The sequence below is a fragment of the Hyphomicrobium sp. GJ21 genome (assembly GCF_001006785.1).
In the GTDB taxonomy this organism is placed as follows: Bacteria; Pseudomonadota; Alphaproteobacteria; order Rhizobiales; family Hyphomicrobiaceae; genus Hyphomicrobium_B.
On sequence record NZ_CDHO01000001.1, the window covers coordinates 560,753 to 618,423 of the forward strand.

A 57,671-nucleotide genomic window follows, 5' to 3' on the forward strand; every position below is an offset into this window, starting at 1 on the left:
CGCCGAGATAAGCGCCGAAATCGGATTCGCGTCCAGGATTGTGCGCGGTAGATGCGGGCGCGGCTGATGCGGCGGCCGGTGCAGCATCGCGATCGTCGGGAAGCGCGGCGGCGGCAACGAGCAATCCCATCGTCGCGGTGGTGACGGCGATCTGGATTGTTCTCGGCAGGCTCGGAAGCGTGCCGGTTCGGCGCGGCCATAGCGGCGCCAGCAAAGCCTCGCGCATCAGCATAGCGTGTCTCCCCGTATGCGGTCGCCGGCGTGCGGCTTTGAATGTCGTGCCATTCCCTCTGGCCGGATGGCTTTACGCGCCCCCGCCGCCCGCTTGCAAGCCATCGAGCATCCGGTTCACTGCGGCAATCTGCGGCGCATCACGGGTCAAATACTGTGGTCCGGTATATCCCCACCAGTCCCAGCAGCCCTGCGGATTGATCGGCGACGCGGCGACCTGCGGGAACAATACGATCAGCCGATTTGTGTCGGCCCACCGCGCGAAGCCGGATTCGGTGATGAAGGCGTTGCCGACGGTTTCGCGATTTTGCGCGCATCCGTGAAAGGCGATATGCACGCGGCAGCCGGATTTTTCGCGGCACGCCTTCGGAACGTAGACGACGCCAGTTTCGGCGAGGCCGCTGCCGCTCATATCGTTGGCGGCGAAGGGGCGCTGATCGAAGTCGATGAAGTCGCCCGTTGCAGCTTCGGTGCGCGGCTGCAGATCGCCGTACATCTGCTTCAGCAATGCGCCCGCCTGATCGTAAGCGCAATTGACGACATACGGCTTGGCGGAGACATCGCAGGCGTTGCCTTCATTGTCGGTGACGAAGGCGTGGCCAGCGGGATAACTTGAGACGAGTTCGATGTTCGCCGCGGGAACGCCGAGCTTGGCGTAGAACTCGGCGGCGTGCTTGACGATTGACGGAACGACGGTGCGGTCGGACGTACCGGTGAAAAGATAGAGACGGTCGCGCGTGACGTCGGCGATCGGATCGATCTCGCCCTTGGCGGCACGCGCTTCAGCTTTCGCTGCGAGTTCGGCGGGATCGGCAACGCCCCAGATCTCGAGCAGATCGAGCATGCAGCCGTTGACGGCTTTGCTGAGATTGAGGAACGCCGTTCCGGTCCCCGGGAGCGTGTTCGCGAAAATGCTTTCGGAACAGCCGTAGGGGCCGCCCGCGATAATGGCCGCGCCGACAACACGCTTGGCGTGCGCCATCTGGAATTGTCCGGCCATGTAGGCGCCGGATGAGATGCCCGACACCGTCGTTTCGTTGACGTTGGCGCCGAGTGCTGGAAGCGAGGATGTTTGCTCATGCGGAGCTTCGCGGCAGCCCGCCAGCGTCAGCATCATCGCAAGGAATAAAAGATTCCGTGTCGCAATTCGCATCGTGTCGATCATCGATGACAGGTGTCCGAACAATAAGAGACGAAGCGGAAGCTAGCGCGCCGGACGCGTTCCCGCTACGTCTTCGAACGGCTATCTTAATCTGATCGACGCGCGGTCGGTGCGGCCTTTGGCGTCGATCACCGTCAGCTTTGCGAAGCCGGCAGTTCCCGGCTGCCACGTCGCCTCACGCGAATGGGGATTAGACTCTATCGGAGTTCCGTCGATGAGCCAGGTCAATGGCAGCGCGCCCCCGTCGGCTTTCAGGATCAACGGATCACCGCCGAGTTCCGCGCCTTCGATTTCAGACTGATCGGGCGGGAAAGAAATAAGCACGGGCGGTTCGAGAAAGCGGCCGCTCGCGGGATCGTCTCCCGGATCGCGCCAGCGTTTCAACGGCGCGGGAAGATCGGCGTTCGTGCCCGTGATGGCGTTGGCGGGCATCGACTGCAATGGGGCGCGCTTTTCGGAAATGCGTGCGAAGGCGTCGAACAGGATCGGCGCAGCGGCGGTGCGTCCGAGGATTCCGGGTACGCTCGAGTTGTCCGGCTTTCCGACCCAGGCAGCGACAACGTATTTGCCGTCATAGCCGATGGCCCAAGCGTCGCGGTATCCATAGGAGGTGCCGGTCTTGTAAGCGAAGCGTCCGCCCTTGGCGTTCGGCGGCGGTGGCGCATCTTTCAAAATGTCGGTGACGTACCACGCAGCGAGCGGCGACATCAGGCGATGGGCGTTGACCAGCGGCTTGACGCGCGTCGCGGCAAGTGTTCGGCCGCGCTCGTCGAGGCGGTGAACCAGCGCGATGCTGTCGCCGCCGCGCGCGAGGCTGGCATAAAGCTGCGTCATTTCTTCGAGCGTCAGGCCGGTTCCGCCGAGCGCCATCGCGAGTGTTGGTTCTGATTTGTCGGGGAAGCGCGCATCGACGCCCGCGCGGCGAAATCGGCCGACGAGCTTTCCGGGTCCGACGCGGGCGAGCACGCGAACGGCCGGAATATTCAGCGATTGTTCGAGGGCTTCGCGGATCGACACGGTGCCGTGGAAATTCTCGTCGAAGTTTTTCGGCGCATAGGTTCCAAAGCGCGTCGCGCGGTCGTCGATCAATGTTTCGGGATGGGCGAGACCGGCTTCGAACGCGAGGCCGTAGATGAAGGGTTTCAGCGTCGAGCCCGGCGAGCGGACGGCGGTCGCCATATCGACGGCGCCCTGGCGTCCGGTGTCCATGTATCCGGCCGAGCCGACTTGGGCGAGGATTTCGCCGGTCTGGTGATCGGCGACGACGATGGCGGCTGAAACCTTATCGCCGATGAGACGTGCCTGTTCGGTCGCAAGCTTTTCGAGGCTCGCCTGCAGCGGTCGATCGAGCGTCAGCTTGATGATGTCGTCTTTCGGATGCGTCGCGACCTGGGTTTCGGTCAGATGCGGCGCGAGCATCGGGAAGGCGTAGCGCGCTTTCACGACGCGTTCGGTCTTGGCTCGCGCGGCATCGGCGGCGGTGATGACGTGCGCGGCGACGGCGCGGTCGAGAACGCGATTGCGGGCGCGGCGCGCGGCTTCGGGGTTGCGATCGAGACGGCGCTGCTCGGGCGATTGCGGCAGCGCGACGAGCAACGCGGCTTCGCCGAGCGAGAGCCTGCGTGGTTCTTTGCCGAAGTAAGCGAGCGAGGCCGCGCGTACGCCTTCGAGGTTGCCGCCGAAGGGCGCGAGGCGGAGATAAAGCTTGAGGATTTCGGTTTTCGAGAGCTTGCGTTCGAGATTGATCGCGCGCGCCATCTGGCGCAGCTTGCCGCTCGCGGTGCGCTCGTGCTTGCCGTCGAGCAAGCGTGAGACCTGCATCGTCAGCGTCGAGCCGCCGGAGACGAGGCGGCCGTGACGCAGCAATTGTCCGACGGCGCGCAGCACGGCTTTCGGGTCGACGCCGTGGTGGCTGTAGAAGCGCTTGTCCTCGAACGCGAACAGCATCTTGAGATAATGTTGATCGACGTCCTTCGGATCGATCGGCAGACGCCAGTTGCCGGCCGTTGTCGTGAAGGCGCGCAGCAGACGCTCGTCGCGATCGACGACGGTGACCGATGTTGCCTTGGCTTCGTCAAGTAGCAGCGGCCCGGCGTCGGCGAAGGCTTTGACGTAGAGGCCGTAGGTGGTGGCGGCGCCGGTTAACGCCACTAGCAGTGTTGCAAGCCCCAGCCGTCGCCATGGCGTGAAACTTCTCCCCTCCCCTTGACGGGGAGGGGCCGGGGGTGGGGTGTCGGTCGAGCGTGCATTGGCGGAAGGATGAGATGTGTGGCTTCCCCCCACCCCTAACCCCTCCCCGCGTTGGGGGAGGGGAATCTCTGAGTATTCCTCGGAGAGTGGTTCAGGAGGGTCTGTGTCCCTTCTCCCTTTTCCTGTTTGCGATGAGAGGGTCGAGATGAGGCGCAGAGGCGATTGACGTCGCCAGAAGTTGCCCCTCACCCTAACCCTCTCCCCGTGAAGAACGGGGAGAGGGAAAAGCGCAGAGAGACGTTTCGCGAGGGTTTGCAGCATGGGCACGCTGCTTACTCCTTCGCGGAGACGGTCAGCGTGCCGGCGGCGGTGCGGGCGTAGCGCTCGGGGCGGTACATGTCCTCAACGGTCGCGGCGGGATGCACGAACGTGCCGGGGCTGACGGCGCGAACGATGTAGGCGAGCGTTGCCGACACCGGCGGCGCTTTTTTCTGCGCCGGGTCTTCCGGCGTTGCAACGGTGCCGTCGCTCGGCGTTTCCGGCGCATCGCCTTCGACGGAGCTGTTCTCCTCCGTCGTCGTGCGGACGTTGGCGAAGTTGAACGCTGCGACAAAGCGATCGTCACGGAATTCCGTGTGCTCGGGTGACGCCGTCGACTTCAGCCAGCTCAAGCCCGCGATCGAACCGCTTTCGACGAGATGCGGATTTTCGATCTCGAAGCCGGCGGGCAAGCGATCGACGACCATGACGCGGCCGCCTTCGTCTTCCGACGTGACCTTGACGGTGATGACGAAGCGGTCGTTCTGCTTCACGCCCGCCTTGCCGCCCTTGAGGCTCGCGAGATCGACCGGTTTGCCGTCGAGCGTGTAGGCCTGGCGCTCGATCTGGAAGCCTTTCGAAACGGCCGGTTCCGGCGTCAGGGCGGCGCCGATGACGGAGATCACGGCATCGACCGCGGCGTCGCCGTCGTTGGTGATCGTCAACGCGCCATCCTTCAATTCGGCGGGCGTGAGCGCGCGGAGCACCGGTCCGGACGACGGCTTGCCGTCGATCGACAGGCTCGCGGCCTTCACTTCGTCGTTCAAGGCTTTCGCTGCGAGCAGCAGCCATGCCTGTTCCTGCGTCGAGGTGTAGGAGCGGGTTTCGTAGGCCTTTGCGATGACGCTCGCGAGTTTCGGCTGCTCGGCTTTCGCGACGCCCGTTTCGGCAGCGAGCGCCACCAAAGCCGCACCATCACGCAAGGTCGAGCCGTAGTCGCTGCGATAGCCGAAGTCGGGCGTCACGTCCGGCATCATCGCAAGCGCCGCGGAGAACGCGCGTTCGGCGCGTTCCTTGTCGCCCATCATCGCGAGCGCGGCGCCGATCTGGGCTTTCGCGAGCGGCGTCGAGAAGCGGTCGATGCGCGTGTCGGCGTAGTAACGGAGATCGCCGATCGGCGCTCGGCCGTTGCGGGCGAGAACGTAGAGCGCATAGGCCCGGTCCTCGCCACCCTTCTCGAAGTCGGACGCATACGCGATGAAGTTCTGCAGCCGGTCGAGCGCACGATTGAAGCCTTCGCGCGGCATGTCGTAGTTGGCTTCCTTCGCACGCGTCAGGAAGTCGGTGACGTAGGCCGTCAGCCAGAGATCGGTGTTGGAGGGACCCCAGACACCGAAAGCACCGGTTGAATCCTGCATCTCGAAGACGCGCGCGACGGCCGTCTGCACGCGTTCCTTCAGCGCCTTGTCCTCGGCAATGCCGACTTGCGCCGCGAGAGCGTTGGCGACGACGAGCGGCATGGCGCGCGACACGGTCTGCTCGGCGCAGCCGTACGGATAACGGTCAAGCTGGGTCAGGAGCGTCGGCACGTCGAAGCGTGCGGCGGGGCCGACCGACAGGTTGATGCGCGTGCGCGACGGGATCAGATCGTAGACCACATCCGAGCTGATGTTCAGCTTGCCGCCCGGTTTGAGCGACGAGATCGTCGTGCGCTTGATGTCGCCAGCAGGCGGCAGAACCTCGAACGTCATTTCGCGTTTGACGGCGATGTCGTTCGGACCGGTGACGACGGCCTTGAGCGTCAGGCGGCCGAGATCCTCGGGCTTGAAGGCGATGCGCTGCATCTTCCGCTCGCCTGTCTTGAGGTCGACCGACTTGTCGGTGATCGACGTCAGCGTTTCGTTGCTGTCGTCGCCGTGCTTCTTGGAAAGTGTCAGTTTGTAAGGCGCGTTCGGGCCATCGACGTTGTGCAGGTCGAAGCCGAGCTTCACCTCGTCGCCGAGCGTCATGAAGCGCGGCACGGCAACGGTCAGCGCCACCGGATCGCGGACGATCAGGTCGCCGGAACCGTGGCCGACTTTATCGTCGCTCCATGCCACCGCCATCACGCGCACGGTGCCGTTGAAGTCGGGCAACTCGAAGCTGACGTTCGCGGTGCCATCTTCCTGCACGCGGACGATGCCGGAATAGAGCGAGACGACGGTTTCGACGGTCGGATTGCCCTGCATCGCGGGGCCGCCAGCGTCGCCGCCCGAGCGGAGCTTGCCGCGGTCGGCGCGCATGCCGTCGATCAGACGACCGTAGAAGTCGCGGATTTCAAACGACAGCTTCTGCTGCTGATTGAACCATTTCTCCGGCGCTGGCGTCTCGTAGCGTGTGAGATTCAAGATACCGAGATCGACAGCGGCGACGGCGACGCGCGCGTCTTCGCCGGGAGTCAGGCCTTCGATTTTCAGCGGCACGTCGATCTTGCTTCCGGATTTCACTTTATCCGGCAGCGTCACGGCGACCTTGAGTTGGCGCGCGCTCTGATCGACGGGCAGCCACTTGATGCCGATGGCGCGGCTCGGCATGCGCTTTTCCGTTTCGTCCATCGGACGGTAAAGGAGGGCGGTGACGTAGGCACCTGGACCCCAGGTATCGGAGACGGGCACGTCCACTTCGCCACCGCCTTTCTCGACATCGACTTCCTTCAGAAGGTGAAGGCCGGTGCCGAGAACCGTGATGAGAGCTTTGCCGCCGAGTTTGGTCGCGATGCGGAGCTTGGCGGTGTCGCCGGATTTGTAGCTGTCCTTGTCGAGCGCGACGTCGAGCTGCTCGGGGCTGTCGACGGTATCGCCGGACGTATACCAGCCGGCATTGAAGACAACGCTCGATGCAGGTCCGTTCGGATCGTTCGATGCAACATCGAGACGGTAACGGCCCCAGCCGATGGCTTGCGAGATGCGCGCGGGCGTGTCGGCAGCGATTGTCAGCGGGCCGCTGCCGATCTTGCGCTTCACGGTGACGGCTTCATACGTCCACGAGCCGTCGCGGCGATACCACTGCCAATTGGTGTCGAGACGCGTCAGCGTCCACGTCAGATTGTCGGTCGCTTCGGGTTTGTTGTCGGCTCCGAGCAGGACGACGTCGAAGCCCGCGTTCTGATCTTCCGGAGCTGTGAAATTCTCGAACAACGGCTTGATGCCGACGCGCTCGAGCTTCAGGTCGACGGGCAGCGTCAGGTTACGTTCGATTGTGCGTCCGCCAGCCTCGCGCAGCTTGACGCTGATGGCGGCTTCGAGCGGCTTCGGCGTGCGCGGCAATTGCGGGAGCGTGATGGCGATTGCGGCTTTGCCGTCGTTGTCCATCGCGAGATTGGACGGCAGCGCCTGGCGCACCGGATTGACCGACTCGTCTGCCTGTCCGAAGACGTAGCCAGCGAAGCCTGCCACATCCTTGTTCGAAGGCTTCACGACGACTTCGCCTTCAAGGCCGAGGCCTGCGGCAGGCGGGCCGTAGAGATAATGGCCGTCGGCGCTGATCGTCTGGTTTTCGTCGGGCGTCAGCGCGGGCACGTTGGCCGAGAGCTTCATGTCGAGGCGTTCCGGCACGAAGTCTTCGACGAGGAAGGCGCGTTCCGCAATCGCGGGCGCTTTCGGATCGGTATGCAGCCAGAGCCGCCACGTGCCGCTCATCGCGGTCTTGGCGAGTTGAAGCGTGAAGTCGCGGCCGCCGAGGCCCTGATTGTTCATCACCGTGCGCGATTGCTCGACGCCGTCGGGACGCGTGACGATGAGCGTGGTCGGAACCACCGACGCCTTGCCGAACTGATCGCGGACCAGAGCGGTGATGTTCACCTCTTCGCCGCCACGATAGACGCCGCGTTCCGTGTACATGAAGGCATCGACGGGGCCTGCCGGATCGCGGCCCTTGACGCCGCGATCGGAGAGATCGAACGCGTTGAGCGTGAGATCGAGGAAGGCATATTCGCCGATGCCCTGCATCGCGACGAGAATGGCGGGCGCTGCGCCACCTTCGCCTTTGGTCAGCGCGGCGTCGAATTTTGCGTGTCCGAATTCGTCGGTCGTTGCGGTCGCGAGCACTTCATTGTTGCGGGCGACGAGTTTGACCTGGCTTCCGAGAATGGCTGTCGCGTCGCCGAGTGAGCGCACGAAAGCGTGGATGCCGTCGCTGCCGGTGAACGCGGTCAGGCCGAGGTCGGAGACGATGAACCACTGCGTCGCGCGTTCGTAGCTTTCGTTCTTCGACTTTTCCGTCGGCGTTGCGACCATGACGTAGACGCCCGGCTCCAGGCGGCCGGTCGCGTCGGTGACGGGAACTGCGGTCGTCACCTCTTCATTGAGCTTCGCGGCGATATCCATCGTGCCGGTGTAGACTTTGATGCCGGTGCGATCGCGAATGTTGTCGACGTCGTAGCTCGAAAGCTGGCGCTGCATATCGCCCGACTGCAATGTCGCTGCGAGCGCGCGATCGCCGAGGCGGAAGACCTCGACATTGATCTTGTTGGTGTTGGTCGTAACGACGGGAATGCCCTGCTGTCCGCGAGCGGGGAGAACATAGGCTTTGCCGCCGAAGCGCACGAAGGGTGAGCGATCGGGGACATACACGGCGATGTCGGATGTCTTGAGCAGGTTTTCGCCGACGTTCGAGGGAAGTCCGGCGCGGATCTGTACGACGTAACGCTCGCCGTGCTTCAGGCCTTCGACGCAAAGCTGGCGCGCGTCCTGGACGAGATTCTGCGGGTCCTTGCCGTTGACGGAAATGAATTTCGCGACATCCGTCTGCGTGCGGCTCAGCTTTTCGGAAAATTCGAGGCAGAGGCGCGGCGGCGTCGCTTCGTTATCCGTCTTGTAGTCGGTCATGCGGAAGCCGTACTGGCTCCGCAGCTTGTCGTAGGCTTCGCGCGTCGTCTGGTCATCGGCGAGATCGAGGCTGAATTTCAGCGCGTCGATCGCGGGGCGCCAATAGGAGCGGCGCTCGAGCGTCTGGCCGAGGACGTAAAGCGCGTGCGCTTTATCCGGCGTTGCGCTGGCAAGCTGATAGCCGCGATAGGCGGCGCCGGATGCGTAAATCGGAAGATCGTAGCGTTCGCTGCCGGAATTCGGATCGGGCTTGATCGCGATCAGCGATTCCGCGAGACGCGTCCAAGTGGCCCAGTCCTTGTCGTTCGCGACGACGGCCGCCGCGAGGCTGCGGGAGGCGGCGCGGGGATCGGAGGCGAAGACTTTGTCGGCGTCGGCTTTCAGGACGGCCGCAGGTTTGCCGTCTGGTTTCCAGTTCGTCTTCAGGAAGGTTTCGTAGCGCTTCGCGTCAGCGGCGACGCCCTGGTGCAAGAAAACCTTGTCGGCGGCGAGTGCGCCGGTGACTGTCGCCAGCAGGAGCGTGGAGACCAGTGCGAGGCGCGCGAAGAAAAACATGGGATGCCATCCTGTAAAGCGTGACGGTGCGCGGGGACACCTGAGCTTAGCCCGGGCGGAGTATCGTTCCGGAGTGAGCAAGCCGAAAGCCCAACAAGAGCCAACGGCCGAAGCGGGGCGGTAATTTGCCAATTGCCGATGCTTGCGCGTTCTTGCGGCTTTTTTTCTGACGAGAGCGCAGATCGTCCCCGGATTTTATCAGACGCGTGGCGAGCGGGGATGATTTCGGCGCACAAATCCGATGGCCGCGAGGGAATTAACCCTGTCGCGGCCAGTCAGGTCGGATTTTCAGAGTGTGTGGTTCGCGCCGGGAATTATTGGCGGTGCGACCACGGAAAGCCGGACGCGTTTCCGGTCGCGATCATTTCCGGGGCGAGAGCAGCGCCCTTCAACGGCATCAGCGTCTTGGCGCGCGACCAGAGGTTCTCGAACGAAACGGCGGCGCACTTGCGCGCGACGGGGTCGGCCTTGTGATAGAGTTCGAATGCGTCGCGCTTGTTCGGGTCGCGGCGCAGGCAGTCGCCGATCCAGACATGCGTGCGGCCGACGACGAGCTGCTCGTGAGAGGCGCCAAAGCGCGGATCAGTCAGAAGGCGGAATTCGATACCGGCGTTGTCGCGCAGCGACGGCAGCGTCGCGTCTTCGATGCGCGTGTCGGCGAGGATCACTCTGATATCGAGCGGAAGGAGCGGGAGTTCAGCGAGCGCTGCGCTGAGCGCGCGCGCTGCAGGGCTGTCGACGCTGCGGACGAGCATCGAAATGCTGCCGTTGCCGCCGGGGCCTTCGGCCAGAGCCGTGAGGCTTTCGACGATAAAATCCTTGAGCCGCGTTTCCTTATCCGTTCGAGACATTGTCATGAGCCGCGAAGGTGAAGAAATGCGCATTTGTAAGTCCTATCGTCAGCCCAAACTGGTCGCCGGGGAAGCAGCACCCTGGCTTGCCTCGGCTGCCCCATTAAGCCGAGAAGAATGTTAAACAAGCGTTGCGACACGGTTCGATTTATGGCGAACGGCCTTATCTCTTTTTTTGTCCAAGTTTTTTTCATTCGGCGGCCGGCGGCGCGATGCGCCTGAACAGGGCTTCGTCGGACGCGGAAAGCGGCTCTTGATCCGCAGGCGTTTGATCCGGCTCCCAAAAAAGCAGATCGTCGGTGGCCGGTGTCAGTGCGTCGAGATGGCCGGCATCGCTCTGGGCGCCGGTTTGGTGGGCGGCAGATTTCGCGAGCGCGTCGCGCAAGGATGACGGAACGACGGCCTCGCTGACCGGCACCGTGAAGGTGGCGGTTTCGCGCTTCAGCGTGACGCTGGCGAGCGGCTCGGATAGCACGGCGTTCAAGCGCTCGTCGGCCGATCTGTGGCGGTGCTCGGAGCGGGGGATCGGGATAATGGTCGCCAGCTGCGGATCAGCGGACGGCGGCGTTGCGGCCGCGTTGCTATTGGCGGCTTTGACAGAGATTTCGGCTTCATGAAGCGGCGGCGGCGGCGGCGGCGGATGGCGCATGCGCTGAGCGTGCGGCGCGGTGAAGACGGGCGAAGATCGGCCGGATTCCGCATCCGGGCGATACGCGGTGGCATAGGGACCGAACCGTTTCTCATGCTCGGGATCGATGGCCACGCTGGCGGGGCGCGGCGGCGCCGGCCGGATCTTCGGCTCGAACGAGAGCGTCGGCTCTGCGGGCTCGTTCGCAGGCTTCAAAGCTCCAATGTCGAGCGTCGGCGGCGTCGTGTGCGGCTCGTCGTTTTCGTCGTTCTCGATTGCATCGTCGGGGTATTGGGCGCGCCGGGCTTCAGCGCGTTTGGCCGCGCCCATCACCGCGCCGAGGATGATGTCCGACCAGGCGCCGTTCGCAAACTTATAGACGCGGAAGGATTCCGAGGTGGCAAACTTCGAGCCCTGACGCGCCAGCCGCCTTTGAATGCTCGCGCGCGTCGGTAGCAGCGTGCGCTTGAAGATTTTCTCGCGCTCGAAGCTCGCGAACAGGTTCGCAAGAAGCTGAGCTTCGACGCGAAGGTTTTCGCGTTCAGTCGGACTGAGACGGGGCGGCGCGTCGAGCGGCACCGCGACGTAGTAGTCGCCGTTCATGTCGAAGACGACGTGGCGGAACAGTTCGAAATTCTCGCGGACTTGTTTGTCGCGATGGATGTCGTTGAAGCGCGACAGGATTTCGATGACCGGTCCGCGCTCGGCGGCTTTCATTTTTGGCACCAGGCCGTCGAGGCGGTTGCCCGGACGCTGGCCCATCGACACGAGAAACAAACACAGATCGACGAACAGCGCGACTGCGAGCGGAACGTAGTCGCGTTTCGAAAGGCCGGACGCTTCGTCTGAACGCAGGGCGCGGACCGAAGCCTCGGTCGGGTTCTCGACCGACTGGATGGCTTTTTTCTGCAACTCGCGAAGCTCGTCGGCGGACGGCGGCATCTTGAACGCCAAGAGGCCGTAGAACGTCGCCGTCAAACGGCGAAACGCTTCGATCGTCGCTTCGGAGCCTTCGACGGCCGCGATTTCCGGCTTCTGCAATTCGGGAAGCTGATCGATGGCCTTGACGACGCCATGCAGCGCCATTTGCAGTTGCGGATCGGGGCAGGAGACGGCGGCCTTGCCGTCACCGAAGGTCGTGCGATCGGCGCGGTCGGCGAGATCGGAGCGGATCTGGCGGAGCTGCGGGTCGGTGCGGAAGGCGTTGAAGCCCGTCACCGTGAGATCGAGCTTGCGGCCGAGCGCGCGCATGAACTCGTTGCGCGTGCCTGTTTTGGCATCGAACGTCGAGGCATCGGCGGAAACGACCTTCGCGAGATCGCCGTTCAAGGCGTGCATGTCGGCGTTCACCGCGCCGACGCGGCCTTTCACGAATTCCGATGCGAATGAGAAGCGCTGCGCGTCGTCCTCGCGCATTTTGCGTCTGGGTCCGTCGCCGGGGCGCGAATTCGGGCATGATGTGCCCTTTGTGCGTTCGAGTTCAGCCTTGTCGGTCGAGACTTGAGTCAATTGCGTGAGCGTTGCCTGCAACTGCTCGAGGCGCGTCGAGGCGCCATGCAGCGAATTCTGAACCTGCGAGACGGCGCTTTCGGCCGAGCGCGATGCTTCTCCGCGGCTTTCGAGAACCTTCCAGTAGAAGCCAAATCCGAATCCTATGGAAATCAGAGACAGGAAAATGTAGCCGCTCGCGTAGAACAGTTTGGTCGTCAGCGGGTGCGGACGAAAGAGCTGGTCGAGCAGCCAGATGATCATCGTCATCAGCATGGCGACGGAGAAGCCGACGATGATGCGGTGGATCATCGGCAAGTCGCCCATGTTGGCTTCGATCAGTTCGAGCATGCCGACATAGGTTGCGACCCAGGACAACGCTCCAAGTCCGAAAATCAGGACCATGCGCTTCCAGTCGCGCGGCGGTTTCGAAGAGGCGTCCTCGCCGTCGTCCACCGCTTCACGCAGCGGGAACGATCCGCGCCGGTGATCTTGTGTCTCCAATTTCATTGCCGCCAACCCGCATTTGGTGCAGCCGGCACACTCAGCCGCCAGTCCGCGTTTTTGATGTTGGAACTGCGGCTGACGGGTGTCGAAGTGCTGGCGGATTTGTTTCCGTCATTCACAGGACGCGAACGGCGCAGGCGCGCTCAGTTCGACGTCAGCGTGCGAAGCTGTTCGTCGGACGGCGAGCGTTCGAGCGCTTTGCTGGCAAATACTTTCGAGCTTGCGGCCGGTGGCGCTGCCTTCGAAATGCGCGGCGCGGATTTGACTCGCGGCGGCGGCAGCAGATCGCGTCGCGGGTTCGCCTTCGCGTGATCGGCAAGGTCGCCGAGCAGGACTTCGAGCAACGGCGCGGCGACCTGGGCGGCGTGCAGATCGTGCGCCCAAGGCTGCGACGCATTCCCGGTGCCGACGAGAACGACATAGGAATAGGCGGCGCCGTTCGCGAACTGCAGGCCGCCGCTCGCCCAGGCGTCGACGGTCGCGTTCGGATCGAGCGTGACGGAGGTCCCGGTCTTGGCGAAATGCAGGCGCAAGTCACCGCGCCGCCGGGCGCACCACTTCGCGATGCTTTTCAGCGTGCCGTAGGACTTGCCACCTGTCTCGTAGCAGAGCGGGGCTTCGAGCAACGTCCGGATCAACCCTGTCCCGCGCGGCCGGATCAAAGATTTTGGAATGACGGCCGGGCGTGCTTCGGCCGCGATGCCGCCGCCGTTCTGGCCTTTCTGCGTGTAGTCGTAGGTCTTGATCATCGTCGGCGGACGCATCGGCCGGTCGCTCCTGCCGATCAAGGAAGCCAGCACCACGCTCGACATGAAATGCACGCGGCGCGGGGCACCGGCGATCTGGCCGAGGACGACGGCAGTCGACGGCGGCGTTCCGCCCGTTGCGGCAGCGGGCGGCATCGTGAAGCCGAAGCCATCGATCAGCCGCCGGATCGGCGCTTGTCCGAGTGCAGCGCCGCGATTGATCAGCGGCGCGTTGAGCGAGCAGGCGAACGCGACGATCGCCTTGCGGTTCTGCTGGCTGGTGCCTCTGGCACAGGTGTCGAGGCCTTGCGCCGGAGCGGCCGGATCGGAATAGGGACTTTCGCCCGTGTCGCGGCCCTGGTTGGCGAGCGCGATGGCGAGCAGCATTTTGCCGGTTGAGGCGACCTGACGGCTTTCGGACGCGGGATCGTAGACGCCATCGGACGAGCGGCGCGCGGGCAGCGAACCGAAGTAAGCAGCGGTCTCGCCGGTCTCGTAATAGCGCACGATGCGGCCCTCGGCGTCGGCCGCCACGACGATCACATTCGGCAACGTCTTGTCGGCGGCGACCTTCTTCGGATCGAGCGTGAATGCGGCGTTGATGCGTGATGCCCATTCGGTGTTGAGCGCCGTCAGCTTGGCATCGAGCTTTTCGCGGAATGCGAGGTTCTCGCCGATGTCGAATGTCGTCGTGACGCCGCGTACGTAGTCGCGCCAGCCGAAGCCGTAGCTCTGCTTCATCTCCTCGCGGATGCCGAAGCGGGCTGCAGGGAGCAGCAGGTTGGCACGGATCATCGGGTTGGCTTCTGCGCGCTTCACCTGGTCGGGGACGAAGCGTTCGAGCGCCGCCTCGAGCTTCGGCTTCACTTTCGGATCTGGCGGGCCGCCTGCGAGCGCCATCAGCTCGAAGACGACTTTGCGCTGCTCGGCTTCATCGGTGATGAGCTTTTCGGCGCAGGTGCGGGCGCGAACTTCGGTGATGTAGCGCCAGCGGTCGAGGCGCACCGCGTTCAGGCGGTCGTTGCCTTGGAGCAGAATGATCGGCTTGTTGACGGCGGACGCGAGCACGAACTGCTCGGCGGTCGAAAGGTCTTTCGCTTCCTTGCCGAAGACGACCTGGCTGGTGACTTCGACGCCGTGCAGCGGCTGGCCGCCGGTTCGCTGCGCCAGCCAGATGTGGTTCGCGGCCCACTGTTTCAGCAGCGTATCGTCGCCGTTGCGCGTGAGCTCGCGATAGATGACGGGCGCGAGCCACCATTCGCCGAGCTTGCGGCGGAGTTTGGTGATGCCGCCCTCGCCTGCGTGGGGCGGCGTTTTATAGATGACGCGTGCGAACTGCATCGGCAGCGTCGAACCGCCGACACCCAACATCGGACGCCCCGCGCTAATCGAATGCGTGATCGTCGTGACGGGGATTTTCAGGACGCCGATGAGATCGATGCCGAATGGGTTGAGCGCGCCGCCGAGGTAGCGGTCTTCATGATACGTCAGGCATCGCCAGTACTGCTCGGGGACGTCGCGCACGGGAATGGATTTGTGATCGGGACTGGCAACGTAATTGCCGAGTTCGATGTCGCTGTCGGTGTAGTTGACGTCGCGCAGGCTATCGAGGCGGGGGTCGAAGGTGCCGACGAAGTTGCCTTTGGGATCGTAGATGGCTGTCGCGAGCCAGCGCTCGGCGTCATAGCCAAGCTTTTCGTGCAGTGTGAGATCGCCGATGTAGCCGCGGATCGGGGCCGCGATGTAGACGAGCACGAGCGCGAAAAGGACATAGAGCGACGTCGCCGTGAAAACGTGGCGGATTGGCCCGAGCTTCGGATTGAACGCGACCGCCGACATCAGGCGGCGCACGACCTGGCGCGGGAGCCTCAGACAAATCTCGCTGAGCGCCGTGAAAAGGCGAAGAATGGATAGCATTGCCGCAAGCCGCACTCGCGCCGCGCTGAACGCGGCTGTCGTACGGCCTGCATAATTGGAGTTTAAGGCGCCAGCTCAACGGGCTCGCGGCGGCATTCACGCCAACTCATGGCATTTGTGCGGCCGTGGACGTCCAAGGCAACTCTCAGGCCGCGAGTGATGTGGCCGCGAGCGTGCGACGGACGCTTCCGACGGCGAACGCCGGGACTCGACTCCGCGCTTAGAAATTGCTGACGAGAATGAAAAGACCGACGCCGATTGCTGGACCGACTAGAGTCGCAACGACCATCATGACGAAAGGCTTCGCCACCATGACACTTACCCCGCACTGAACTCGAAAGGGTTTACTCCCAACTGCCTCGGCCATTCACGAAGACCACATCCGACCGGTTTGCCCCCTCGGTCGTCGCGTTCTTTTTTCGCTGAGAGAGGGCCGCCCCCTAACTGCGTGGCTGACCGCATTCCCACATCGTCAGCCATCCTCATAATATCTCGACGCAGTCTTTGTTGACAGACCCCTGCCTTATTTTGCGGCTCCCGGCTGTATTGACGGGCACGCATAACAAAGGTTTCGCAATTTCGCGGATTTGCCTTTCAAGCGGTGTACGGGTCGACAAAAATCTGTTTTGTTTTCAAAGTATTACATTGAGATGGTCGGATTGCGGCTGCAAAAGAAGCCACAACTATAGGCAGCGCACTATCACGGAGTATTTCGGGCATTGAAATGCAAATTGAATAGCGTTTGGCCAGTTCAATTCGGATTTGCAGAAATTAACGAAGATCAAATAGCCGGAGTTGGCGTTCGTCAATTCCGCGGGTTTCGGCAGCCAACTGCTCGATGCGATCGAAGGGCACCTGCTCGGCGGCAATCAGCGAGCGCTGCGCCTTCATCGGCCGTACCAGACCTTCCTGGACCAAATGGAATTCGCCGACCGTCTGGCCGGGAAGCGCCGAGGCCGGGTCGAGGCCCGATTCCGATTGGAACGCTGCCTTGAGCTTACGGAGGGCCGTGTCCTCGCGCACGCGGCCGATGAACCAGCTCGTGATCTGATCGCGGCTCTTATAGTCGAGGTCGCCCGGCGACTGGGTCGCGAGCATCATGCCGAGACCGGCGGAGCGGGCGCGCTTCAAGAGGCTCTGGAGAGGCTCGGCGGTCGCGGGCTTGGAGTTCGCCGGAATGTAGAGGTCGGCTTCGTCGAACATGACGACGGCCTGCAACTCGTCGTTCGGGTTGCGCTGGCAGAAGCGCAGCGCCTCGGAGAGGAATTGCGAGACCCAGAAGAGGATGTTTTCGTTGTCGCCGAGGAAGCCGGTGTAGATGACCGACAGGCGCGTACGGTTCGGGCGCTGGTAGCGGCCAAGTCCGAGCAGGCTTTCCATGCGCAGGCTTTCGCCGCCGCCTTCGAACAGGGCGGCATTGCGCAAGCGCAGCGAGTCGAGCTGCGCGACGAGATCGCGACGGAGTTTGCCCGACGGGTCCATGCGCTGCGTCTGGTCTGTTAGTTCCGGATGCTCGTCTTCCAGAAGACGGATCAAGTCCGCGAGCGTGACTTCGCTGGTCGACAGCGAGCCCAGAACACGCAACGCGACAGCCAGAACACCGGACTGCTTCTGATGCGTCGCGGAGTTCTTCAGATGTAGCATTTCGCCGAGGGCGGCGGCCGACAGGTTCGCCAGCAACTGCTGTTCGTGCTCGGGCAGTTCGTTGATGCCGTTCGGCAGCAGCGTGATCGAGATCGGGCGGCCGGAGGCGCGGCCCGGCGTGTAGACCGCGACGTCGATGGCGTCGGCGAGCTTTTCGCGCTCGGCGCGACGGTCGGAGGCTTCGTTGTCGTTGGCGCGCCAGACGTCGGGGTTGGCGTAGCTCGCGAGGTCGCCCTTGCGGTCGATCAGGACTGCTGGGATGCCGCGCAGAAGAAGCTGCTCGATCAGCGACAGCGCGAGCGTTGTCTTACCGGAGCCTGAGCCGCCCAAGAACGCAGCGTGACGTTTCAGAACGCTCTTGTTCAGCGTGACGGGACGGTTGCGGTTGTTCTTCTCGCCGCCGGCAAGAATGCTGGCGCCGTAGCTGCCGTTCTCATCGAGGATGACCGACATCGGCAGATCGTCGTCGTTTGCGGGCAGGCCCGGCTCGCCGTCGCCCGGATGCGATGCGCGCGCCTGCTCGGCCGACAGCGTGTCGAATCCGTCGAGCGACGACTGCGGGTCGTCCATTTCCTTGGCGACGAGGCGCGGCACGGGGCGGCCCAACAGATCGAGACGCAGAAGATGGATGATCGAGATCAGGCTCGAGAGCGGCTTCGTGCCTTCGAGCCACTGCGTCATGCCGGGGTCGGTGCGGTGATGGGCGGTGAACTCGCGCACCGTCATCATGCGTTCCCATTCGGGGATCGGCACGAGTAGCTGGCGGCCGCCGCCGTCGCGGAATTTGCGGAATGCCTGCGCCGTCTGGTTCTTCTTGTTCGGCGGGAAGTCGCTGGCGCGCAGCATGAAGCAGGGCTTGCCCTGCATTGCCGTCAGCACCTTGTCGAGCTGACGCTTCAGGCCGCCGCCCTGGGTTGGGCGGTTGCATAGGAAGACGCGCACATCGTTGGCGAAGCCGGTGCGATGGCGGACTGTCAGATCGAAGGCCGGGAGATCGTCGCCAAGCTCGAGGCGCTTGACGGTGACTTCGATCGCCTTGCCCCATTCGTCGCGCGCAAGTGACAGCGCGGATGAAAGAATGTCGACCAGCTCCTGATCGTCGGCTGGCATTTCGGCTTCGCTCTCGTTGGCGAAGCGTTCCCACATTTCGCGGAACTGCACGGCGGAGATCGTCGGCGTTTCTTCGTCGGCCGAGCCGAACCCGACTGCCGCGCCAAGTGCCTGCGCGAGCGTCGAGATGAAGGACGGACGATTTTCCTCGGGCTCGCGTTCGTCGCCTTCGGTGGAGGTTGCTTCTCTGAGACGAGATTGCGCGTGCTCCAGAAGACGGCGCGTCGATAGCCCGCCGAATTCTTCGAAGAACTGCGGTCCGAAGAACTGCGAGGCGTCTGGGAAGCTCAGTCCGCCGCCATGCGTTTCCGAATGATGCGCCAGACGTTTCGAGATGATCAGGCGCGCTTCTTCCGGCGTCCGGCTTTCGCGCAGAAGCACGGGACCGGATTTCTCGATGCGGTCGATGTAGGACTGCGCGACGAGGCTGCGCACCTGGCCGTAGAAGTCTTCCAGGCACGAGATGATGATGATCGCGTTCGTCGAGCGGTTGGCGATCTGAATGAGATCGCGCACGGCGCGCTGGAAACGGTCCTCGGCATTGTCGAAGAAGCGGAGGTCTTCGACCTGGTCGATGCAGAAGACGAGCGCGGCGCGATCGACCGTCCAGACGAGTGCGCCGAGGGCGGCGATGATTTCGAAGGCGCGGTCCTCGCCGTCGTTCGGATCGAGCGCGCTGACGGCTTCGTGGGCGATTGCGGTCAGCTGGCGGCCGTTGAGATACTGGCGGATGCGCTGGTCGATGCGCGGGTCGCGGCGCTGGAGATAGAGAAGTGCGCGCACGATATTGATGTCGAGCTCGCGCGTCTGGAATTTGTCGCAGGCGACGATCTGGTCGGCGAGACGCAGGATCAGGCGCGCCAGCTGCTTGTCGTCGAGCGTCGCGTCGCGCAGCTTTTCGAGATCAGCCGAGGAAATGACCTCGGAATCGAGAACCATGTGGTTCGTCAGCCGCGACAGAGCGGACTCGCCAAAGCGATCGGGGTCGTAGGGCTTTTCGAGCGAGTGGACGAGGCGGCGCAGATAGAAGTCGGCGTAGTTCTGCACGTCCGGCGTCATCTGCGCGTAGCCGAAGTAGCTTTGTCCCGTGCGATGGGAATCGGTTCGGAGCGCGCGCAGAAGGTGCGTTTTTCCGGCGCCGGACTGGCCGTGAAACAGCAGGATGCGCTCTGGCGTGTGATAGCCGCGTCCCGAGGTGATCGTCGTCAGCAGATCGTTGAATTTCTGGCGCGCCTTGGCGTGGATTTCCGGCACGTCGACCGGATCGGCCCGCCAGAGATCATCCTCCCAGGTAATCGAATGCTCGAACGCCTCGCTCAGCTTGTCAGGAGCGAGCGAGTGAGCAAACGACGCCTTTTTGAGTGGACCGCCTTCAACGCCCATTGCGAACCGAAATACCTTTTAATCTTGGACGCGCACGAAATGCCAGACGGTGTTCTTGTAGAGGATCTTCGAATCCTCGAGCGATTTCAGGTCGCGGCCGTCCTTGAGATCGGCGGTCGCGAGTTCGACCTGACCCGAACGGTGGGCTTCAGCGAGCATGCCTTTGAACGCAATCTCGGATAACCCCCAGTCGGGCCGCGTGTTGCGAATCGCCTTCCAGACCAAAGAGATAAACGCCTTCCGGTTGCCTGGCCAGCCCTCTGAGACAGGACGTGCCGCATCGATCACAGCGCGGCAAAATTCCGGCATGTCCGGCGGCGACGGAGAACGCGGGGCTAGCGGCGCAATCTCGGAGATCGGGGCGCGATCGTTGGCCGGTTTCGGTGTCGGCGGGCGAATGGGACGCGGTGACGCTTCCGCCCGTTGCGGGCGGGCAGACTGTGCTGACAGCGCATCCGAGTCGTCCTTCGGCGACATCAGACCGCGAAGGACCGCCAGTTCGAGACCTTCGAGCGACTGCTCGCGGCTGCCGGCGATTTCGCACGCGAGGTGGACGATCAGCTTGCCGTCGGTTGCGATCTCACGCGGCTGCTTGAACAGCTGACCTGCGAGAACGCGGCCCGGCTTCGCAGGCAGGCCCGCGCCTTTCTTGAAGCCGGTTTTGATCTTGTTTCCGAAGGCGCGTTCCAGCGCGATGATCGCCAGGTCGCCGCGCAGGTCGGCGGGCGACTGCGCGCGGGCCGTCGATTTTCCGAAGTGATGCTGCAACACAAGTGCGGCCAGACCTTCGGCCCGCTGCACGGTTTTACGGATCGCCGGGGTGTCGCTGGTTCGAAGTGCGCGCACGAGGAGGGCGAACTTGACGTCGGGCCATGTCGCGCAGGGAGCTTTGGCCGAGGCAAGAAGGGCTTGTGCAACCTGAAGGCCCTTGCCGGTGCAGGTCAGGCGGCTTTTGCTTTCGGAGACGAGCTGGCTGCCAATGAGATTGCTGATGCCAAGCTCGGCCGAGCGCCGGAATTCGGCGCCCGTCAGCCTTGGAGCGAGAAGCGGCGCCACGTCGCGCTGAAGGTCGGCGCGGGTCGCGGTTCCGGCGGAAATGCGCAGCAGCACCAGGTCCTTCGCGGTCAGCGCAGGTTCGTGAGCTTCGAATTTTCGCTCAGGTTGTCCGATGGCTGCACTCATCGAAGGTCTCCCGGCACGAATCAAGTTGCCGCGACGACTGTTGATGATCGGCCGGGCACTTCCAAGAGGGTTGGACGCCACGACCCACAGCCGCGGCCATCGACGAAGGCGAAGTGCTCGCGACAGACTTTGCCGTCAGGCTTTCGCCGCCCGGCGGTCAAAATCGCGACACCTTGTTGGCGCGAAATCAGGTGGGGCGGGAATGGGCACGTGAGGGACCCTCATGCGAGGATCTGCAAAATCGTTTCGTCGCGATATGAGGCGCGATTCGCGTCCTGTTAGTGTTAACATCGCGTTAACGGATTTCCGGCAATGATGGAGTTTCGCGCACGTCACGTGCCGGGAGTAGCTGTTATGTATCGCGTCGCGCTCGCTACCGGGCTGGCAACGGCATTGGCCGGCTGCAGCCTCGGTTCAACGTCCCTTTCGACAGGTTTCACCGAGCCTGCAACGACGGCCTCGCTGTCGTCGCCGTCGGTCAAGAGCGTCGGTCTCGGCGGAGAGCCGTCAACGCCGCGCGGCAACGTCAAGGTCGCGTCGCTCGACAAGGCTCCGAGCGGCAGCTTCGAGAAAGCCGCGCCGGGCATTCTGAGCGATCGCGATTACTCGCGCACGTCGCTCAATGCGGAGATGGCGCGCGACGTCATCAATGCCTATCGCAAGAAGAACGGGCTGAAGCCGTTGAAGCTCAACCCCGAGCTGACGGAAGCGGCGAAATCGCATTCGCGCGATCTCGCGAAGTTCGACCGCATTTCGCACTATGGGTCCGACGGCTCGAATCCGTGGGATCGCGTCAAGCGGGCGGGCTATCGCGCGCGTCTGACGGCGGAGAACGTCGGCACGGGCCAGGTCGACTTCAATGAAGTCATGCGTGGCTGGGAAGAGAGCCCCGGCCACAACAAAAATCTGCTCACGCGAGATGCGACGCACATGGGCATCGCGCTGGTGCAGGACCCGAAGACCGAATTCAAATCCTTCTGGACGCTCGTTCTCGCCTCGCCGATGTGAGGAGTCCTCGTTGGTGCTTGCGGATTTTTGATTGCGCTTGCGACTCCGCTTCGCGGAGCCGGCAGCAAGCGCGGGCCCTGTGGCGGCTACTCGCGTTCCGCGAGCCGGCCGCCGGCACTAGAACTTCGGCAGGTTTTTCCAGATCGCGATTTTGATGTCGAGGCGGTGCCAGACGACGATCGCGTTCAATAATGCAGCGCTGGTCAGCGACATCGCGGTGGCGCTGGCTGCTCCGACAAGTCCGAAGCGCGGCACCAGGATGAAGTTCAGCGCGATGTTCGCAAGTGCAGCGCCGAACAAGACCGTCGCGCAAATTTTCTGTTCGCCAAGCATGTTCAGAAGATATTCGGCCGGTCCCATCGCGGAACGCATGAGGAAGCCAATGACGAGAATGAACATTACCGGATAGCCGCTTTCGAATTGCGGGCCGAACAGCGACAGCAACGGCTTGCCGAGCGCCAGAATGACGATGGCGCTCGCAAGCGACGGCCAGAACGTCCAGTTGACCGCGTCCTTCACGAAGCTTCGGAGTCCATCGTGGTCGCCGCGTGCGTGCAGGGCCGCAAACTTATGCGCAACGGCGCTGCCGACGGCGTAGTGGACGAACATGATCAGCGCCATTGTCTTGCCGGCGGCGAAGTAAATGCCGACATCGGCGGGCGACATGAAGTGCGTCACGACCAGAATATCGGTGTTCTGAAGCAGTAGCTCGGCGCTCATCATCGCGAGCAGCGGCAGCGAAATCTTGAACCATGCCGCGAAGTCGACGGTTCGCGGTCCGGGCGGCACCGTTTCGCGCATGCTCCGGTTGATCAGCACAGCCTGGACGATTCCCGAAAGCCATGTCGCGACGATCGCGGCGGCGGCGGCGGTCGCGGCATTCATCGGCAGATCGGCCGCGTAGGCGGCGAACATGGCTGCGAGGAGCAACAGCGGACGGAAGATATACGGCGGGACGAGCGCGATGCTCATCCAGGCGTTGCCGCGTCCGATGCCGTCCTGCACATCGGTCAGCGCGTAGAGCGGAATGCAGACGAGCGCGAGATAGACAGGCAATACGAATTGGCTCTGGATGTGATCCTGAAACAGCCATACGCCCAGCAGTCCGGCCATCATGACCGCCGTGCCGCTCGCGAGCGCGAACAGACGGCTGCCGTGCACCAGACCGCGCAGGCGTTCGAAATCGCCTGTCTCGCGATAGACCGGGGCGAGACGGATTGAAGCGAGGTTCAAGCCAAGGTGCGGGATGGCGCCGAGGATCAGCACCCACGTCCAAACCGAAACGTAGATGCCGTACTGGTAGCCGCCCATCCAGCGAGCGAGAACGATCTGCGTCAGATAGAGAAGGCCTGCGCTCAGAACGCGGACCGCGAACGCGACGAGGGCATCGCGTTGTGTCCGTTCGCGCTCACCGCGCGCGGCCAGCACATTGACGGCCTGCGTCAGGACGCTCGAGACGCGTGCGCGGACGGCGGCGACCACGCCGGCTTGCTTCGTTTCGGTACGCGTTACAGTGGCGGCATCGACGTCGACGGGCTGTACGGTCGCGGTCGTCACAACAAATTCCTGTCTGCTACTCAGCTTTCCAGTCGTGTTCGTTCGCGCTGGCGGACGAGTTCTGCGACGCCGCTCCAGGCCCATGCGCGGCCGGCGTCTCCTTTCTCGCCGTGATAGATTGCGAAGAAGTCAGCGATCGCCGCGGCGAAAGCGCCGTGTCGACCCTCTAAAACTTCCGCCATCGCGCCGACATCCCGAGGCGTCGGGGTAAAGTCCGGCTCTTTGATCCGGGTAATTGGCGACGTCGACGACATTGTATGGTCCTACTCCAGGCTTACTTACCGGTTGACGGACCACTGAAAGCAAAATTGAAGCCACATCACCTGGGCTTCCCGCGGCGCCATATTCGACTTAGGTTAATTGCGTCTTGTCATAGGCTCGCTCGCGCATCCGAAAGGCCGTTTATGAGGTTTGTTCTAGGCGTGTTGGCGGCGGGAGCGGTTCTCGGCCTAGCCGTGGCGTCCGCGTCCGCGTCGGAGGCGATGGACGGTCGTGCCGGAATAGTACGCGTTCAGGCCGACTCTGGGACGGGCGATCAACGAGATGACCCGCAGGCCGAAGCGGGACGGCGGGAACCTCAGCCGCCGCCGAGCGCACGTCGCAATGATGAAGATCCCGGCGACGGCAGCAATGACGAGGACGCAGATCCTTTTCCCGGCGATCGCGATCCGCCCGGCTGCACTTATAGGCAGGGGCCACTCGATCTTATTGTCTGATAGCAGCGCCGATCAGGGTGACGCGGCTTGGGCGGCTTTCGATTGAGCGCCCTTCGATGGCGTGGCCGCCGGCGCGGGCGCACCGTCAGCACTGCCGCTCGCCGCATCCTGTGGCTGGTCGGCTGCATCGCTCTTTTTCTTGATCGCTTTGTTTTTCGCCGTCAGTTTGGGCTTCGCACGGTGCTTCGCGCCGCGGTGGCGATGGCCTCCGCCGCAACTGGTGGCTGCGACCGTGTCGCGAACCGACAAAACGCCCTTGGCGTTGGGATCGACCGGAAGCGTGTCGATTGTCGGCATATTAAACATGGCTTTCCAATCGTAGTACTGAAAGCCGTACTCCAGTAATGCCGCCGAACGGACAGCGCGCTCATTACCGGATGACTCGCCGAGCACGATGGCCACGAGGCGGCGGCCGTCACGCGTTGCGGACGCGGCGACGTTGTAGCCGGAATCGCAGGTGAATCCCGTCTTCATGCCGTCAGCGCCGGGGAAGGTTTTGAGCAAGGCGTTGTGACTACCGAGGCGGCGCTTGCCGAGGCGCATCGCGGGCATCGACCAATAGCTGGCGTACTCAGGGAAGTCGGTGACGATGGCGCGGGCGATGCGTGCAAGGTCGCGTGCGCTTGTCAGCTGGCCGGGAGACGGAAGCCCGTTGGTGTTGTCGAAATGCGTACGCGTCATGCCAAGGCGCTGAGCAGTCGCGTTCATCTGCTCGATGAAGTTCGTTTCACTGCCTGAAATCGCTTCGGCGAGCATGACCGTCACGTCATTCGCCGACTTTATGATGACGGCTTGGAGCGCCTGCTCGACGGTCAGCGTGTCGCCGACATTGAGACCGGCTTTGCTCGGCGGCTGCAGCGTTGCAACGAGAGAGCATGGGATTTTGTCGGTGAGACGAAGCTTGCCGTCCTTGATCGCTTGGAACGCAAGATAAGCCGTCGTCAACTTGGTCAGAGACGCAGGGTACCAGACGTCGTCGATGTCTTCCGAGTAAAGCACCTTGCCGGTCGACAATTCGAAGAGCAGCGCTGGGCTGGCCGACGCGGTGATCGGTCCGCCAATACAGAATAGCGCCATCGCTGCGATCTGAGCCGCCCGTGCTCGCATCATCGACTCCGGAGTTTCAATTTTGTTCGGCTATCATATTCGCGGTTTCGGCGCCAATCGAACCTCGCACGCTGCCTAGCTTAGAGCGAGTTGTGTTGCTTATGCGGCGCGTGAGCCGTGAAATATCCACACACCTGCGGTCTTGCTGCGCCAATGCAAGTCGTCTACGCAGCCCTGCCCGATTTTCGCCTAACCGCATGATTGCAGGCTGGTTCCAACACCCGAACTTTGCTCAATTCCGGGTGTTGAACGCGGATAACGCCGACGCGGCCGATCGCGTCGCATTCGGGATGTTGCCGGCGGAAGCCGCATATTGCTGTGAGGGACGTTCGACGGCATGCAAAGTCCGACCGTGGAAAATTCCGATGACGCCCAGAGCGAAACGCGGCGTCGCCTCGCGATCTTCGGCGCCCTGGCGCTCGTTCTGCTGCTTGCGTCGCTCGATCAAACGATCGTCTCGACAGCGCTGCCGACCATTGTTCGCGAGATCGGCGGCCTGTCGCATCTTTCGTGGATCGTCACGGCGTACCTACTCGCCACGACTGTGGTGGTGCCGCTTTACGGAAAGCTCGGCGATCTTTTCGGGCGCCGGCTCATCTTGCAGGCGGCCGTCATCATTTTTCTGGTGGGGTCCGCGCTTTGCGGTCTCGCGCAAAATCTCCCCGAGCTGATTGCGTTCCGCATCGTGCAGGGCCTCGGCGGCGGCGGCTTGATCGTGACTGCGATCGCCGTGGTCGGCGACGTGGTGCCGCCGCGCGAACGTGGCCGATATCAGGGATTCTTCGGCGGAATTTTCGGGCTTTCGACCGTGCTCGGTCCGCTGATCGGCGGCTTCATCGTCGACAACATGTCGTGGCGTTGGATCTTTCTCATCAACGTTCCGTTCGGGCTCGCTGCGCTGCTCGTGATAAACCGAACGTTCCGGCCGCACGCGCGCAAGGAGCGAGTGGAGATCGACTATGTCGGTGCGGGCCTGCTTGCGATCACGCTGACGTGCGTCGTAATCGTTACGAGTCTCGGCGCGACGCTGGCGCGGGAAGCGCCGGTCAGCCTGTTTGCGTTTTCAGCACTCGGCGTTCTCGCATTCGGGTGGTTCCTGTATGCGGAAACGGTCGTCCCCGATCCGCTGTTGCCGCTGTCGCTGTTCAAGGAACGTGCGTTCGTTATCGCGTCGTCGGTTGGTTTCATCGTTGGCATGGCGCTGTTCGGATCGATCACGCTGATGCCGGTTTATCTGCAGATCGTGCAAGGTCTCGATCCGACGAGCGCCGGTTTGCACATGACGCCGATGATGCTTGGCGTTTTCGTCAGCTCGGTCACGAGCGGCCAAATCATAAGCCGGATTGGGCGCTACAAGATGTTTCCGGTGTTCGGTACCGGGTTGATGACGCTCGGGCTTGTGTTTCTTTCGAGAATGACGCTCGCGACATCGGCCGAGACGGCGTCGGTCTATATGTTGTGCCTTGGCCTCGGGCTCGGCATGGTGATGCAGATCCTGGTGATGTCGGTGCAGAATGCGGTCGCCTATGAGCAACTCGGCGTCGCGACCTCGGGGACGACGCTGTTCCGGTCCATCGGCGGCGCGGTCGGCGCGGCACTGTTCGGCGGAATCTTTTCCTTTACGCTACATCATAAACTGAGCACTTCTGCGCCGCAGCTCGCCGAGATTACAAACGACCCCTCCGTCATCGCGGGCCTGTCGGACACCTTGCGCGCGACCTATCACACACTGTTCGTGGAATCGCTTCGGCCTGTGTTCATGACCGCGTCGGCGCTGGCGTTCGTCAGCTTTCTGCTGACGCTCGCCATCAAGGAAGTGCCACTCAGGACCAGCCTTGCTCCGGAGCCTGCGAACGATCCGCTGCAGATGCCGCGCGATGCGACATCGCTTGCGGAATTGCATCGCATCGTCGAGCGCAACACGTCGCGCGAAAATCGTTGGCGCGTGTACCAGGAGTCCGCGAAGAGCATCGGCTTGGCCGTCGAGCCGGACGAATATTGGCTGTTGGCTCGTATCGCGGAGCGCGGTGGCCGCGAAGTTCGCGCGGAACTCGAAAAGCGGCTTGCGATCGATGACGCGTATATCGCGCGATTGATCTCAGGACTGCTGGCAGCGGGACTTGCCACAGAGTCGGGAGACTCGATCGAGCTGACGCATGAGGGGCGCGCCGCCTACGATCGTCTGCTGCGCCGGCGCGAGGATGATCTAAAGCACATGCTCTCGGAGTGGGACCGCAACGAGCACCCCGAGGTTCGTGCTCTGCTTCGGGAGATGGCGAGCTCGTTCGCGCGCACACCTCCCGTGAAGCCGAGCGTCAAGCTAGCCTAGAGCCTTTCCGTTTTTCGTTGAATCGCGGATCGGCTCTAGGTTTTTGTTTGGTCGTGCTTCCTATCGGAAAACCGGTTGAGCACTCTAGGCCTTACCGATCTCGTTCAACGCTTCGACGTCGGCATCCGACAGGTCGATCGCGACGGAGGCGACGTTTTCCTCGAGATGGCGAACCTTCGACGTGCCCGGAATCGGCAGCATGTTGGGACTGCGGCGGAGGAGCCAGGCGAGTGCGATCTGGCTCGGCGCGGCCTTATGCTTCTTGGCGATGGTGTCGAGGCGCGAACCGGGTTTGGCGAGATCGCCCGCCGCAAGCGGGAACCACGGAATGAATCCGATGCCGTTCTGCTCGCAGAAGTCTAGGACGTCCTCGCTGCTCCGGTTTGCGAGATTGTAGAGGTTCTGGACGGTGGCGACCTGGAAGTATTTCTGCGCCGCCTGAATGTCCTTGACGCTGACCTCGCTCAGTCCAACGTGGCGAATGAGGCCTTCCGCCTGCATGGCTTTGATGACCTCGAACTGTTCGTTCTGCGGCGTTTTCGGATCGATGCGATGGAGCTGCCAGAGGTCGATGCGTTCGACGCCGAGCCTCCGAATGCTGAGAATGACCTGCTGACGCAGGTATTCGGGTTTGCCGAGCGGCACCCATGTTCCGGGAGCCGGGCGGAGCAAACCACCTTTGGTTGCGATGACGAGACCTTTATAGGGATGGAGGGCTTCGCGAATGAGGCGTTCGCTCACCTCGGGTCCGTAGGAGTCCGCCGTATCGATCAGGTTGATGCCTAGCTCGGGAAGGCGGCGGAGCGTTCGCAGGCTTTCCTCGCGGTCTTCGGGCTCTCCCCAGACTCCGGCGCCCGTGATGCGCATCGCTCCAAAGCCCAGCCTCACGACCGGCAAATCTCCGCCGATTGAGAAGTGTCCGGCCCGTTCGATCGTGTCCGCGGTCAATGCCATCGGGATACCTTTCTGATCGGTATGAGTATTTGAGGGATTTTCGTCCGGCTTGATATAGGGGTGATGGGCTCGCTTTTGCAGAGCAGCAGGGGAAGCTTGTCGATTTGCGATTGTGTGCGGCCCGGACATCAAAACGGGCGCAATTTAACGGTCGCTTCACGCGCTGGCCATAATCTCATTTGCATCAATGTCGAGTTTCCGGCACGTTTCGGTGATCTTCTGCCTCCGCGGCGGGACAGCACGCCGGAACGTAAACTTGGTGTGAACGTTTAAGTTTGACGGGGGATGGGACGCGTGAGCGGCCTTCCTGCCTGTCTTCGGTAGGGCAACACATGTCGAGCGTGTCGGCGCTGGTGCGCGTCAGAAATTCCGCGATTTCAACTTTCGTTCTGGCTGCCGCCTTGGGCATTGCCGACGGAGCGGATGCACGCAATCGCGTTCGCGACGCGGAAGAGCCGCAGCAGGTGACGCAGCAGCAACTTTCCGGTCGGCCGGTCGTGGCGGTGGTCTCGATCAAGAATCAGCGCATCTCGGTCTATGACGCAAACGGTGACGCGATGCGCGCGCCGATATCGTCGGGTCAGACCAGCTATGAAACGCCGGTTGGCGTGTTCAGCATCCTGCAGAAAAACGAAGAGCATTATTCGAACATTTACGATGACGCCTCGATGCCGTTCATGCAGCGGCTGACGTGGTCGGGCATTGCGCTGCATGCCGGTGCATTGCCGGGATATCCGGCGTCGCACGGTTGTGTGCGCATGCCGTATGAATTTGCGCAAAGCCTGTTTCCTCTGACGCGGTTGGGTTTGCGCGTGGTCGTCTCATATGACGATGCGGCTCCTGCCGACATTTCGCATCCGTTGCTTCCCAAGCCTGTTCCGGCGGACGAGAAGGCTGTGGCGGTACCCGCGACGTATGAAAGAGACGCGAACGATCAGGAAGACCTGAACGTCTTCGAGCCCGACGTTTCGAAGTGGCCCGCCCGCGCCGCACAAATGCAGGCGCTCAAGGTTGTCGCATCGGAGAAGAGCCTGCTGGCTCAGACGGCGACATCGCTGACGGAGGAACCGAAGAATGTCATGGACGAGAAGAAAGCCGTCCATGCCAAGGCCCTGAAGCAGTTGAAGCGTGCGGAGACCAGCAAGAAAGCTTCCGACGCAAAGGTTGCGCGGGCCGACAAGACGCTCCTTGACGCGAAATCCGATAAAGCGAAGGCGCGCGCTCAGGATCAAAAAGCCAAGGTCGATGCCGCGGCGAAAGTCGTGAACGACAAGTTCGATGCCGCGAAGGCCGCGGTCGAGGCAACGGAGAAGGATCTCGCGGCCGCAACGGCGGAGTGGACGAAGGTCGACGACGTCAAGAAGGCTGCGGTCGCGGTGATGCAGGCTGCAAAGTGGAAGATCTATCCGGTTTCGATCTTCATCAGCCGCAAGACGCAGCGGCTTTACGTTCGCCAGGCGAATGAGCCGGTATTCGATGCGCCGATTACGATCGCCAATCCGGACGAACCGATCGGCACGCATGTGATCACTGCCGTCGATTATACGGAACAGGCGAAGGATCTGCGCTGGCAGGTCGTTTCGATTGCGCGCCGCTCGGCCGAAGAAGCCGATACGTCATCTTTCAAAAAGCGGCGCGTCGCCAATCTGAACTTCAGCGCGCCTGCGACCGATGCCGATCAGGCTTCGGCGGCGCTCGATCGCATTACTATTCCGCCGGAGGTGGCGTCGCGGATTTCGGGTTACGTCTGGCCGGGTTCCTCGGTCATCGTGTCCGATGAGCCGCTGAGTGTCGAGACGGGCAAAGCGACGGACTTCGTCGTCGTGATCAGCACCGAGCCGCAAGGCGCTCTCAAGAAGCGGCCGCGCAAGACGGCTCCGGCCTACGTGCGCGACGATCCCTACGATTACTACGACGACGGACGTTATGGCCGGTACGACCGTTATGATCGTTACGATCGCCGGTATCGCAAGCCGAACTTTTTCAACTGGTGGTGATCACCGGAACTGGCGGCCGCTGATGAGCGGCCGTTAGCCTTTTTCCGAATCCCTTTTCAGCGTCGCGATCGCTTCCTGCACGGTCGTCATGAACTGGGCCGGGAAGAAGATCGTCGAGTTCTTCTCGGTCGCAATCTCGGACATCGTTTGCAGGGTACGGAGCTGTAAGGCGACCGGATGTGCGGCGATGATGTCGGCGGCCTCGCCGAGACGCATTGCGGCCTGGAACTCACCTTCGGCTCCGACGATTTTGGCGCGCCGCTCGCGCTCGGCTTCGGCTTCCTTCGCCATTGCACGCTGCATGTTGTCGGGAAGGACGATGTCCTTGATCTCGACGGCCGTCACCTGCGCGCCCCAGGGCTCGGTGTGCTCGTCGATCACGTTCTTGATCTGCTCGTTGACGTCGACGGTCTGAGCCAGAAGCTGGTCGAGTGAAAAGCGGCCGACGACCTTGCGCACGGTCGTCTGGCTGATCTGGTTGATGGCCTCGTAGACGTTCTCGATCGCGATGACGGATTTTTCGGGATCGCTGACGTTGTAATAAGCGACGGCTGCGATATCGATCGAGACGTTGTCCTTGGTGATGATTTTCTGCGACGGGATCTCCATCGTCACCGTGCGGAGAGAGACGCGCTGCATCGTCTGGAACGGATTGAAAATCAGCGTCAGGCCGGGTCCGCGAACGCCCGCGAATTTGCCGAGCATGAAGACGACGCCCCGCTCGTACTGCCGCAGGATGCGGATCGCGCTTGCGAGATAAATGAGGACGGCGACTGCAATAATTAATCCCATCGCATTTCCACTCCCTGCTGTCGGCTGCAAACTAGGTGATTTCGCTCAACCGGGGAAGCACGGCTTAGTGCGCGCGGGCGAGTGTCGTTGCAATTGCGCCCTGCACGCCTGAGATCAGGATCTGGATGCCGATGCAGAGCAGCAGGAACGCCGACAGGCGCGTGAGGATGCGTGCGCGGGCGGGGCCGAGCAGCGCCACGAGGCGATCGGCGGACGCGTAGCAGATGGCAACGGCGAGCGAGACGACGATCGCGGCTGCCGATGTGCCCGTGTAGAATGGCAATAGGGCTTCCGTCGTCGAGGGGCGGCTGGCGCTCAACGCGATCGCGACGGAGATCGTGCCTGGGCCCGTGGTGAACGGCATCGTCAACGGAAAGAACGCAATGTCGCTTTCGCCCGCTGCCGACGCCGCGTGATCCTGTTTGCGGTCTTCGTTTTCCTTGGGATCATAGAGCATGCCCCAGGCGCTCGCCGCGACGACGAGGCCGCCCGCGACGCGCAGCGCTTCGATGCTGACGCCGAAGAAGCTCATCAAGGATGCGCCGATGAGCAGCGACACCAGCATGACGATGGCGGAGTAGACGGCGACGCGATATGCGAGCGTTATGCGTTCGGCATGCAGTCGTCCGATGGTCACCTGACTGTAGATCAACGCGCCGCCGATCGGATTGACGATCGAAAACAGCGCCGGCAAGGCGACCAGGAAACTGCCGATCATGCCGTTGAAGATGTCCATATGCCCTGTTCGATCTCGAGTGGTCTATCCGAGCTTGCGCCCGGCAAGGAAGCCGTCTTCGTTCAAGCGGTGCGGGAGACTTACCATGCGCTCGCGCGCTCGGAGCCGGAAAAGATTTCGTTCAAGCGGCGCTTGGTGGCCGCGCCGGTCGTCGCCGGGAGATTGTCGAGTGCGAAAAATCGTTGCTCCGCGATTTCGGCATTGGCTGCGGGGATTTCATCCTGGCGCCAATGCTCGACGATGAAGAGCACGACATGATCGCCGGGAAAGACGGCAAAGTTCGTGTAGATGCCGAAAAGGCGAGCCGGCTGCGTGATCGTCACGCCTGTCTCTTCGAGCAATTCACGACTCAACGCGCGGTCGATGGTTTCGCCGTGCTCGATGCCGCCGCCTGGGAAATGCCAGCCGGGGCGATAGCCGTGACGGATCAGCAAAACCTCGGAGGCTTCGTTCACGACGACGGCTTGTGCGCCGAGCGTCACGAGATCGGAACGCGGGGAGAGAAACGATGCGAGGCGGAGCGGCATGCTCAGAGCCTCCAGCCGTAGAGCCAATCGAAGCCCGCCATGACGCGCGCGGGCGGCGCGAGGCGCATCGTCGTGTTGCGCGCCAGCGCGGTGGCGCCAGCCATGTGATAGATGCGGCCGTTTCTTTGTGATGCTTCCACGACGCGGCGCGCGCGCGGACGGCGGGCCTGCTCGTAATTCTGCAGCGATGCTTCGACGTCGCTTCGCCGGTCTGTGAGAGCCGCGGCCAGCGTTATCGCGTCTTCGAGCGCCAGCACCGCGCCTTGCGCCAGGAACGGCAGTACGGGATGCGCGGCATCTCCGAGTAGTGTCGCGCGGCCGGTTGACAAGCGTTCGAGTGGTGGCATCCGGTAGAGCGACCAGCATCGCCAATCGTTGGCTGTGGCGATGAGGGCTTGCAGCGGCGGCGCGTAGTCGCGAACTTTCTCGTGCACCGTTGCGGCCGAAGCCGATGTATCCCATCCGCGCTCGCGCATCGTGTCGTCGGCGATCACGACGAGGGCGATGTCGCGTCCGGCATTCACCGGATAGTGGACGACATGAGCGCCGGGCGCGAGCCAGATGTGCACGGCGTTCGGTGTGAATTCGGGCGCGAGATCGCCGGCCGGGATAACGCAGCGAAACGCGACTTTGCCAGCAGGCTGTGGAGAGGCTCCCGGTGCGATTTTATTGCGAAGGTTCGACCAAAGCCCATCGGCGCAGACGAGTGCCGAAGCTTTCAGCGTTTCTCCGCGCGTGCCGGTTGCCGTGATGCCGTCAGGCTCGGTGACGAACGAAGCGATTTCGATACCGGTGCGAAGATCGATCAGCGGATTTGCTTCGGCGCGTGCGCGCAGCGCGACGTGCAGATCGCGCCGGTGCGCCGTCCAATAAGGAGCGCCGTGCCGCTCCGCGATCCAGGTTCCGAGCGGCAGACGAGTCAGTTCGCGGCCGGTCTTGCCGTCTCGAACGCTCAGGACATCTGGCGTCGCGGCGTGAGCTTGCAGAAACTCCGCGACGCCGAGGCGTTGCAGAATGCGCGTGCCGTTGGGGCCGATTTGAATGCCCGCGCCTTCTTCGGGAAACGCTTCTCGGCGTTCATAGACTTCCGAAGCGATCCCGTGATTGGCGAGTGCGAGCGCGGTCGCCATGCCGCCGATGCCGCCGCCTGCGATTGCGACACGGAAATCATTCGCGCTCATCAGACGTAGTGCCGGATGTGCGGTGCGCGGTTCATTAGACGATCAGGCGGCGTCGGAGACGAGGCTGTTCTTCGGATCGCTCTCGTCGGCCTTGAGGCGCGGATCGTAGATGTAGAGCGTCGAGCAGTACGGGCAGAGGATTTGGTTGTCCTGTCCCATGTCGAGGTAGATGTGCGGATGGTCGAACGGCGCGCGCGCGCCCATGCAGTTGAATTCCTTGACGCCGACGAAAATGCGCTCGGCGCCGACGTCGTTTGCGAAATGAGGGATCAGTGCTCCGGCCATGCGACGCCCTTTAGCGAATTGGAGATTTGCGGCGGCACCATACCTTCTGGGCGCCGATGATGGTAGGGGAGATACCTCATCCTTAGAGAGAGTGGGCAGCGACGGCATGAAGCAGTTCGACAGCGCGGGCGTGGAGATCGCCTACCTCGATACGGGTAGCGGTAGCGGTCCTGGCGACGGCACGGAAAAACCGCCGGTGCTGTTGATCCACGGTTTTGCGTCGAACGTCGAGACGAACTGGGGCGGGACGGGCTGGGTCGATTTTCTCCGTAAGGCCGGATACCGGGTCGTCGCGTTCGACAACCGCGGTCATGGGCACAGTCAGAAGCTTCATGAATTGACCGATTACGGTGCGCCGCTGATGGCCGAGGATGCCAAGCGGCTGCTCGACCATCTCGGCATCAAGCGCGCGCACGTCATCGGGTATTCCATGGGCGCGCGCATTGCCGCATTCCTGGCGCTGGCGCATCCCGAGCGCGTCGATCATGTCGTTTTCGGCGGGCTCGGCATCAACATGGTACGCGGCATGGCCGGAACGGGGCCGATCGCGCGGGCGCTCGAGGCGGAGAGCATCAACGATGTGACAAATCCCACCGCGCGGACGTTTCGCGCCTTCGCCGAGCAGACGAAAAGCGATCTCAAAGCGCTTGCGGCGTGCATTCGCTCGGCGCGGGCGCCGATCACGGCGGAGATGGCGGCATCCATTTCAGCGCCGGTTCTCGTGGCGGTCGGGGAAGCCGACGTCATCGGCGGATCGGCGTACGAACTCGCCAAGCTCATTCCCGGTGCGCGGGCGATCACGATGCCTGGGAAAGACCATAACCGCGCCGTCGGCGACCGGATGTTCAAGGCTGAAGTTCTGGCGTTTTTCGAAGGCCGCAAATCTCTCGAAAGCGGCGCCGCGGCGGGCGAAAAATAATTGCCCCGACGGCCGTTGCCCGAGCCTGCGCCTGAGGGAAAGCGGTTAGGCCAGACATCGGGCGTCAGGGCACATGTCCGCGAGACGCGGGCTGTCTCGCGGTATTTCCAGCCGTGCTCTCCGTCACACATCTTCGGATCGGTACGCGGTACAAATCCGATCGAAGACTATGAAATCAGCGCATTCCGAGCTGGTACGCAGGACATGTCCGGCCGGCAGCGCCTACGGGAGCAAATGCCCAATAGCGGGGCTCGATGACGGCGGGATTTCAGGCATGTGTCGGGATCGATTTGGCTGTGGATAACTTGCGCAATTCGCAGCCGATGCCTTGACGGCCACAGCTTCGCTGCGAGGCGCTGATTTGCCTGTCTGCCTCCGCTTTGACTCCGCGACGGCCAAAATCAGCCTGAAAAATAGGGGATTTTATGCGTTGGGCGGGCGCTTCTTTACTCTCGATTAACCTTACCTCCGTTTACTTGGCGCGTCATGGTCTTGCGTCGTATCTGCGTCTTTGCTCCGCTGATCGTCCTGTTGTTGTCCGGACCCGCGCTCTTGTCGGGCTGCGGCACATCGGGGACGAATTTCGTCGTCAAAGACGATCCATGGCGCTCGCCCGAAGAACGCGCTTGCCTTGCGTCCGGCGTCGTCCGCCAGTCGGCGTTCGTGCGCGCCCGTTCGGCGCTTGGCGGTCCGAGCGTCTGCGGCGCGGAAACTCCCTTCGAAATGCTGGCGGCCGATAGCGGCCGGGTGATGCTCGAGCCTTCGGCATCACTGCGCTGTCCGATGATCCCGCAGATCGACAGCTGGGTGAAGAACGTCGTCGAACCGGCGGCGCGCTATTATTTTCGCCAGGAGCTCGCGGGGCTGAAAATTCTCGCGTCGTATTCCTGCAGGCCGATGAACAGTGTCGATGGCGCGCAGATTTCGGAGCACGCTTACGCCAACGCTCTCGATGTTGGCGGGTTCAAACTGGCGAACGGCGATACGATCAGCGTGCTTCGCGACTGGAACGGCTCGGAGCGCGAGCAGGCGTTTCTGCGGCGTGTGCACCAGGGGTCGTGCGAGTATTTCACGACGGTGCTCAGTCCGAACTACAACCGGCTGCACGCCGACCATTTCCATCTCGATCTCGCTCGCCACGGACGTGACGGCCTGATGCGCATCTGCAAGTGACGCCCGAGTAAGCGCCGGTGCGTGTGCGAGGCGGCGCAAACCCGCTGGAGCTTTCCGATTTTGGTGGAGCCGCAGAAAGGCTCCAGCCTTTTGTCGATCGTGCTTCTTACCGGAAAACCGGTTCCCACTTTTCCGGAAGCGCTCTAGAAGCGCCATATGACCTGGGATCAAGATCCGCCGCCCGGAGCGCGACGCGGCTATCATCATGGCAACCTGCGCGAAGCCTTGATGAAGGCGGCGCTGGAGCTGATTGCCGCGAAGGGCCCGGCAGGATTCACGTTTGCGGAGGCTGCGCGCGCAGCGGGCGTCAGTCCGGCGGCGCCCTACCGGCATTATCGCGATCGCGATTCCCTGATGGCGGACGTGGCGCGCCGCGCGTTTGAGCTTTTCGCAGCGAAACTCTCGCAGGCCTGGGCGAAGGGGACGCCTGATCCGTTCAAGGCGTTCGAGCGAGTGGGGCACGCTTACATCGCGTTCGCGCGGGCGGAGCCGGCGCAGTACTCGGCGATGTTTGAATCGGGACTGTCGTTCCAGGCGTTTCCGGATCTGCACGTCGCGGGCGACCGGGCGTTCAACGTGCTGCGCGATGCGTGCGCGGCGCTGATCGCGACGATGCCCGAGGGCAAGCGTCCGCCGGTCATGATGATGGCGCTGCACATCTGGGCCGAGGCGCACGGCATCGCGTCACTCTTCGCGCGCGGCGACGAGGCGCGGCGCCCGATCCCGATGAGCCCCGAAGACCTGCTCGACGCGGCGGTGCTGATTTATCTGGATGGGTTGGGGGTGAGGAAGGGTTGAGGTGTTAGTAAAACGTCGGCATTTCGCAGCAAGTGCGTCAATCTCTTTTATAGGTTGTAATTATTCGACGACGTCAGATATGCTCAAGAAAAAAATAAGTTGCCCTGGGGGGATACGTGGAACTCTTATTTCCGCATCGCGTCGAATATGAAGTGCCAGACACAGTTGCAATTGAAGATGTAATCGGCACCCTCCAGGCCAATCAAAGACTGGTATATGAGCTCGGAGAATTCCTGAATACCCTGTTCGATGGCCTGACGGTCGAACACGCTTCTATTCGCGTTCAAACCATATCAACTGGCAGCCTCAAAGAATATTTTTTTCTTGCCCTAGTAGTGGCATTCCAAGACGACTTGAAGCGCGAGGTGCCCGCCGCACTTCATGATTGGTTCGGCGTTTTGCCCCCGGAACACTATAACACTCTGATCACTATATGCGTAATGATGTTACTTTTTTACGGAGGAGATTATTTATATAAGAGGGTAATAGATAATGCAGGCTCAAAAATTCTACGCGAGCAATTGGATTTTGTAATTGCCGAGTTGGCGATTCACTCTCAACGAAGTGAAGCACATATTCGCAAGAATCTCGAGCATCAGTTCGCTAAACCGAGAAAGCGCAAAGAACTTGCAAAAGCTGCGGTCAAATTCTTTAGGCCGAGCAGAGTTCAACAAAACGGCCCAATTTTAATTGGTGACCGGCAAATAGACCCACCAACGATTGCGCAAATTCCTTATCAGATTGATATCGATAAGCTTCAAGAAGGTGATAGGTACAGCGACTTAAACGGTGTTCGCATTGAATTTCACGCTAAAGACCGAGATAAAGGAGATGCTGGCTGGGCCTGCATAGTTCCTACTGTTTCCGATCTGCGTATTAAAATGCAACTCTATCCGGATATTCCACCCGGGGATCTGTGGGAGTGCAATACAGCTTGGGCCGATATCAAAGTAGTCTATCGGACCGACAAGAATGGCATTGAGCGTCCAATTCTAATTTACCTGATCCGGCTATTGGAAGGGCCAAATCCGAAACCCTAGGTTTTCCGCGGCGCCGAGGTTCGCCATGGAGAATGGAAAGCGCATTGTCGAATGATCTGAATGGTTACCCGCTAGCGATCAAAAGCGGGGGACGCCTGTATTGTGATGTGAAAAATTTCCCCGCCCCCTCCCTTGAAACCGCCCCTTGCTCTCCCACCTATGTGAATGTAAAATACATTTACATCCCTAAACGAGGAGAGGGTGGCGATGGCGCAAGTGGTTCAGACTCTTGACGATTTCGGCAGGCCGGCGTGGCTTGTCGCGATGGTCCTGGGGTTCGTTCTTTTCTGGCCGATTGGGCTCACCATCTTGGCCTATATGCTTTGGAGTGGACGCATGAACTGTGGATGGCACGGCGGACGCGGACGATGGGACAACCGGTTCGTGGAACGGTTCGGCCGGGCGAAAGACCGCGTCGAAGGCGAGATGCGGAACTTCGCACGCGGCGCGTATTCAAGCGGCAATAAAGCGTTCGACGACTACCGCGAGTCGACGCTGAAGCGTCTCGAGGAAGAAGAGCGCGAGTTCCGCTCGTTCCTGGAGCGCCTGCGTCAGGCCAAGGACAAGTCGGAATTCGATCAGTTCATGAGCGAGCGTCGCGATCGCCCCGCCGCAACCGAAGGCAGTGTTTGATCGTATACGATGTGTGAGGCGGCCTCTCGGTCGCCTCATTCGTTCGCCTCAATCGTTGGCGTGTGGGAGACGTTCGATGCCGCTGTTTTTCTTCCCATTGCTGTTCGTCGTGCCGTTTGTCGTGTTGGCGATGATCCTGTTTTTCGTCGGCTCGATCGTGATGAGGCTGATGTTCTTCGTCGCGATCGCGGCGTTCGCGGGGCTCATACTGTTCGGTACGGGGCTCTTTGGCGTGTTGGTTCGGGCGCTGGGTTCCGGCGTGCGGCGTGCCTATTGGTCTTATCAGAACCGGCGGTTTGACAGTCCGGCCCCCCCGCGCGATCTCGACAACGCGGCGTTCGAAGATTATCGGCGCGCGACGATGACCAAGCTCGACTCAGAAGCGCAGGAATTCCGGGCGTTTCTCGCGAAGCTTCGGCAGGCGGCGGATGCGGCCGATTTCAAGGCGTTCCTGAATTCGCGGCGCGCTGGGTCCTAAAGCCTGCGAGCCGGCGAACCTACGGCCGGAGGCTTTCCGCCCCGGCTCTGCGGCATACCAGATATTTCCGGCTTTCCGCTTTTGTTGCAGTAAATTTAGGGGAAGTCTTTTTCGACGTCCCTTATGCTTCCGTTCGGCGGCTGAGGAAGCCGTTCAGGGCTGACGACGGGTGGCCGGACGATGGCGTGGCAATTTCTGAAAAATGCGGTGGCTGCCACTTATGGCGGTGGGCTGCGCTCGGCGCTCGAAGCGTTCAAGGGATCGCTCGGCATCGATGGCGCACGTTCGCCGGCGCAATCGCGCGTCGCGTTTACGATTGCCGTTGTCGCCCTTGCCGCGAAGATGAGCAAAGCCGACGGCGTCTCGCTGCCGGTTGAAGCGCAAGCTTTCGAACGGCAGTTTTCCGTGCCCGATACCGAGCGTGCGCACGTCCGCCGCCTGTACCAGCTCGCAAGCCAGGACGTCGCCGGTTACGAGGCGTATGCGGCACAGGTCGCGCGTCTGCTCGAGGATCAGCAGGACCTCAAGATTTCGGTGCTCGAGTGTCTGTTCCATGTCGCGAGCGCCGACGGGGTGCTGCATCCCGATGAAGACCGCTATCTCGCGCACGTTTCGGAAATTCTTGGACTGTCGCAGCGCGAGTATCGCTGCGTTCGTCGCGGGTTCGTCGTCGATGCGGACAGTCCCTACGAGGTCTTGAGCGTTTCGCCCGCGGCGTCCGACAAAGACATCAAGGCGCGGTACCGCGATCTCGTGAAGAGCCATCATCCGGATGCGCTGGTCGCGAAAGGCGTTCCGCCGGAATTTCTCGCCGGCGCCGAGCGCAGGCTTGCAGCGATCACGGCCGCTTATGAAGAAATTCTCTCCGAACGCGGATTGCGCGCCGAACGCGCGCTGGAATCCAGTCCGTGACGTTCGCAGCCGATAGTCCTCTCGTCGGTTCGGTGCGCGTTGCGGAAAACCACGAGCCGCGACGCGGTGGCGTCCGGCCGTCGCTGCTCATTCTGCATTACACCGGAATGTCGTCGGCGGCGAAGGCCATCGACTGGCTGGCGCGCGCGGAGAGCAACGTCTCGTGTCACTATGTCATCGATGAAGATGGACGCATCACGCAGCTCGTGCCGGAAAGCTTGCGCGCCTGGCACGCCGGGGCTTCGTTCTGGCGCGGCGAGACCGACATCAACTCGCATTCGATCGGCATCGAGATTCAAAATCCTGGACACCAGCATGGGTATCCGGATTTTCCAGCGGCTCAGATGCAAGCGGTGATCGCGCTGGGTAAGGACATTGCGCAGCGGCATCGGATGGCGACGGACGCGGTTCTCGCGCATTCGGATGTCGCGCCGGGGCGTAAGATCGATCCGGGTGAGAAGTTCAATTGGGCGCTTCTGGCGCGTCAGGGCCTCGGCCTTTGGGTGCGGCCCTCGTCGGTGCATGCCGACGATCCTGGGCTCGACATCGGCGCGTCGGGGAGCCGGGTTGCCGCCGCGCAGGAACTGCTCGCGCTTTATGGATATCGTGTCGAGCAGACCGGAATTCTCGACGACCGCACGAGCCATGTTCTCAAGGCATTCCAGTCGCATTTTCGGCCCCGCCGCGTCGACGGCAGACTAGACCGATCGACCGAGTTGACGCTGGAGAGGCTGATTGGCGTATCTGACCGACACGTCGCCGCTTGACGCGGCCGTCGCGTTGACGTTGATGCTGCGTCCGAATTCCTCCGCATAGCCAATTCGTCTCATGCCGTTTTCCGGTGAACGCCAGGATCGACCGTGTTCAAACCTCGCCGTCCTGAAATCCTAATTCTTCTGCTCGCGATTTATATCGCGGTGGCGCTCAATTATGCGTTCTGGCGGAAATTGCTGATTGCGGCCGCGCCGCATAATTTCGGCGATTGGCATTTTGTCGTCGCAACGCTGGTGGCGGCGGTCGCCGCGCTTTATCTGATCCTACTCGCCATTTCGTATAAGCCGGTCATTCGCGCCATCGTCTTGATCGTGCTGCCGGTGACCGCTGCGGCCAGCTATTTCATGACGGAATACGGCATCGTCATCGATAGCGACATGGTGCGAAACATATTCGAGACGGACACGCGTGAAGCGCGCGATCTGATGTCATTGAATCTCGTAGCCTGGGTTGCGATCCTTGGCGTGCTGCCTGCGGTGCTGTTCGCGGCGATCCCTTGGACAGCGCAGACGTTCAAGGCCGAAGCGCTGGGCAAGGCACGGTATGCGGCGCTCGCGGCCGTGATGCTGGTGCTCGCGATTTTCCCGGTCTGGGGCAGCTTTCTCTCCATTTTCCGCGAGCAGAGCGATTTGAAGCTGACGCTGACGCCGTTGAATTATATCGCGGCGACGTCGAAATACCTGAGAAAGCGCACCGTCACGCAAGCCCAGGTCATCGCACCTTATGGGGAAGATGCGCATCGGGCCGCGACTGCGCAGTCGCGAGGACGCAAATCGCTTTTCGTCGTCGTGGTCGGAGAAACGGCGCGCTGGGATCATTTCTCGCTCAATGGTTACAGCAAGCCGACCAATCCCATGCTGTCGAAGGTCGAGGGTCTCATCAACTATTCGCAGGTGTATTCCTGCGGGACGGATACGGCGCAATCGGTGCCGTGCATGTTCTCCGGCTTCGGAAAGGCGGCCTTTTCGAATGCGAAGGCGGCATCGCGCGATAATCTCCTTGATATTCTGAAGCGCGCGGACATCGACGTTATCTGGCGGGAAAATCAAGCCGGTTGCAAAGGCGTTTGCGATCGCGTTCAGACTGAAACGCTGACCGGGCACGCCGCTCCGACGTTCTATCCAAGCACAGAAAATTTCGACGACGTGCTCGTCGATGGTCTCGATCAGCGCATCGCGAACATGCAGCGCGATACCGTCATCGTGCTGCATATGATGGGCAGCCACGGCCCGGCGTACTGGAAGCGGTACCCGGAGAAGTTCGAGGTGTTCAAACCGGCGTGCAAAGTCGTTCAGTTCAGTGACTGCGAGACGGCGCATATCATCAACGCCTACGACAACACGATCCCTTATACGGATCATGTTCTGGCGCGTCTGATCGGCGTTCTGTCGACCGCGGAAAGTCACGGCGTCGACGCCGGAATGCTGTACGTTTCAGATCACGGCGAAAGCCTCGGCGAGCACAATATGTATCTTCACGGGATGCCTTATGCGCTCGCTCCGGAGGCGCAAATTCATGTGCCCATGGTTGTCTGGCTTTCGCCGTCCATGCGGGAGGGGGCGGGTATCGACGCCGGCTGTCTCGTCCAGCGCTCTTCGCAGCGCGTCAGCCACGATAACCTGTTTTCGTCCGTGCTCGGGATGATGGACGTAAAAACACGCGTTTATGATCCGGCGCTCGACCTATTTTCGGCGTGCCGGCGGCGAGCCTCTTAAGTGCTTCCGCAGCATTCCCATTTTAGCCAGAACGAATATTCTTCGCTTTCGACTCGGGCATGATGCCGTGAGCGGGTGAGGTCCTGGGATGCGTCGCCGATTGCGCCAAACCGTTGTGATCGCAGCATTGTTCGCTGCTGCTGCAGGGTTCGTCGGCGCGTCTGCCGAGCCGGCAACCGGACCGGTGCCAATGCACGCGGAAGTCACCGCTTACACGATCACGGCCTTGCTGCATAAAGCGAAGCCCGGCGAACGACCGAATCTTTCAGGAAAGTTCCTGGTCTATCTCGATCTTGCGGACCTCGATTTTAAAGGCGCCAACCTGGCGCGTTCCGATTTCTATGGCACCGATTTCACGGATGCCAATCTGTCGGGCGTGGATCTGTCGCATACGAGGCTCGACCGGTCCGTGTTGATCCGCTCCAATCTCTCGGGCGCAAATCTCACAGGCGCGACGATCCTGCGGCCGACGATATACTCGGATCTCTCGAGCAAAACGTCGGATGCTCCGCGATTTTCCGGTGCGAACCTGTCGAAGGTCCGCGTGCAAGCGGAATTGTCAGGGTCCGATTTCAGAGGCGCCGATATGACGGAAGCGAATTTCGCGCCGCTCGAATGGCGGTCGGGCGAGGGCACGCTCGCGACGGCGTATCGGAACATTCTCAAGTACTGCGATTTCTCCGGGGCGCGTTTGCACGCTGCGAACATGCAGCGCTCCGTCTTGTGGTTCGCGAAGTTCACCGGTGCCGATCTGACCGGCGCCGATTTTACGGACGCGGATCTTTCGCGCGCAGACTTCGCGGGGGCGGATGTTTCCGGTGCGAATTTTTCTCAGGCCAACCTGGATGGCGCCAGTCTTGTCGGCGTCAAAGGTCTGCACGAAGCGATAGGTCTCGATCAGTCGATCAATTTGGATCGCGCGACCCGCTGAGTTTGAAAACATTCAAGCGTACGATCATAAACCGGCGGTTTTTCCGGTCTCGCGACAGTTTGCACTTTAATTAAATCGGCGAAGCCTGTTAGAGTTCGATAAACCATTTATTGTCAGTATGTTAATAAGCATGTTGGCGCGAGGAGCATGATGCGTAACGCGACATCCCATCTGTGGTCTTGCTGTGCGATTGCGGTCCTTGCAACGGCTGGGCTCGCGACGCAGGCGAATGCCGTCAGCTTGCGCGTGAAGCTCGCGTGCTCAAGCGACTATCGTGCGCTCTGCAGTCAGTACGCTTCCGACAGTCCCGAAGTTCGCGCATGCATGCGCGCCGCGGGCGAGCGGTTGTCGCCTCGCTGTCTCAATGCGCTGATCGCCGCCGGCGAAGTCTCGCAGGAAGAAGTCGCGCGCCGGGCTGCACAGGCGCATCAATAATTTTTGAATGATTGCGATCGCGCGTTTCGTGTGAACGCGCGAGATCAGCTTTTCTGCGTCGACAGCCGAGCGCGCGGAAACACCGTCAACATTGGTCGATTGCTGGGCTGCCTCGGTGCAATCGTGATCATCGAGCGGTTTCGGTTTTTCGTTTTTTTGGATGTCGCCAAAGCTCGCACTTGCGTCAGGGCGAGAACGGCAGCCTTCAGTTTTGCCGGATCGCGCTCCCCTTTATCGGCTGCTTCAAAGAGGCGGCCAATCATGTCGGCAATCTGGAAGTCCGCGCGCCGTGCGCTGATCTCCGCCATTGCCGCCTGCAGGACGCGATGAAAGCTCTTCAACTCGTCGGAACTGTAACCATCGACTTTCATGGTCGTCGCTTTGTCCTTGGAGTAGGGATGGCCAGATCATGCCGGCCACCAACCGGCGCATCGAGACCGCGCCGACCCCTCAACATGTGGTGATGGTCGAGGGTTCCACTAGGACAGGAACACTTTTTCTTTGGGCCAGGACTTGAATTTTTCAGCGATCTGCTGAGGTGGGTGGTTTCGGCAGGTGTGGGTACGGATATCAGTTTTGCGACGCAGCGACCTGGATTCGTTGTTTCGACGAACTGATAGGTTTATGAGGAGGAGATCATGCACCGAAGCGTTTTCATCGCCTTTGGATTGTGCGTGCTAACGTGCTCTGCGCCAGCCCATGCTATCGGCTTAGGGGAGGCGGGTGAGTTGGAGCATGCGCGTGCGAATGCGCGGGCGGGCGGGCCGTTGAGCGAGCGCGACGCCGAGCTTCTCGAACGGTATGGATGTTTGAGCGGGACGGATAGCGCGTTCTGCAAACGACAGTCGCAGCCTACGCGAGATCGCGTGCAACGGCGCCGGCATAAGAAATACTAGAGCCGATCGGGATCGTGGCGCGGCGGTTTAAAGGCTCGTCGCGGTCTTTTGTACGCTGGCGCGCCATTGATCGAGCGCGGCTTCTTCTGGTGAGAGATAAACGGCGCCGTCCGCCGTATAGCCCGTCCACGATTTGCGATGGCGCTGCGATACGGTCGTCAGAACGGGCTTTCCGGCCTCGATCGCTGCGTCAAATGCGGGGGCCAGACCGCCGCGTTCCGCTTCGAGCTTACCGAACTTGCTGAGCACGACGATATCGCAATCGGCGATCTGCTTCAGAAGCTCTCCGCAGGCAGTTTCGACGCCGTCGGCATCGAGGTGGCAGGAGGTTTCGGCCCTCGGGGTTTCGACGTAGATGGAGTAGGCTTTGCCGGAAACGACGTCGCGAAGGTATCCGGCGCGGCAGACGCGATTTTCGAGCCCGTGCGTCTCGGCGATAAGCCCGACGACGTTCAATCCGGCGGCGCGCCATCTCGAAGCGGCGTCAGCGAACAGGGCCTGGATCGTCGGATCATCGGCTCCGACGACTGTCGCGATCGAGCTTGTTGCGAGCGTCATGATGGCATCCTCGTAGCTTGATCCGGCGCAAACCAACGACTTTCAAACTCGTCGAATTATAGGCTCACGGCGAATTGATACATTTAATGTATATCTTTTGCCTTGACCCATGCGCAACATGGAAGAAAAGCGCGGGTTGCAGGAGATGCGCGCCGATTGGCCAAATTGTGTGGAGGCTTGGCACGTTCTATCGGATGGTCCGGAGCGGCGATATGTTGGCGCCGGACCTCAATGCCAGGGCTCAGACTGCATCGCTTGCTGAGCAAAAGATTGGAGCGATTTATCCGAAATCATGACCTACGTCGTCACAGAGAATTGCATCAAGTGCAAATACACCGACTGCGTTGAAGTGTGCCCCGTGGACTGCTTCTACGAAGGCGAGAACATGCTCGTCATACATCCTGACGAGTGCATCGACTGCGGCGTGTGCGTGCCCGAATGTCCGGCGGAGGCGATCTTCTCGGACGCCGAACCACAGGCCACCGCGCATTGGCTCGACCTCAATCGCAAGCATGCGGATCAATGGCCGAACATCGTCGCGAAGAAAGCAGCGATGCCGGATGCCGATGCAGAGAACGGCCGTGCCGGGAAGGCCGCCGAGTTCTCGCCCGAGGCTGCGACCGAAGACGCAAAATAGCCCGTCTGCGAGAGGCAGCCTCGGCTATTCCCTGTTGAATTGATGCACGATGTTCCGGCGAGCGGCGCTCGCGGGAAACTACTGCTCTTTGTCGAAGCCGCGGATCGCCCATGCCGCTGCGAGGCCGAACAGCCAAAGCGCGATCGGCGGCGCGAACAGAAGAATGGGAACTTCGATCAGGTCGCCGCGGCTGTTCAAGCTGCCATGCGCGCCTTCGAGCATCAGGTAGATGGTCCAGCCCATGATCCAGCCGGCCGAGAGCAGCATCCAGACGCGGAAGAAGCCACGCTTCCAGTTCACCTGGCGGGCGTCGCTCAAGTCGACCGAGTCCCGGCGCGACAATCCAAAGTTCGGCATTCGGTCTCTCCTCGTGGGCAGGCGGGGAAGCCTAAGCTTTCCAGGTCGAGTCCGCTAGATCGCGTTTTAGCTCGCGCCATTGCGCATGAACAAGAATTTGCGAAAGGCCGGGCGGTCGCCAATATGTCGGACGGGCGCTTTTCGCCTATCCGCGGCGCAACTTTATGACGTCGAAGGCCGGTTCGGGCTTTGCGGGCCACTGCGCGACGATAACCCGCGCGTTCTAGGCAACGTGACGGCTTTGGGTACGCCTGCGGGCCGAAACTCTATGGCCGACCGGCAAGCGGACATATATTTCTCCAGCTTTTCCGGCTTCGGTCTTTGACTTATCAAGCGGCTTGTAATCAACCGGAAATCGCACCAACTTCTGTTGCCCCGGTTCGGCTCGATGGCCGCCGCATTCCCTACGTCCGAAAGACCCGTTCGAAATGGCCAAGTCGCATTTTCCGCTTATTTCGGCGCTGTCGGTGGCGATGCCACGCCGCAAGTTCGTGACGAAGAAGACGGTCAATGTCGGGTTTCTTGCGCCGCTGTCCGGCCCTTTGAAGTCCTGGGCGGAGCCAGGGTTCAATGGCTGTCTGATCTGGCAAGAGCGGATCAACGCGAGCGGCGGATTGCTGATTGGCGATCATCGCTACCTGATCAACGTCATTCCGTATGACACCCAGTTCCAGCCCGACCGCGCGTTCGAAGGCGCGCGCAAGCTCGTCATAGAGGACGAGGTGAAGTTTCTCATCATGGTCGGCGGCGACGACTTCTCGCGGCCGTTGAGGGATTTCCTGAACCAGCGGCGCATTCTCGTCAGCACGGCATTGCCGAGTGATCTCACGCCCGACTCGCGCACTCTGATTGCTCCGAGCGAAGTTCATCCGATTTACAACGTAACCGGCGTCGACTGGCTGAAGCGGACGCATCCGAACATCAAGACCGTCGCGATGTGCACGCAGAACGACGCGCACGGCATCCCGTCGATCGCTACGTATCGCGCGGCGTTCGAAGCCGCCGATATCGATGTTGTCGCCGAGCTTCTGTTTCCGATCGAGACCTCGGAATTCAAGCCGCTCGTTGAGGAACTGCTTGCGAAGAAGCCGGACCTTCTATGCTGGGACACGGCCTACGAGCCGTTCGTTCACGCGCTGACGATCGAAGCGTTCCGGCAGGGTTACCGTGGGCCGATCCTGTCGTGCACATGCGATAACTATGTCGAGCTGATCGCCAAGACGTCGGCCGAGTTCATGGAAGGCTTTGTCTTCCAGTTTCCTGATTTCGACGATCCGAGGCTGAACGATCAGCAGATCAGTTTCGAAAATCCGAACGGCTTTTACGAGGAATTCTGCGCGCGGTTTCCGGGCACATGGAGCGCGGTCTCGTGGCAATACGTGTCGGTGCTCGATATCTGGAAGTCGGCGGTCGAACGATGCCGCTCGTTCGAACCTGCAACCGTCATGGCGATGATGAAGGTCGGGGGCCGCAGCCGCAACGTTTTCGGGGACGCGATCTGGTGGGGCAGGGAGCTGTTCGGCATCGACAACGCGCTCGTCGGATATTGGCCGGTGGTGAGAATTCAGGACGGACGGGCGCGGATCGTGGAATTCGGCTCCATCCTCGATTGGTGGTCAAAGCATAAAGAGGTGCTGATCCGGCACATGCGGAAGATGGGGCTCATGTGGGATCAGCGCGAAGAGAAAATCGCGGGCAGCCGATATATTCTCTAGGCGCGGGATCGCGATCAGGGCTGATAGAGCAGATCCTGCTGATTGCTGGCGATGATGAGGTTCATGAACTCCATCGCGCCCTCGATGTCCCGGCTTTCCAGCGCCTCGAAAAGAGAGCGGAGCCGCTGGCGGCTGTCGCTGATCCGCTTCGGGGACAGCGATTGAATGCGCGTTGCAAGCCAGTGGGGCTGGCAGCGAACTTCGCCGACGATCCGGTACATGGTGATCAGCAGCCGGTTGTGCGTGCCTTCCGCAATCTTCATCAGGAACTGCTTTTCCAGATGCGCGAATTTCGCGGCGTCGGCGACGACGGTCTCGATATCTTCAAGGAGTGTACGCAGTTCGTTCAGGTCGCGCACGGACATGTATAGCGCGCCGAGCCTGACGATTTCCGGCTCCAGCAGCGAACAGACGACGCCCATCTCGAATGGAGACGCCGACTCTACGATCGGCTTGATGTCGAGATAATCCAGCGACGGCGGCGCCTGGACGGGTGCGCTTTGCGGAGCCGGTGCTGGCGGCTTGTAGACGACGTAAGTTCCGCTGTTGGCGCGTCGCACGACGACGCCGTAAGTTTCGAGAAATTCCAGAGCCTGCCGGACTGTCGAGCGCGTCAAGCCGAACTCGTCGGCGAAATTGCGCTCAGCTGCGAGGCGAGACCCGAAGGAATACTCGCCCGAAACGACGCGTTCGAAAATGCGGCGTGCGGCGAGTTTCACTTTCTCCTTGGCGAACGGCGGGTCGATGCCCTCCTGCTCCCAAGGTGGAATAGCTTTTGACATTGCCCCGGCCATTTCGTCTCCCGTGTTCGTTCGCGTTTCTGTGTTTTCTAGTCGCGATGTGCGTGTGCGCCGTCGCCGCTGTCAGGCTTCAGCCCGACTGTCAGATAGGCGGCGTCGATGAGCGGACGCATTTCGACGACTGTATTTTTCGCTACGGATCGCCATTGCGCCTCCGTGCTTTTGACGATGCGCACGCGTCGTGCGGGCAACGAGGCGCCGGTAAGATCGACAAGAACGCGGGTGCCGGTTGCGTCTTCACCGAATGCGGCGTGGATGGCTTGCGTGCGCAGTAGAGCGTGATCGGGTTCGGTACTGTCTGCGCAGACCTGATCGTAGATCGAATCCGTGAGGGCCGCGGCGCCGGCGCAGAGCGTCAGATATTTCTTGCGGCGGAGGCCTGTCAGCACGTCGGGGTGATTGGCTGCGAGCAGGAAATGAAACATCGAGCTGCTTGCCGTCGACGGGATGTCCATCCGCTGGACCCAGGCTTCAACATTTCGCCATTGCGTGCGCGCAGCGCTCAGAGCGGCGATCGCTTGCGTGCGACGACCGGCAATGAGTTCGCCCAATCCAAGATTGCTGAGAGCTGCCGCGCGGCGCGGATCTTCGTCGGGCAAGTGATCGGCGAAGGTGCAGCTATCCCGCCAAAACGAGGCGGCTTCGTCGATGCGTGCCTCTTCGACGGCGCGCAGACCTGCCAGCGTGCAGGCAAGCCAAGCATCGGGCCGGTTCATCTCATTCACTATGTCCGGCTCCTCAAACGCATCGGTCACGACGTCTGGTTATGAAACTGGCATGGAAAGCGCACAAAATCAAACCAAAAATCACCAATTACCACCAGGGTTTCCAAAACGATTATAATTCAACAAACAGAAGCTTTATTTCGCAAATGCACAGTATTTCCTAGTCATGCTCAAAGCTTGAGCAAGGCCAAAAATTTCCCCACCGGAAACGAATTTTAACTTGCTTCCTTTGCAATATGTGAAAATATCGCACCCATCAATCAAGAAATGTCGAAATTGGTCATTATTTGGCACGATTGGTTGAAAAACAAACAAAAGATAACTGCATCGCAAAAGCGGCAGAACACGTTTCCTGGGAGGGAAATAATGACAGTTGAAGCAGCAAGCTTTTCAGGGGGGCAAGCCCCAAAAGAACTTGTACGGTCGATAGACTGGCGTGGCGCATTTTGGGTGGCGAGCGGCGTGCCGGCGCTGGTGCTGTTCTCCATCGGCGGCATCGCGGGCATGACCGGCAAGGTGGCGTTCCTCGTTTGGGCCGCCTCGATGGTGATGGGATTCATCCAGTCATTCACGTATGCGGAAATCGCCGGACTGTTTCCGAACAAGTCGGGTGGTGCGTCGATCTATGGCGCGGCGGCATGGGTTCGCTATTCGAAGATCATCGCGCCGCTGTCGGTGTGGTGTAACTGGCTGGCGTGGACGCCCGTGCTATCGCTCGGCTGTTCGATCGCCGCGGCCTACATTCTGAATGCCGTCGGTCCAATCCCGGCTACGGATTCGCCGGAAGTGCTCGCCTGGGTGCAGGCGCACGCGGCTTCGCTCACCGCTGATAGCCCGCGCGTCGTTGAGTGGCTCGCGGCCAACGCCGGCAAGACATCGGCTGATGCCATCAGCGCCCTGCTGGCGCTCGACGGTGTTGCAGCGCTGACTCCGACCATCCGCACATGGAGTCTGTTCACTCAAAGCCTCGGTCCGGTTACGTTCTCGCTCAACGCCGTGTTCTTCATCGGTGCGGTGCTGATGCTCGTCACCTTCGCCATCCAGCATCGCGGCATTCTTGGAACCGCGAGCGTTCAGAAATATATCGGACTGCTGGTGATCATCCCGATGCTGATCGTCGGCGTCGTTCCGATCCTGACCGGGCAGATCGACTGGTCGAACTATTCGCCGCTGGCGCCGTTGAAGGCGGCGGCTGTTGCGGAGACTGGTCCGTGGGACATCAACGGCTGGACGTTGGTGCTCGGCGGCATGTTCATCGCGGCCTGGTCGACGTACGCGTTTGAGACGGCCATCTGCTACACGAGCGAATTCAAGAATCCCAAGACCGACACGTTCAAGGCGATCTTCTATTCCGGTCTCTTGTGCCTGCTGCTCTACACTCTGGTGCCGTTCACGTTCCAGGGCGTTCTCGGTCTCGACGGCATGCTCGCTGCACCGATCGTCGACGGTTCTGGCGTCGCGGCAGCGATGGCCAAGATGGTTGGCGGCACGGGCTTCCTGGTCAACATCATGGTCATGATGATGATCCTCGCGCTGATGCTGTCGATCATGACGGCGATGGCCGGCTCGTCGCGCACCTTGTACCAGGGTTCGGTCGACGGCTGGCTTCCGCGCTTCCTCGACCACGTCAACAGCCACGGCGCACCGACGCATGCGATGTGGACGGATCTCATCTTCAATCTCGGCCTGCTTGCGATTGCGGCCGCGGATGCGACGAGCTTCTTCTTCATCCTGGCAGTGTCGAACTGCTGCTACATCATCTTCAACTTCCTGAACCTCAACTCCGGCTGGCTGCATCGTATCGATAACGGCCATATCGAACGTCCGTTCAGGGCGCCGACGCTGTTGCTCGCGCTTGGCGTGCTGTTCTCATTCGTCAATGCCGGGCTGATGGGTGCGGGTGCGAAGGTGTGGAACCCGCTGGCGCTGACGTCGGCTGCGATTGCGGCGGCGCTGATCATTCCGGTGTTCTGGTTCCGCCACTACGTTCAGGACAAAGGGCAGTTCCCGCAGCACATGCTCGATGACCTGAACCTGACGACGGACAGCCTCCGGGCGCGTAAGGCGGGCATCCTGCCCTACATCGTCCTGCTCGCCGGCGTTTCCGTCGTCCTCGTCGCTAACTGGTTCTTCCAGCTTGCGGGGTGAAGCATAAGATATTGATCGCGGCGAAGAACTTCAGGCTGAACAATTTACGTTCTGCAGCTTCGCCGCGATCCCATTATTTTTATAAGGGAGAGCACTTGGAGAAATGATTCAACCAGGATTTAAAAGTCGGCCGACTTACGAGAAACTGAAGCCGGACCCATTCGCCAAAAGCAATATCGTTATCGTCGACACCGAAGGAAGCGACGCATTCGTCGACTTGGCGGGCGCTGCGAGCGCGGAATTTCTTGCTCGAACGACCGTGATGCTCGACCGCGAGTCGGCTTCGGATGACGCCGTCGCGAACAAGGTGAGGGCAACGAATGTCGGGAACCTGTGGACCTTTCCGACGCTCGAAACTTTGATTGCGCGCTTTGACAGCGTGCTCGCCATTTCAAAAATGGGCACGCGTATCTATGCGGCCGGACGCGAACCGCTGATCGGCTCCGTCGTGAAGACGGCTATTGGGCACGGTGTTTCTTATACTTCCGTCTATCGAGAGCACCGCGGATCGCTCAAGCGTCGCGTCCAGTGCGTGCACTGCAAGGGTTACACCGAAAACGTGACGACCAATCCGGTGCGCTGCACGCACTGCGGCCTCACGCTGCTCGTGCGCGATCATTATTCTTGGCGCATTGGAGCATTTCAGGGCGTCTGCATCGACGCCGAGAAGCCGGGCGAAGTTCCAGAGACAAAGGTTGATTTTGCATGACTACGAACGCCTCGCGGCGTGTGCGCGTCGAGGAACTCGAGCGCGTCGCCAATCGCATCAAAAGGTTTTCATTCGTCCCCGTTGACGGGCAGCCGCTGCCGATTTTCTCGGCCGGTTCGCACGTGATCGTCACCATGCGCGACGGGAACCGCGTATTCCGCAACCCTTACTCGTTGATGAGCTCGCCGCTCGACACGAGCACCTATCAGATCAGCGTTCTGCGCGTCGACGACACGCGCGGCGGTTCGGCGTTCATGCATGAGAATGTCTCAAAGGGCATGACGCTCGAAATCAACGAGCCCGTGAATCTTTTTCCGGTCGATCGCACGGGCCGGAAGCACATCCTGTTGGCGGGCGGGATCGGGATTACGCCGTTCATGGCGATGATGGCGCAGTTCAAGCACGACAAGACGAATTTCGAACTGCACTACGGCGTGCGCTCCCTGGAAGAGGGTGCCTACTGCAGCCTGCTCAACGCCAACGACGCGGGTGTCTTCCTCTATCGCGCTGACCTCGGGCAGTTCATTCCGCTTGAGCAAATTCTCGAGAACCAGCCGCTCGGTACGCATCTGTATGTCTGCGGCCCGCAGGGAATGATCGACTGGGTTCTGAAGACGGCGAAAGAGCAAGGCTGGCCGAAAGAAAACGTCCATTACGAGCACTTCGCTGCGCCCCCGCCGGGACGGCAATTCGTCGTCAAGCTTGCAAAGTCAGGGCGCGAGATCGTCGTCGGCGAACATCAAAGCATTCTGGAAGCCTTGGAGCAGGCCGGCGTGGACGCGCCCTACCTCTGCAGAGGCGGCGCATGCGGCCAGTGCATCACGAACGTTTTGGAAGTGAACGGAAAGATGCTCCACAACGACCATTACCTATCGGACGATGAAAAGAGCTGCGGAAACAAGATCGCGACATGTGTGTCTCGAATGGACGGCGGCAGCCTGACACTCGATCTCTGAGACGCACCGGTAAAATAAAGGATGATGCCATGAATACGATTTTCAAAGACGAGACATTCCGGGACGACTTCACATTTTCCAACAGCCCGGCGGCGATCAAGCGTTTTCCCTTTCCCTATTGGGAAGACAAGTATCGCTACTCAGTGAATATCGAGCCGCATGTGCCGGGCCCGAAGGGGTCGGTGTATGAATTTCCGTTCGACGTCGATGAGCACTACGTGTCCGACATGCGTGACCGCGCACTCGTGCTCAAAGAAGATCCGACGCGCTGCCAAGCGCTGCCGCACATGATGCTGGCGCAGTGGGATACGCTCGAGCTGATCATGACCAGCCTAGCGCGCGACTATCCCGAGCACTTTTCGCTCGAGAGAAACGGTGACGATTGGCACTGGATCAATCGCCCGCTCAGGATCGAGAACAAGTTCCGTTTTGGCGATGCTTCGACGCTGCCTTACGAACCGATGGAATACATCACACGCCAGTGCCAGGGCGATTTCACGCTTTCGGATCAGCGCGACAACAATCTTTGGATGGATGCGGGCATCGCGACGGCGCAAGCCGACTGGTCGTTGGATTTCGACGTCGGCATGAACTTCATGGAGTGGCATGCGCCCGTGCCGCTGGCGCATGAAGCAGGCGTTTTCGATCGCGCGCTGAAATTCCTTCTCGCGCTTCAGTATGGAAAGCCCGTGCGTCGTCTCAACTGGACGATGACGATCAATCCGCGCCTCGATACGAGCCCAGAAAACTATCACAAATGGGGCCCCGATCGCGCGACTGTCACGCCGGAGAACGTGGGCGATAAGGTGCATTTGCGCGTCGAACTTCAGGCGCTCTGGCGTCTGCCGCGCTCCAACGCAATTCTGTTTTCGATCCGCGCCTATCTGATCAAGATGGACGAACTCGTCACCGACCTTAACAAGGCTCGGAGAATGCATCGCGTTCTTCAGACGCTGCCGCCGGAGCTGGCTGAGTATAAGGGCATCACCCGCTACTTCGATGTCACGAAGGAATGGCTCGCCAAGTACGATGACGGCAAGCCCACGCCTGTCGGCTTTTTGTTCGAATAAGAAAGTAAGAAGCGATAGTCGGGCCTTAGGCCCTGAACGTAAATTGCAAGAGGAAAGCTAATGTCTTTTTCGCGCCAATCGGCTCTTAACGATCGCCACAGGGCACTGGGCTCGGATCTTTCGACTGCCTGGAACGACATGCCGATCCCGCAGAATTATTCCACGAATCCCTATGACGAAACGGAGGCTGTCCGCAATCGCGCGGGTCTGTTCGACGTGTCGGGACTGAGATTGGTCAATGTCAGCGGACCGGACGCGCAGGCGTTTCTCAATCACCTTCTGACGACCGATATTTCGAAAACCAAGGCCGGCGATTCCCACATTAGCAACATCGTCAATGCCAACGGCGGACTGATCGACGACGTGCTGGTCTATGTCGATGGCCCGGACCAGTTCCGTGTCTCGCACGGCGGCGGCAGCTTCGAGGAAGCGGCGGAAGCCGCCAAGGGCGGTTTTAACGTCAAGGTGGAGCGCGATAACGACGTCCACATCCTATCGCTTCAAGGCCCGCTTGCACTCGAAACGTTGGCACCGCATACGCCGATGGACCTGGCCGGGCTCGGCTACTTCCGTCATCAGAAGACGACGCTGTTCGGAAAGCCGGTTTCGCTCGCGCGCGGCGGATATTCCGCAGAGCGCGGCTATGAGGTGTTCTGCTCGGCCGCGGACGCGCCGTTCCTCTGGGACTCGATTCTGAAAGCTGGCAAGGATGCTGGCATCGTTCCCGCTTCGTGGTCGTGCCTCGATATCATCCGGGTGGAAGGCGGACTGTTGTTTTTCCCGTTCGATATGACGAACGAGGATACGACGCCTTGGGAAGTGCGCGCCGACTGGACCATCGACTTGTCGAAGCCGGCCTTCGTCGGCAAAGATGCGCTTGCCGCCAAGAAAGGCAAAGAGCGTTCGTTCATCGCGGGCGTCGAAGTCGAAGCAGGAAAAGCGATCGAACCGGGTTCGAAGATCACGGCGAATGGCGAGCAAGTCGGCGTCGTCTGCAGCTCGACGTTCAGCCAGCACCTGATGAAGTCGCTGGTCATGGCGCAGATCAAGCCGGAATTCACGAAACTTGGGACCGAGCTGACGTTGCACGACGATAAGAATTACACGGGTACTGTGGTGCGCATGCCGTTTTACGATCCTATGCGCCTGCGAACCCATCCTCAATCGGAACGCGCATAAACCCTGTCATTCGGCATGTGCGCAAACTTGGCTAGGGGCAATTGCCTCTAGCCACTTTCATCCAAAGCGCCGGCGGCTTTTCTGAGCCATCAAATTTGCCGCCGGCGTAAATCTTTGACGGCCGTCAATGCGTCGCGACGAGGGTCGTCCAAAAGCAACCCAAGGATAGCTTGGCAAAAACAACAAGAGTCGTGTCGCACGCGTATTTATATCGCTATCCGATATGTTGGGATGGAATTGGAAGGAGAAGGCCATGGCGCAAGCTAACATTTATCAGCGCATCGGTGGGGCGCCGGGTTTGCGAAAGCTCGTTGAGACGTTCTACGACATCATCGAATTCGAGCCGCAGGGCAAACTCCTCAGCATTCTCCATCTTCGCGGCATGGGCATCGCGAATTCGCGCGAGGAGCAGTTCAATTTTCTGTCTGGATTCTTCGGCGGGCCGAAGCTCTACATCGAGAAACACGGTCATTCGGACGTGCGGGAAATGCATCGCCACGTCGAGGTCGGTCCTGCCGAGCGCGACTCCTGGCTGGAGTGCATGCAAACGGCAATCGAGCGACTGAATTACGATCGCGAGCTTGGCGACGAGCTGATGCGGCACTTCCGGATGGTGGCAAACGCTCTCGAGGTCGAGAACCGCACGAATGAGAAGAACAGGCAACTTCTGGCGGCCTGGAAATAGACGCACCGATTATCGCGGTCGAATTTGCAAAGAATTGAACTTCGACGCGGAGGCAAACTCTGCTGCTCCGCGCCGTAGGCTTGTCGCGAGGACGGTCGGCGATCGCTCGAAGCGATTATTGCGTCGGCGCTGTCGTTTTAACCGGAGAAAAGAGTCCGAAGGCATTGCCGTCGGGATCCTGCACGATTGCGATGCGTCCAATCTTTGTTGCATCCGCAGGCGCGCGCAAAATCTTGCCGCCCTTTTTCAGCGCTTCGCCAACTGCCGTGTCGACATCGGCGACCTGAATATACATGAGCCAGCCCGGCTTCGGATCGCTCGCGTCCTTGCCCTCATATTTCGTCATGCCCGCGGCTTCCGTCGAGCCAGCGGAAAACAGTGTGTAAGCTGGTTCGCCCGGCGCAGGCGCGCGTGTGTTGTCGTCGGCCGCGACGATCTTCGGCGTCCATCCGGCAACCGTTTGATAGAAGTCGCGGCTGCGGTCGGGATCGGAGGCGACGAGTTCGTTCCACCAGACGGTGCCGTTATCGGCATCGGTTGTCGCCTGCGGACTTTGCGCCGCCACCGGTAACGACATGGCGCCTGTCATCAGCGCGGCTGCCAAAATCGAAAATGCGGCGTTGCGGCTGCGCGATCTATTTACGTTGCTGCGCATGGGTGGCTCCTGCTCAAAACCGAGAACTCGACGGATTAAAGCAAGAGCGATGCCAACGCTTCGCACGAGCGTTAAGGCTGCGCTTATTTCGGTCGGCAAGCCAAAATGTAGGTGAAGCCCCGATATCGTTTGAAGTCGCGGCCCGCCTCGAACGGCGTGATGCGAACGCTTGTGCCATCCTTGGGCGGATCATTGATGCCAAGCATATAAAGGGGGTCGATCAGCTGGGCGGTTTCGTTCCACCATTCTGGGGCGTCGTAACGGTTTTTGCGCCAAACGAGATCATCGCTACCGACTTCCCAGACCTCCCAATGGACTTCGGGAAGATAAGATGACTGCTCGCCCGGACGACTGACGCGCGCAAGCTTTTGTCCGCGTTCAATCTTCTGTCCGACCTTCAAGTGCTTGATTTCGTCGAAGTTCAGGTGATCGAACTCCGAGTAGTAGTATTTCGAGCCGTTCGGCAAATTCACGTCGCGGCGATCGTGTTTCAAAAGAAGAGCGCCTTCCGAACCCCACTGCCAATTGGCTTCCCATACGGCGCGAACCGTTCCGGATGCTGGGGCGAGAATCCATTCTCCGAATTTTCCTGCGTCGATGCCGGAGTGAATCTCGTCCCGGCGCGATCCATCGATATCGATCCAGCTTGCGTAGAGCGACGTAATTGGAGAGCACTTGAAGTTCGACGGATAGACGGGTTTCAGACCTGTTTCCTTAATCCCGTAGCCTTTTTTCATGTCAGCCGTGTCGATTACCTCGGGTTCCGATTGCGCCGCATTCGGATTCAACGCCAAGAACGCGCCGACGCCGAAGACGGCGATCGTCGCTAATGCAAATTGCACGCCTCGATTTTGTTTGGATTTCGTC

48 protein-coding genes (1 of these 48 cut by a window edge) are annotated in these 57,671 nt (G+C 61.1%); 23 read left to right on the plus strand and 25 right to left on the minus strand.

The features are described from left to right. From HYPGJ_RS02695 to HYPGJ_RS02735, 9 genes are all read right to left on the minus strand, one after another. A protein-coding gene (locus tag HYPGJ_RS02695) for a hypothetical protein (protein ID WP_046845713.1) crosses the window boundary here: on the minus strand, positions 1-232 show its start. Its footprint begins 713 nt before the window's first position; the window shows 232 of its 945 coding nt (coding positions 1-232); it begins with the start codon at positions 230-232; its stop codon lies beyond the left edge, outside the window. A 72-nt stretch (positions 233-304) separates the two neighbouring features. Further along, on the minus strand, positions 305-1,396 hold the full coding sequence (locus HYPGJ_RS02700) for a poly(3-hydroxybutyrate) depolymerase (protein WP_052750768.1): 1,092 nt from the start codon (positions 1,394-1,396) through the stop codon (positions 305-307). Positions 1,397-1,474: 78 nt separating this feature from the next. Next, positions 1,475-3,544, minus strand: coding sequence for a penicillin-binding protein 1C (gene pbpC / locus HYPGJ_RS02705; protein WP_244465983.1), 2,070 nt, complete (start codon positions 3,542-3,544; stop codon positions 1,475-1,477). A gap of 371 nt (positions 3,545-3,915) precedes the next feature. Continuing rightward, the gene (locus tag HYPGJ_RS02710) at positions 3,916-9,261 is read right to left on the minus strand and encodes an alpha-2-macroglobulin (RefSeq protein WP_046845714.1); all 5,346 of its coding nucleotides are present in this window, start codon (positions 9,259-9,261) and stop codon (positions 3,916-3,918) included. A gap of 314 nt (positions 9,262-9,575) precedes the next feature. Further along, the gene (locus HYPGJ_RS02715; protein ID WP_244465984.1) at positions 9,576-10,112 is read right to left on the minus strand and encodes a hypothetical protein; all 537 of its coding nucleotides are present in this window, start codon (positions 10,110-10,112) and stop codon (positions 9,576-9,578) included. A 190-nt stretch (positions 10,113-10,302) separates the two neighbouring features. Further along, positions 10,303-12,738, minus strand: coding sequence for a hypothetical protein (locus tag HYPGJ_RS02720; RefSeq protein WP_046845716.1), 2,436 nt, complete (start codon positions 12,736-12,738; stop codon positions 10,303-10,305). A 140-nt stretch (positions 12,739-12,878) separates the two neighbouring features. Further along, entirely contained in the window at positions 12,879-15,398 is a 2,520-nt protein-coding gene (locus tag HYPGJ_RS02725) for a transglycosylase domain-containing protein (protein WP_046845717.1), read from the minus strand. Positions 15,399-16,169: 771 nt separating this feature from the next. Next, positions 16,170-19,535, minus strand: coding sequence for a helicase HerA-like domain-containing protein (locus tag HYPGJ_RS02730; RefSeq protein WP_046845718.1), 3,366 nt, complete (start codon positions 19,533-19,535; stop codon positions 16,170-16,172). A gap of 18 nt (positions 19,536-19,553) precedes the next feature. Beyond that, positions 19,554-20,717, minus strand: a complete 1,164-nt coding sequence (locus HYPGJ_RS02735; RefSeq protein ID WP_046845719.1) for a hypothetical protein — start codon at positions 20,715-20,717, stop codon at positions 19,554-19,556. A gap of 354 nt (positions 20,718-21,071) precedes the next feature. Between HYPGJ_RS02735 and HYPGJ_RS02740 the strand changes: the two genes are divergently transcribed. Then, the gene (locus tag HYPGJ_RS02740) at positions 21,072-21,725 is read left to right on the plus strand and encodes a CAP domain-containing protein (RefSeq protein WP_046845720.1); all 654 of its coding nucleotides are present in this window, start codon (positions 21,072-21,074) and stop codon (positions 21,723-21,725) included. A 117-nt stretch (positions 21,726-21,842) separates the two neighbouring features. On the opposite strand, the gene HYPGJ_RS02745 is transcribed toward HYPGJ_RS02740, so the two are convergent. Both HYPGJ_RS02745 and HYPGJ_RS02750 read right to left on the minus strand, forming a co-directional pair. Beyond that, positions 21,843-23,282 carry a lipopolysaccharide biosynthesis protein gene (locus tag HYPGJ_RS02745; RefSeq protein ID WP_052750769.1) on the minus strand — a complete coding sequence of 480 codons (1,440 nt, stop codon included), beginning with the start codon at positions 23,280-23,282 and terminating at the stop codon, positions 21,843-21,845. A 20-nt stretch (positions 23,283-23,302) separates the two neighbouring features. Then, positions 23,303-23,536 carry a hypothetical protein gene (locus HYPGJ_RS02750; protein WP_046845721.1) on the minus strand — a complete coding sequence of 78 codons (234 nt, stop codon included), beginning with the start codon at positions 23,534-23,536 and terminating at the stop codon, positions 23,303-23,305. A gap of 150 nt (positions 23,537-23,686) precedes the next feature. On the opposite strand from HYPGJ_RS02750, the gene HYPGJ_RS19020 reads away from it, so the two are divergent. Next, a complete protein-coding gene (locus HYPGJ_RS19020) occupies positions 23,687-23,998 on the plus strand; it encodes a hypothetical protein (protein WP_143440474.1) in 312 nt (103 codons plus the stop codon). Positions 23,999-24,010: 12 nt separating this feature from the next. Here the strand turns inward: HYPGJ_RS19020 and HYPGJ_RS02760 are convergent, their stop codons facing one another. Further along, a complete protein-coding gene (locus HYPGJ_RS02760; protein WP_046845845.1) occupies positions 24,011-25,105 on the minus strand; it encodes a D-alanyl-D-alanine carboxypeptidase family protein in 1,095 nt (364 codons plus the stop codon). A 337-nt stretch (positions 25,106-25,442) separates the two neighbouring features. Between HYPGJ_RS02760 and HYPGJ_RS02765 the strand changes: the two genes are divergently transcribed. After that, on the plus strand, positions 25,443-27,434 hold the full coding sequence (locus tag HYPGJ_RS02765; RefSeq protein ID WP_046845723.1) for an MFS transporter: 1,992 nt from the start codon (positions 25,443-25,445) through the stop codon (positions 27,432-27,434). An 84-nt stretch (positions 27,435-27,518) separates the two neighbouring features. On the opposite strand, the gene HYPGJ_RS02770 is transcribed toward HYPGJ_RS02765, so the two are convergent. After that, on the minus strand, positions 27,519-28,388 hold the full coding sequence (locus HYPGJ_RS02770) for an aldo/keto reductase (protein WP_046845724.1): 870 nt from the start codon (positions 28,386-28,388) through the stop codon (positions 27,519-27,521). A 332-nt stretch (positions 28,389-28,720) separates the two neighbouring features. Between HYPGJ_RS02770 and HYPGJ_RS02775 the strand changes: the two genes are divergently transcribed. After that, positions 28,721-30,385, plus strand: a complete 1,665-nt coding sequence (locus HYPGJ_RS02775; protein WP_046845725.1) for a L,D-transpeptidase — start codon at positions 28,721-28,723, stop codon at positions 30,383-30,385. Between the two features lie 33 nt (positions 30,386-30,418). On the opposite strand, the gene HYPGJ_RS02780 is transcribed toward HYPGJ_RS02775, so the two are convergent. The 5 genes from HYPGJ_RS02780 to HYPGJ_RS02800 form a co-directional block, all read right to left on the minus strand. Beyond that, a complete protein-coding gene (locus HYPGJ_RS02780) occupies positions 30,419-31,177 on the minus strand; it encodes an SPFH domain-containing protein (RefSeq protein WP_046845726.1) in 759 nt (252 codons plus the stop codon). Positions 31,178-31,241: 64 nt separating this feature from the next. After that, positions 31,242-31,913 (minus strand): MarC family protein, encoded by a 672-nt coding sequence (locus tag HYPGJ_RS02785; protein ID WP_046845727.1) that lies wholly within the window; start codon positions 31,911-31,913, stop codon positions 31,242-31,244. 80 nt (positions 31,914-31,993) lie between these two features. Beyond that, positions 31,994-32,440, minus strand: coding sequence for an NUDIX domain-containing protein (locus HYPGJ_RS02790; RefSeq protein WP_046845728.1), 447 nt, complete (start codon positions 32,438-32,440; stop codon positions 31,994-31,996). 2 nt (positions 32,441-32,442) lie between these two features. Further along, entirely contained in the window at positions 32,443-33,621 is a 1,179-nt protein-coding gene (locus tag HYPGJ_RS02795; RefSeq protein WP_046845729.1) for an FAD-dependent monooxygenase, read from the minus strand. Between the two features lie 42 nt (positions 33,622-33,663). After that, the gene (locus tag HYPGJ_RS02800; RefSeq protein ID WP_013214108.1) at positions 33,664-33,906 is read right to left on the minus strand and encodes a zinc-finger domain-containing protein; all 243 of its coding nucleotides are present in this window, start codon (positions 33,904-33,906) and stop codon (positions 33,664-33,666) included. 106 nt (positions 33,907-34,012) lie between these two features. Here HYPGJ_RS02800 and HYPGJ_RS02805 point away from each other — a divergent pair, with 106 nt between their 5' ends. The 11 genes from HYPGJ_RS02805 (at position 34,013) to HYPGJ_RS02855 (ending at position 43,714) form a co-directional block, all read left to right on the plus strand. Next, on the plus strand, positions 34,013-34,825 hold the full coding sequence (locus HYPGJ_RS02805; protein ID WP_046845846.1) for an alpha/beta hydrolase: 813 nt from the start codon (positions 34,013-34,015) through the stop codon (positions 34,823-34,825). A gap of 486 nt (positions 34,826-35,311) precedes the next feature. Beyond that, positions 35,312-35,998 carry an extensin family protein gene (locus HYPGJ_RS02810; protein ID WP_052750770.1) on the plus strand — a complete coding sequence of 229 codons (687 nt, stop codon included), beginning with the start codon at positions 35,312-35,314 and terminating at the stop codon, positions 35,996-35,998. A gap of 156 nt (positions 35,999-36,154) precedes the next feature. Further along, on the plus strand, positions 36,155-36,796 hold the full coding sequence (locus HYPGJ_RS02815) for a TetR/AcrR family transcriptional regulator (protein WP_046845730.1): 642 nt from the start codon (positions 36,155-36,157) through the stop codon (positions 36,794-36,796). A 116-nt stretch (positions 36,797-36,912) separates the two neighbouring features. Continuing rightward, positions 36,913-37,836 (plus strand): hypothetical protein, encoded by a 924-nt coding sequence (locus HYPGJ_RS02820; protein ID WP_143440475.1) that lies wholly within the window; start codon positions 36,913-36,915, stop codon positions 37,834-37,836. Positions 37,837-38,043: 207 nt separating this feature from the next. Further along, positions 38,044-38,469 (plus strand): DUF2852 domain-containing protein, encoded by a 426-nt coding sequence (locus tag HYPGJ_RS02825; protein ID WP_013214112.1) that lies wholly within the window; start codon positions 38,044-38,046, stop codon positions 38,467-38,469. 76 nt (positions 38,470-38,545) lie between these two features. After that, positions 38,546-38,947: a DUF2852 domain-containing protein gene (locus HYPGJ_RS02830; protein ID WP_046845732.1), complete on the plus strand. Its 402-nt coding sequence runs from the start codon at positions 38,546-38,548 to the stop codon at positions 38,945-38,947. A 180-nt stretch (positions 38,948-39,127) separates the two neighbouring features. Next, positions 39,128-39,859: a DnaJ family molecular chaperone gene (locus tag HYPGJ_RS02835; protein ID WP_013214114.1), complete on the plus strand. Its 732-nt coding sequence runs from the start codon at positions 39,128-39,130 to the stop codon at positions 39,857-39,859. Then, the gene (locus tag HYPGJ_RS02840; RefSeq protein ID WP_046845733.1) at positions 39,856-40,626 is read left to right on the plus strand and encodes an N-acetylmuramoyl-L-alanine amidase; all 771 of its coding nucleotides are present in this window, start codon (positions 39,856-39,858) and stop codon (positions 40,624-40,626) included. Before HYPGJ_RS02835 ends, HYPGJ_RS02840 begins: the two co-directional genes overlap by 4 nt. 93 nt (positions 40,627-40,719) lie before the next feature. Beyond that, a complete protein-coding gene (locus HYPGJ_RS02845; protein ID WP_046845734.1) occupies positions 40,720-42,348 on the plus strand; it encodes a phosphoethanolamine--lipid A transferase in 1,629 nt (542 codons plus the stop codon). A gap of 88 nt (positions 42,349-42,436) precedes the next feature. Continuing rightward, positions 42,437-43,279 (plus strand): pentapeptide repeat-containing protein, encoded by an 843-nt coding sequence (locus tag HYPGJ_RS02850; RefSeq protein ID WP_046845735.1) that lies wholly within the window; start codon positions 42,437-42,439, stop codon positions 43,277-43,279. A gap of 150 nt (positions 43,280-43,429) precedes the next feature. Continuing rightward, complete coding sequence (locus HYPGJ_RS02855; RefSeq protein ID WP_046845848.1) at positions 43,430-43,714, plus strand: hypothetical protein; 285 nt, start codon at positions 43,430-43,432, stop codon at positions 43,712-43,714. A 44-nt stretch (positions 43,715-43,758) separates the two neighbouring features. On the opposite strand, the gene HYPGJ_RS02860 is transcribed toward HYPGJ_RS02855, so the two are convergent. Both HYPGJ_RS02860 and HYPGJ_RS02865 read right to left on the minus strand, forming a co-directional pair. Further along, on the minus strand, positions 43,759-44,085 hold the full coding sequence (locus tag HYPGJ_RS02860) for a hypothetical protein (RefSeq protein WP_052750771.1): 327 nt from the start codon (positions 44,083-44,085) through the stop codon (positions 43,759-43,761). Positions 44,086-44,637: 552 nt separating this feature from the next. Beyond that, positions 44,638-45,168, minus strand: coding sequence for a DUF2478 domain-containing protein (locus HYPGJ_RS02865; RefSeq protein WP_046845850.1), 531 nt, complete (start codon positions 45,166-45,168; stop codon positions 44,638-44,640). A gap of 292 nt (positions 45,169-45,460) precedes the next feature. On the opposite strand from HYPGJ_RS02865, the gene fdxA reads away from it, so the two are divergent. After that, the gene (fdxA, locus tag HYPGJ_RS02870; protein WP_013214122.1) at positions 45,461-45,805 is read left to right on the plus strand and encodes a ferredoxin FdxA; all 345 of its coding nucleotides are present in this window, start codon (positions 45,461-45,463) and stop codon (positions 45,803-45,805) included. Positions 45,806-45,883: 78 nt separating this feature from the next. Here fdxA and HYPGJ_RS02875 read toward each other — a convergent pair whose 3' ends face one another. After that, positions 45,884-46,162: a hypothetical protein gene (locus tag HYPGJ_RS02875; RefSeq protein WP_046845736.1), complete on the minus strand. Its 279-nt coding sequence runs from the start codon at positions 46,160-46,162 to the stop codon at positions 45,884-45,886. Between the two features lie 428 nt (positions 46,163-46,590). On the opposite strand from HYPGJ_RS02875, the gene HYPGJ_RS02880 reads away from it, so the two are divergent. Next, positions 46,591-47,877: an ABC transporter substrate-binding protein gene (locus HYPGJ_RS02880; RefSeq protein WP_046845737.1), complete on the plus strand. Its 1,287-nt coding sequence runs from the start codon at positions 46,591-46,593 to the stop codon at positions 47,875-47,877. 14 nt (positions 47,878-47,891) lie between these two features. On the opposite strand, the gene HYPGJ_RS02885 is transcribed toward HYPGJ_RS02880, so the two are convergent. Together HYPGJ_RS02885 and HYPGJ_RS02890 are read right to left on the minus strand one after the other, a co-directional pair. Next, complete coding sequence (locus HYPGJ_RS02885) at positions 47,892-48,671, minus strand: FCD domain-containing protein (RefSeq protein WP_046845738.1); 780 nt, start codon at positions 48,669-48,671, stop codon at positions 47,892-47,894. Positions 48,672-48,706: 35 nt separating this feature from the next. After that, positions 48,707-49,393, minus strand: a complete 687-nt coding sequence (locus HYPGJ_RS02890; RefSeq protein WP_244465993.1) for a hypothetical protein — start codon at positions 49,391-49,393, stop codon at positions 48,707-48,709. 375 nt (positions 49,394-49,768) lie between these two features. Here HYPGJ_RS02890 and HYPGJ_RS02895 point away from each other — a divergent pair, with 375 nt between their 5' ends. From HYPGJ_RS02895 to HYPGJ_RS02920, 6 genes are all read left to right on the plus strand, one after another. After that, positions 49,769-51,550 (plus strand): APC family permease, encoded by a 1,782-nt coding sequence (locus tag HYPGJ_RS02895; RefSeq protein WP_046845852.1) that lies wholly within the window; start codon positions 49,769-49,771, stop codon positions 51,548-51,550. 103 nt (positions 51,551-51,653) lie between these two features. Next, positions 51,654-52,259, plus strand: a complete 606-nt coding sequence (locus tag HYPGJ_RS02900) for a dimethylamine monooxygenase subunit DmmA family protein (protein WP_046845739.1) — start codon at positions 51,654-51,656, stop codon at positions 52,257-52,259. Next, the gene (locus tag HYPGJ_RS02905) at positions 52,256-53,215 is read left to right on the plus strand and encodes a PDR/VanB family oxidoreductase (RefSeq protein WP_046845740.1); all 960 of its coding nucleotides are present in this window, start codon (positions 52,256-52,258) and stop codon (positions 53,213-53,215) included. The genes HYPGJ_RS02900 and HYPGJ_RS02905 overlap by 4 nt, the downstream gene beginning before the upstream one ends. Positions 53,216-53,244: 29 nt before the next feature. Beyond that, positions 53,245-54,285, plus strand: coding sequence for a DUF3445 domain-containing protein (locus tag HYPGJ_RS02910; protein ID WP_013214130.1), 1,041 nt, complete (start codon positions 53,245-53,247; stop codon positions 54,283-54,285). A gap of 60 nt (positions 54,286-54,345) precedes the next feature. After that, positions 54,346-55,464, plus strand: coding sequence for an aminomethyltransferase family protein (locus tag HYPGJ_RS02915; protein WP_046845741.1), 1,119 nt, complete (start codon positions 54,346-54,348; stop codon positions 55,462-55,464). A 253-nt stretch (positions 55,465-55,717) separates the two neighbouring features. After that, on the plus strand, positions 55,718-56,149 hold the full coding sequence (locus tag HYPGJ_RS02920) for a group II truncated hemoglobin (RefSeq protein ID WP_052750780.1): 432 nt from the start codon (positions 55,718-55,720) through the stop codon (positions 56,147-56,149). Between the two features lie 115 nt (positions 56,150-56,264). Here the strand turns inward: HYPGJ_RS02920 and HYPGJ_RS02925 are convergent, their stop codons facing one another. Next, on the minus strand, positions 56,265-56,804 hold the full coding sequence (locus tag HYPGJ_RS02925; RefSeq protein WP_052750772.1) for a VOC family protein: 540 nt from the start codon (positions 56,802-56,804) through the stop codon (positions 56,265-56,267). Positions 56,805-56,887: 83 nt separating this feature from the next. Further along, positions 56,888-57,646: a M23 family metallopeptidase gene (locus HYPGJ_RS02930; protein ID WP_244465985.1), complete on the minus strand. Its 759-nt coding sequence runs from the start codon at positions 57,644-57,646 to the stop codon at positions 56,888-56,890. Between the last annotated feature and the right edge of the window lie 25 nt (positions 57,647-57,671).

Excerpts from the sequence above, each read along its gene's own strand:
- HYPGJ_RS02700 (WP_052750768.1), bottom strand. The coding sequence starts at position 1,396 with ATGATCGACACGATGCGAATTGCGACACGGAATCTTTTATTCCTTGCG.
- HYPGJ_RS02710 (WP_046845714.1), bottom strand. The coding sequence starts at position 9,261 with ATGTTTTTCTTCGCGCGCCTCGCACTGGTCTCCACGCTCCTGCTGGCG.
- HYPGJ_RS02715 (WP_244465984.1), bottom strand. The coding sequence starts at position 10,112 with ATGTCTCGAACGGATAAGGAAACGCGGCTCAAGGATTTTATCGTCGAA.
- HYPGJ_RS02720 (WP_046845716.1), bottom strand. The coding sequence starts at position 12,738 with ATGAAATTGGAGACACAAGATCACCGGCGCGGATCGTTCCCGCTGCGT.
- HYPGJ_RS02725 (WP_046845717.1), bottom strand. The coding sequence starts at position 15,398 with ATGCTATCCATTCTTCGCCTTTTCACGGCGCTCAGCGAGATTTGTCTG.
- HYPGJ_RS02730 (WP_046845718.1), bottom strand. The coding sequence starts at position 19,535 with ATGGGCGTTGAAGGCGGTCCACTCAAAAAGGCGTCGTTTGCTCACTCG.
- HYPGJ_RS02735 (WP_046845719.1), bottom strand. The coding sequence starts at position 20,717 with ATGAGTGCAGCCATCGGACAACCTGAGCGAAAATTCGAAGCTCACGAA.
- HYPGJ_RS02740 (WP_046845720.1), top strand. The coding sequence starts at position 21,072 with ATGTATCGCGTCGCGCTCGCTACCGGGCTGGCAACGGCATTGGCCGGC.
- HYPGJ_RS02750 (WP_046845721.1), bottom strand. The coding sequence starts at position 23,536 with ATGTCGTCGACGTCGCCAATTACCCGGATCAAAGAGCCGGACTTTACC.
- HYPGJ_RS19020 (WP_143440474.1), top strand. The coding sequence starts at position 23,687 with ATGAGGTTTGTTCTAGGCGTGTTGGCGGCGGGAGCGGTTCTCGGCCTA.
- HYPGJ_RS02760 (WP_046845845.1), bottom strand. The coding sequence starts at position 25,105 with ATGCGAGCACGGGCGGCTCAGATCGCAGCGATGGCGCTATTCTGTATT.
- HYPGJ_RS02765 (WP_046845723.1), top strand. The coding sequence starts at position 25,443 with ATGCAAAGTCCGACCGTGGAAAATTCCGATGACGCCCAGAGCGAAACG.
- HYPGJ_RS02770 (WP_046845724.1), bottom strand. The coding sequence starts at position 28,388 with ATGGCATTGACCGCGGACACGATCGAACGGGCCGGACACTTCTCAATC.
- HYPGJ_RS02775 (WP_046845725.1), top strand. The coding sequence starts at position 28,721 with ATGTCGAGCGTGTCGGCGCTGGTGCGCGTCAGAAATTCCGCGATTTCA.
- HYPGJ_RS02780 (WP_046845726.1), bottom strand. The coding sequence starts at position 31,177 with ATGGGATTAATTATTGCAGTCGCCGTCCTCATTTATCTCGCAAGCGCG.
- HYPGJ_RS02785 (WP_046845727.1), bottom strand. The coding sequence starts at position 31,913 with ATGGACATCTTCAACGGCATGATCGGCAGTTTCCTGGTCGCCTTGCCG.
- HYPGJ_RS02790 (WP_046845728.1), bottom strand. The coding sequence starts at position 32,440 with ATGCCGCTCCGCCTCGCATCGTTTCTCTCCCCGCGTTCCGATCTCGTG.
- HYPGJ_RS02795 (WP_046845729.1), bottom strand. The coding sequence starts at position 33,621 with ATGAGCGCGAATGATTTCCGTGTCGCAATCGCAGGCGGCGGCATCGGC.
- HYPGJ_RS02800 (WP_013214108.1), bottom strand. The coding sequence starts at position 33,906 with ATGGCCGGAGCACTGATCCCTCATTTCGCAAACGACGTCGGCGCCGAG.
- HYPGJ_RS02805 (WP_046845846.1), top strand. The coding sequence starts at position 34,013 with ATGAAGCAGTTCGACAGCGCGGGCGTGGAGATCGCCTACCTCGATACG.
- HYPGJ_RS02810 (WP_052750770.1), top strand. The coding sequence starts at position 35,312 with ATGGTCTTGCGTCGTATCTGCGTCTTTGCTCCGCTGATCGTCCTGTTG.
- HYPGJ_RS02815 (WP_046845730.1), top strand. The coding sequence starts at position 36,155 with ATGACCTGGGATCAAGATCCGCCGCCCGGAGCGCGACGCGGCTATCAT.
- HYPGJ_RS02825 (WP_013214112.1), top strand. The coding sequence starts at position 38,044 with ATGGCGCAAGTGGTTCAGACTCTTGACGATTTCGGCAGGCCGGCGTGG.
- HYPGJ_RS02830 (WP_046845732.1), top strand. The coding sequence starts at position 38,546 with ATGCCGCTGTTTTTCTTCCCATTGCTGTTCGTCGTGCCGTTTGTCGTG.
- HYPGJ_RS02835 (WP_013214114.1), top strand. The coding sequence starts at position 39,128 with ATGGCGTGGCAATTTCTGAAAAATGCGGTGGCTGCCACTTATGGCGGT.
- HYPGJ_RS02850 (WP_046845735.1), top strand. The coding sequence starts at position 42,437 with ATGCGTCGCCGATTGCGCCAAACCGTTGTGATCGCAGCATTGTTCGCT.
- HYPGJ_RS02855 (WP_046845848.1), top strand. The coding sequence starts at position 43,430 with ATGCGTAACGCGACATCCCATCTGTGGTCTTGCTGTGCGATTGCGGTC.
- HYPGJ_RS02860 (WP_052750771.1), bottom strand. The coding sequence starts at position 44,085 with ATGAAAGTCGATGGTTACAGTTCCGACGAGTTGAAGAGCTTTCATCGC.
- HYPGJ_RS02865 (WP_046845850.1), bottom strand. The coding sequence starts at position 45,168 with ATGACGCTCGCAACAAGCTCGATCGCGACAGTCGTCGGAGCCGATGAT.
- fdxA (WP_013214122.1), top strand. The coding sequence starts at position 45,461 with ATGACCTACGTCGTCACAGAGAATTGCATCAAGTGCAAATACACCGAC.
- HYPGJ_RS02875 (WP_046845736.1), bottom strand. The coding sequence starts at position 46,162 with ATGCCGAACTTTGGATTGTCGCGCCGGGACTCGGTCGACTTGAGCGAC.
- HYPGJ_RS02880 (WP_046845737.1), top strand. The coding sequence starts at position 46,591 with ATGGCCAAGTCGCATTTTCCGCTTATTTCGGCGCTGTCGGTGGCGATG.
- HYPGJ_RS02885 (WP_046845738.1), bottom strand. The coding sequence starts at position 48,671 with ATGGCCGGGGCAATGTCAAAAGCTATTCCACCTTGGGAGCAGGAGGGC.
- HYPGJ_RS02890 (WP_244465993.1), bottom strand. The coding sequence starts at position 49,393 with ATGAACCGGCCCGATGCTTGGCTTGCCTGCACGCTGGCAGGTCTGCGC.
- HYPGJ_RS02895 (WP_046845852.1), top strand. The coding sequence starts at position 49,769 with ATGACAGTTGAAGCAGCAAGCTTTTCAGGGGGGCAAGCCCCAAAAGAA.
- HYPGJ_RS02900 (WP_046845739.1), top strand. The coding sequence starts at position 51,654 with ATGATTCAACCAGGATTTAAAAGTCGGCCGACTTACGAGAAACTGAAG.
- HYPGJ_RS02905 (WP_046845740.1), top strand. The coding sequence starts at position 52,256 with ATGACTACGAACGCCTCGCGGCGTGTGCGCGTCGAGGAACTCGAGCGC.
- HYPGJ_RS02910 (WP_013214130.1), top strand. The coding sequence starts at position 53,245 with ATGAATACGATTTTCAAAGACGAGACATTCCGGGACGACTTCACATTT.
- HYPGJ_RS02915 (WP_046845741.1), top strand. The coding sequence starts at position 54,346 with ATGTCTTTTTCGCGCCAATCGGCTCTTAACGATCGCCACAGGGCACTG.
- HYPGJ_RS02920 (WP_052750780.1), top strand. The coding sequence starts at position 55,718 with ATGGCGCAAGCTAACATTTATCAGCGCATCGGTGGGGCGCCGGGTTTG.
- HYPGJ_RS02925 (WP_052750772.1), bottom strand. The coding sequence starts at position 56,804 with ATGCGCAGCAACGTAAATAGATCGCGCAGCCGCAACGCCGCATTTTCG.